This window comes from Labrenzia sp. 011 (assembly GCF_003075075.1).
Classification (GTDB): Bacteria; Pseudomonadota; Alphaproteobacteria; order Rhizobiales; family Stappiaceae; genus Roseibium.
Map to the genome: position 1 here is coordinate 57,672 of NZ_QCYM01000012.1, position 55,368 is coordinate 113,039.

Below are 55,368 nucleotides of genomic sequence, written 5' to 3' on the forward strand. Positions count from 1 at the left end.
CGACCGTGCGCCCTGAACGATGTTATTGGTGATGACGGCCGGTCCGGAGCCCTCGACAACGGTGACGGCAATGCCGGTGCCGCAGTCCCGGATGATGTTCTGGGAGGCGGCGATGTTGCGCATATAGGGGCCCCAGCCGAGCAGCATGCCGAATTTGGGCGCACCCTCGATCACGTTGCCGGTCAGGGCCGTATCGGCTTCGGCGGAAATCCCGATGCCGAAACCCGCGACCTCCGACGGGTAGGGGCCGACGTCGGTGATGTTGCGCACGAGGTTTCCCGAGCAGACCGCCATGCGGCCACCATCCATGAAGTTGGCGATGGAAATCCCCGTTGTGCCGCCGTCGACGATGTTGTCGGAGATGACGGCGCCCTGGAAACCGAATTCCGAATAGATCGCGGTCTCGCCGGAGCGCTGGCAGGAGTTGCCGATGATCTGAACGTTCGAGCCGGTATTGGAGCGGATGGCGGAAAAGGCGCAGTCGGCGATCCGGTTGTTGGAGATCATCACGCCGTGTGCCCGGAAGACGTTGATGCCGTTGCCGAACTGGCCCGTGCCGCCGTAGCGGGCGCCGATGCGCTCCACCCGGTTGCCGGAGACGATGGTCCCGTCCTCTCCCTCGCGCCAGCGGTGCACCCAGATGCCGCCGTTGGCGCAGTCGGAGACCGTGTTACCGGTGATCGCAAGGCCGACGGCCTCGTTGGAACGGATGCCGGCTTCGGCGGCGCCCGACACGCGGCAGTTTTCCACCCGGCCGGAACAGCGGTCCATGACGAGACCCATTTTCGACGAACCGGTGATCTCGCAATTGTCGAGCACCGCGTTGCGCACGCCGATGAAGTGCAGCAGGCCTTCGGTGAAGTCGCCAATGGATCGGTTGGCACCGTCGAAGGTGAGCCCGGTGAGGCCGATATTGCTGACGCCTTCCGCGCGGATGAGCTGTCCGCCGCCGCCCTGGTAGACAAGCCGCGTGCGGCCCGGAACGCCGACAATCAGCGTGCCGGAAGGCAGCCGCAAATTGGCGACCGGGTAGGTTCCGGCCGGCAGAAACAGCGCACGGCCACGTTCAACGGCGCGGTTGACCGCGTTCTGGAACTGGGCGGTCTGATCGTCGGCGGCATTGGGAACAAGGCCCAGTTCCGCGGAATCTATGGAGCCCCTGAGATCGGCGACCTTCATCTGTGCTGCGGCCACTGTCCCGGAAAGGCACAAGGCTGTCCCGGCAAGAAACGCGCGGCGGTTCAGTCGTGAAAAATCTCTCGTCATGGGCTCCGGCCAGTTGCTTCCAGCGTCCCGGAATGGGAAGCGGTCCCGTTTCCATGAGGGAAGGAGCAAGAGGTGTGCCGTTTGGGCCCGGTTACCGCAAACGTCTGGCCGTTTCCCGAAGCAGACGGACGGCAGCGTCTTCAACGACATGAAAGGGCGGGCGCCGGTCCCGGGGTCCCTTGGGGAGCGCGGGAACATGAACGAAGATGCTCGGAATGCCGGAGCCGATCGAGTCCCAGAGCGTGGCGTTGCACAGATAGGTGCCGGCATCAAAGGACAGGGACACCGGCGCGCCTGCCGCGCGGGCGGCCCGGCAGAGTGCGCGGCCGGGCAGGGTAGCGCTGCGCGCCCGTTCAGGATCGCTGGTCAGCTCCGGGCGGGCGGGCGCGTGGCCGCCGGCATCCGGGCGCACGCGGATTGCCCGGTTGACCGCACGGGTTTCGATGTTGAGCGTGCGGCGGGTGCCGTCCACGCCGAAATGGACAATGGCATCCGGCCGGATCTCGCGGCGGAGCCTGTCCGTCACCTCCCAACGGCCGGCCCAGGTGGTCGGCAGGACATGAAACACGAAGCGCACGCCAGAGCGGTCTCCGCCCAGCCGTTTCGGCAGGCGGCGCATCAGCTTCTCGGTCGGGTTTACCGGAGCGCCGGGAAAGGGCGAAAAGCCGGTGACCAGAATGATCTTTGGAGCCTGCCTCATCCGCCGTTCATTCCTCCAGGCCCATCAGCTGCGCCAGTTCGTCCACGGCGAAGGAGACCGCCATCCTGCCTTCGCGGACACTGGTTTCGAGGGATTGCAGCCGGTCGGCGGTTTTCCGGTTGGTCTTGAGGGCTTCCATCATCCGCTGACGCAGCATGTCCCACATCCAGGCGACCTGTTGCCGGCTGCGTTTTTCCTGCCACTCGCCGCTGGCCTGGGTGCGTTCACGGAAAATGCCGATCTGCTCCCAGAGATGATCCAGACCCTCGTTGGCGAGGCCCGAGATGGTGATCACCGGCGGTGTCCAGGTCTCGGACCGGGGCGCGAGGATATGCAGCGCCGCGCGGTAGTTCGAGGCGGCGGACCGGGCGCGTGTCTGGCCGTCGCCGTCAGCCTTGTTGACGGCGATCATGTCGGCGATCTCCAGAACCCCCTTCTTGATCCCCTGAAGCTCGTCGCCCGCACCGGGCAGCATCAGCACGAGAAAGAAGTCGACCATGTCGGCAACCGTCGTTTCCGACTGGCCGATGCCGACGGTTTCCACGAGGATCACGTCGAAGCCGGCCGCCTCGCACAGCAGCATGGTTTCGCGGGTCTTGGCGGCGACACCGCCGAGCGTGCCCGCGGAGGGCGAGGGGCGGATGAAGGCATTCGGGTCCACCGCCAGATTCGCCATGCGGGTCTTGTCGCCGAGGATCGAGCCGCCGGTGCGGGTCGAGGACGGATCGACGGCAAGAACCGCAACCTTGTGCCCGGCGGCGGTGAGATTGGAACCAAGCGTGTCGATCGTCGTGGACTTGCCGACCCCCGGTACACCGGTGATCCCCACGCGCAGCGCATTGCCTGTCATCGGCAACAGGTCCTGGATCAGCCGATGCGCCAGGCGCCGGTGTTCGGTCTTTTTCGATTCCACCAGCGTGATCGCCCGCGCCAGCGCCGCGCGCTTTCCGGCCTTCAGGTCCGTGGCGAGCTGCCCGGGATCGATGGATCTTGCCTTGGTCATCATCCTTCAACGCTTTAGCGCAGGAATCGGCAAAGGTCACGGCCACTAAAGGGTGAACATGAACTCCGCTCCGTCCATCCGGGCCGGTCCAGTCGTCTCCGACGCTTCATCGCCATTGTGAAAATCCGGGCAAAGCTGTTAGATACGGGCAGACGATTTTTCCTGCATTTACCGGTACAGCATGACGCCCCTATCCTATCTGAAAGCGCCTCTCTGGCTCATTGGTCTTGCCGGGACGGACAAGTCTCCGCGCAAAAATCCTCTCCTTGGCAGCGAGCGCCTGAACAGCTGGGGTCTGCACCGCAAACGGGTAACGATCGCGGCGGATCTGGCGTCGCGGCGCCGTGCCCGTCTCGCCGGTGCCGTCGATGCGGAGCATCGCACCTTTTTCGACGAGAACGGCTATTTCCTGGTCAAGAACTTCCTGCCGGACGAGGTTTTCAGGCAGTTGAAGGAGGAGGCCTTCAACCAGCCGTTCGAGACCCGGGAAATGCGCCAGGGGCAGGCGGTGACCCGGATGACGCTGCTGCCGCCGAAAGTCCTGCGCAGGAACGCGGCCCTGGCGGCGGCCGTGCGGGATCCGCGCGCGCTCGACATGATCCGCTATGCGGCCTCTCACGGCGGGCAACCGCTCAACTTCCTGCAGACCGTGCTCGTCCAGCCGCAGAAGGTGAAGAAGAAGGATCCGCAGTCGGATGCCCATGCGGACACTTTTCACGCCACGTCCAAGGCCTGGCTGTTTCTGCAGGATGTGGGCGAGGAGGACGGGCCGTTCTTCTTCGTTCCCGGCTCGCACAGACTGACGCCGGAACGCCTTGAGTGGGAATACCAGTGCTCCCTGACCGCCTCCAAGGACCCGCGCTCCCATCACGCCAGCGGCTCGTTCCGCATCCGGTCGGACGAGCTGGCTGCGCTCGGATTGCCCCAGCCGGTGAGGATGGCGGTGCCGGAGAACACGCTGATCGTCGCCGACACCTTTGCCTTCCATGGCCGCACGCCGTCCGACAAGCCGACGGTCCGTTCGGAGATCCACTGGCATATGCGCCGCAATCCGTTCCTGCCCTGGACGGGGCTCGACATCAAGTCGCTGCCCTTCCTGAAAGACCGGGAAATGCCGGTGCTTATGTCGCTGGCAGACCTTGCCGAAAAGACCCTGAAACAGCGCAACATCTGGCGGCCGGTCGGCGATGTGACGGTTCGATCTGAACCGCATGTCTGAGCCTGAGAAGAGCGCCGTGGCCTATGATCCACATCGGCCCTGCGACGTGCTCCTTGCCGAACACCCTCCAAACGCGGTCAAATGGGTTCCTATCAACTGCGGTTGGTATAAAGCATGTCGCGTTGAACTGAATTCAGGAATTCACCCAGACGCATTTGCGATGCAAACGCTGCCGCGGGCGTCTTCCTGAAACCATGAAGCCGCTAAAACGCGACACGCTTCAGGAGTTCACACCCGAGGTTTTCGGCGTCCAGAGAATGCGCTGGAGTTCGGCGTCGAACAGCTCGTTGGACACGGGCAGCCGGTCAAAGGGACCCTGGTAGCCGGGGATGGCGTAGACCAGTTCGACGTTTGAGTGGCCTTCCGACTTGCAGATCGCCATGCCGCGCCAAAGGTTCTTGCCGACGCGGCAATCGGTCCGGGCCGTGCCGACTTCTCCGAAGGTCATGCCGATGCGTTCGCCGTTCGGGCCCTGCAGATGATGGGTCACGCCGTGGACCGCGCGGATCTTGCCGTTCTTGCCCTTGAAAATCTGGAGAACCTGGAAACCGTCGCTGTTGAAGGCTGCCAGCGCCCATTCGGTGGTGTTTTCCTCGGCGGTCTGGATGCCTTCCGTGGTGAAGCCGGGCAGCGCAGCCTCGATCGCCTTGGAACTGTAAGGGGTCTCGCCGGTGATCCCGCCGACGTTGTCTTCGGTGATCTGTACCAGCGTCAGGTCCGAGGTCCTGACCAGACGGCCCGATGTTCCGTCAAAATCGGAGGTGGGAGTGCAGGCGGCTCCCGTAAGAGCGAGTAGACATGCAAAACCGGCAGCTCTTGTACGCATAAAAACATCTCGGAAGGGTTTCGCCGCGCCCCGACGGGCCGACTGGACACCGGACTTATCAACTAACGTGTTGTTTGCAAAGGGAGCAGCTTGCCCTGTGGACAATCGGGCCGGGTCAGGCGGGCAAGGCGCGGATTTTCCCAGCATCGGCTCAGGTTTCGTCCCGGGTGATCCATTTGGGAGAAGAGGGCGGGGTGTAGGATTTGAACCGTTCGATCAGTTCCTCCGGCCCGTCGGCGAAGATCGCCATGTCACGCATTGCCTTCCTGGTGAATCCTTCCTGGGTCTGGTGATCCAGAAAGGCGATGAGGTGATCGTAATAGCCTGCGATATTCAGAAAGCCGCAAGGCTTTCGATGATATCCGAGCTGGCCCCAGGTCCAGACCTCGAAGATTTCCTCCAGGGTGCCGACGCCGCCCGGCAGGGCGACGAAACCGTCGGAGAGATCGGCCATGAGAGCCTTGCGCTCGTGCATCGAGCCGACCAGGTGGAGTTCGGTAAGGCCCTGGTGCCCGATCTCCTTTTCCTGAAGGGATTGCGGCAGAACGCCGATCACTTCACCACCGGCGGCAAGCGCCGCATCCGCGACGGTTCCCATCAATCCGACCTTGGCGCCGCCATAGACCAGCCTGTAGCCCTGTTCGGCGATGACACGGCCGGTTGCCGTCGCCGCCTCGCCGTAGGCTTCGATCGCGCCGTGGCTGGATCCGCAAAACACGCAAATGGATTTCATGGATGGCTTCCTTGGAAGTGGGCGGGCTTTCTGCCCGCCGCCGAGATCCGCCTGTTTTCGCAGGACATGCGGGAAAGCGGTGGTATTGATGGATTTCGAAACAGGGGAAGATCCCGCGCCTGCACTGGCGCGGGATCTTCCGGAGCGGGGTCAGTCTTCCGCCAGCTCGTTCAGGACCCGGGCCCAGGACCGGATGCCCTTGTGGAAGCTGGTCAGATTGTATTTTTCATTCGGGGAATGGATCTGGTCATCGTCCTGGCCGAAGCCGATGAGCAGGGAATCCATACCCAGCATGCGCTTGAAATCGCCGACAATGGGTATGGATCCGCCCATGCCGGTAAGGGCGGCGTCCTTGCCCCATTCGTCCTTGAGGGCCTTCTTGCCTTTTTCCAGTGCCGGCATGGAGAAGTCGAGGCGCAGGGCCGGGCTGCCTTCCTTGGAAATGAAGTCAACGGTGCAGTCGGCGGGAATCTTCGAGCGCACATAGTCGCGGAAGCTCTGCTGGACCTTCTTGGGGTCCTGGTCTCCGACCAGCCGGAAGGTGAATTTGGCGTGCGCCTCGGCCGGGATGACGGTCTTGGAGCCTGCGCCCTGGTAGCCGCCCCACATGCCGTTCACTTCGGCGGTGGGACGGGTCCAGATATGCTCGAGCGCCGAGCGGTCCTTTTCTCCCCGGGGGTATTTCAGTCCGACTTCCCCGAGGAAGTCCTCGACCGAAAATCCGAGTTTCTCCCACATCTGCTTCACCTGGTCCGGCACTTCGATGACGCCGTCATAGAAGCCGGGCAGGGTGACCCGGCCGTTTTCGTCATGCAGGCCGGCGATGATGTCCGCCACGATGTGGTTGGGATTCTGCGCCGATCCGCCATACATGCCCGAATGCAGGTCCCGGCTGGCCGCCTTGACGATGATCTCGTCGCCCACCATGCCGCGCAGCATGACCGAGATTGCCGGGGTCGTCGGGTCCCACATGCCGGTGTCGCACACCAGAGCCAGATCGCAGGACAGTTCCTCCTTGTTGGCTTTCAGGAAGGGATGAAGGGACGGCGAGCCGGATTCCTCCTCGCCCTCGAACAGGATGGAGACGTCGACGGGAAGATCGCCGGTTTCGGCGATGAAGGCACGGGCGGCTTCGACGAACGTCATGAGCTGTCCCTTGTCGTCGGCTGAGCCCCGGGCGACGATCACCTTGGTGCCGTCCTCGCGCGTGACGATGGCGGGGTCGAAGGGATCCCTGTCCCAAAGTTCCAGAGGGTCCACCGGCTGAACGTCGTAATGGCCGTAGAACAGCACATGAGGTCCCGGCTTTCCGGTCATCCGATGGCCGACAACCATCGGATGGCCACTGGTGCTGCGCACGGTTGCCGCGATTCCGATCGCGTTCAATTCGCCGGCAAGCCAGTCGGCAGCTTCACGGCAGGGACCGGCAAAGGCGGGGTCCGTGGAAATGCTCTTGATTTTAAGAAGGTGAAACAGACGCTCGAGGCTGGCTTCGAGATTGGCGTCGATATGCGACAAGACCTTGTCGATGGAACTCATGACGGATCCTTGGAAATTGAATCGGATACGAGCGGACCGAACAGACTCGGCCCGTTCCGGAAGATCCTAACAGGCCACAACACGGCAGGGAGCGCAAATGGATATTCCGCTCGCGGGCCTGTTGCACCCGTTCAGCCCGTCAGGCCGCCTGTGAGTCCTTTCCCGGCTGCGCGCCGACATCTTCCGCACCGTTTTCTGCCGGCAGTCCGCTGTCCCTGGACAGATAGACGGTCGAGGAGGGATAGGCGAAATGCGAGCCGCTGGCGTCGACTATGGTGCGGATGTCGAAGAGCATCTCTTCCTGTGTTTCTAGGAAGGCGGCATAGTCCGGACAGATCACATAGGCATAGACTTCGATCTTGACCGCATAGTCGTTGAAACCGATCAAAAGCACACGCATGGGATCGGCGACAACCTTCTCGTTGTCTTTCAGATAATCCCGGATCACGACGAGGGTCGCCTTGAGAACTTCGGGTGCGGTCTTGTATTGAAGCGTGAGCGTGTGGCGGAAATGAAACTGGTCGCGTTCGCTGTAGTTTATGATCTTGCGCCTGGCGAGATCGGAGTTGGCGATGGTGATGACGGTCCGGTCGAGGGCGCGGATCCGGGTGGATCTGATGCCGATGGATTCGATGGTTCCCGCCAGTTCGTCGAACTTGCAGAATTCGCCGACGCGCACCATCCGGTCTGCATACAAAATGATGCCGCCGATCAGGTTCTCGATTGTCGGCTGGGCCGCGAGCGCGATGGCGAGACCGCCGACGCCCAGACCGGCAATGACCCCATAGATCGGAATGCCGATCTGGGTTGCACCGTATCCCAGAACGATGAGAGAGATCGCGAGGGAAAAGACGCGGAAGCCGGTGCGCAGCAGGCTGACGTCAAGGCCCTGCCGAGCCGTGCCCGGGCTGCTCACGAACCAGAGATAGATCAATTGCAGCACGTGATAGACCAGCCAGGCTGTCGCAGACCAGATCACTGCCGTCGTGATGGTTGCGACCGCAACAAGCACCTTGCCGGTAATATTGATCTGTTCCTCACACAGGTAGCGGAAAGCCACGGCTCCCAGGATTACGAGAAGGGGGTTCAGAATCGAATGACCGACGCGGGTGCGCTCATCGACCGAAACGGCCCGCCATCGGCGCCAGCGAACGAAAAAGCCGACGGAGGCCGCATAGACCGCGACGAGAAGGAGGAGCGCGAGCCACTGCCAATAGGCCTGATCAGCCAGATGCAGATGGAGCCATTCCGGGCCGTCCTGGATGAATTCGTACCAGCGCGGGGCAATGAAGTTTCCGGGGGTGTAGTTATAATACTGGAACAGGTCCTCGCCACGGTCCGCCTGCAAGGGCAGGGCGCTCACCACGGCATAGTCGCTCGGAATTCTGCGGACGGAATCCTTCGAAAACAGGTAGTGTTCCTGCTGCTCGCCATCCTCCTGGCGCATGATGCCGATGCTGGTGCTGGGCAGCAGCCATCGTCCGGGCAGACCCGTTCTGTTTGACGAATGCGTGAACTGGCCCGGCGGAAATCCGGGAATGGCGGAAATGTCGGTGGGGGGGATGCGGTCGAGGATTTCCTGAAGCTGCAGCGCGATCTCAATGCCGGTGCTCTCTCGGGATGTTACCGGAATTTCCGACAGGTCAAAGGTCTGGGCGGCCTTGTCCAGGAGCGCCGTGATCATGACAAGATCCGCGCGCTGGTCCTCGGTCAGAAAGATGTTATTGCTGTCTTCGTAGTCCTTCCGCAGGGCGTGCCACAACCGAGACGCTTCCTTCATGATGAAAACAAAGCTTTCCAGTGTGGCGCGGGGACTGGTGGTGTCAGGTGGAGAAATGGGATTGTCGCGCAGATAGAGCTGCGCCTCTTCGACCGGGTTCTGCTGGACTTCGGGACCGGGCGCAGTTGTGGCGGCGTCCTGCGCAAGTGCGGAGAGCGGGCCAACGAGCAGGGCGAGGAGGGCAATGGCCGGCAAAGGCATCCTGATCGCCATCATGACCTTGCGAAACCAGGCGGTCGCGCCGAATGAAACGTCCAGCGACCGCGGTCTGCTACGAGATGCCAACATGATTACCCATCCTAACTATGTGGTCTTTGACAATAGTGGGAAGAGGTAACCAGCCTGTTACTCGGGCGGAAACTCCTGAATTAAGATGAGTGTCTCGATCCCGCTACGTCAGAGGCGTGCCTTGCACAAGGCCCGCTTTGTGTGCCCAACGTGACGATGTTTCGCCATTTCGCCTTCATGCGGGAGCTTTCATCCTGAGGAAAAACCTGGAACTTCCGCTCCTGGGATCACGTGACCGTCTCGGAGGGCTCTGGGCGCGCCCTGTCCGGCCGCACGCCGTCGAAATGCCGGTCCGCGGCAAGACCGGTGTCGTCAGTTGCCGCGTTTCAGTGATCCCAGAAGACCGCGTACCAGGGCCCGTCCAAGAGAGGTGCCGAGACTGCGCGCTGCGGATTTGAGCCCGGCTTCCAGCACGTTGTCCCGTTGGCTGCGGCGGTTCGACCGGCGTTGCGTGCTTTCCCGGCGGGGGCGGTCGTCCCGGCCGAAATCGGGCAGCTGGAATCCGGACCGGGTCCGGCGCGGTTCGCCGTGCTTGCTCGCCTGTTTTTCTTCCTTTTCCCTGCGGCGCTCTTCCTGACGCTGGGTTTCCTCCGCACGGCCGGTGAGGATCTCATAGGCGGATCTCCTGTCCCGGGCGCGGTCGTAGATGCCGAAAACCGGACCGGACTGGATGAGTGTACGCCGTTCGGCCTGGGTGATCGGGCCAAGCCGGGAGGAGGGCGGACGGATCAGCGTGCGTTCCACCACCGAGGGGATGCCCTTGCCTTCCAGCGTGGATACCAGCGCTTCCCCGACGCCCAGTTCGGTGATGACGCGCTCGGTGTCGAGTTCCGGATTCGGTCGGAAGGTTTCGGCCGCGGCGCGCACGGCCTTCTGGTCGCGGGGTGTGAAGGCGCGCAAGGCATGCTGAATGCGGTTGCCGAGCTGGGACAGCACGGTTTCGGGCACGTCGAGCGGGTTCTGGGTGACGAAATAGACCCCGACTCCCTTGGACCGGATCAGGCGCACGACCTGTTCCACCTTTTCGATCAGCACTTTCGGCGCATCGGTGAACAGGAGGTGGGCCTCGTCGAAGAAGAACACGAGCTTCGGCTTTTCCGGGTCTCCGATTTCGGGCAGTTCCTCGAAGAGCTCGGACAGCAGCCAGAGGAGGAACACCCCGTAAAGCCGCGGCGAGGTCATCAGCTTGTCGGCAGCGAGGATGTTGACGACACCCCGGCCGTCCGGGGCGGTGCGGATGAAGTCGCGGATGTCGAGCGCCGGTTCTCCGAAGAAGTTTTCACCGCCCTGGCGCTCCAGCACCAGAAGCCGGCGCTGGATCGCGCCGATGGAGGCCTTCGAGACATTGCCGTAAAGGGTGGACAGCTCGGAGGCACGCTCGGCCACATGGGCGAGCATGGCGCGCAGGTCCTTCAGATCCAGAAGCAGGAGCCCCTCGTCGTCGGCCAGTTCAAACAGGACGTTGAGCACGCCTTCCTGGGTGTCGTTGAGTTCCAGCAGACGGGCCAGCAGCAGCGGGCCTATTTCCGACACCGTGGTGCGGATGGGATGGCCCTGCTCGCCGAAAAGGTCCCAGAAGACCGCCGGAAAGGCGTCGTAGCCGTAGGTCTTTTCCAGGCCCACGTCCCTTGCCCGTTTTTCAAGGAAGTCCTTGGAGACGCCTTCCGCGGCAAGACCCGACAGGTCCCCCTTGATATCGGCGCAGAACACCGGAACGCCGGCTCTGGAAAAGCCTTCCGCCAGGATTTGCAGGGACACGGTCTTGCCCGTACCTGTTGCGCCTGCAATGAGGCCGTGACGGTTGGCGAGTTTCAGGGCGAGGGTCTCGTCCCTGGTGCTGGCACCGATAAATATGCTGTCTTTTGCCGTCACGGTATTCCGGTCTCCTTCGAATCCGATCGTCTTTCGCGCAGATTAGAGTGTAAGGCGGTAAATAGGAACCATCGGGCCGCAGCGCATTCGTCCCGTGACCCAGGGGAATGCAGGGAGCGCGGGGCAGTTGCAATCCGTCGCAAGCCTCGTCCTCTTCGTCCGGAACCCGGAAGCCGGCGCAGCACGGAGAAAAATGCGTGTCTGCGGTGAGCTGCCCCATCGACGGACCGGCATCCGGCCCTGTATAGAGGGCCAGCTCATTATCAAGTCCATGAACTGGACTGCGCGCTGGGCACACGCGGCACCAGCCTGTTCACTTGGGAGATCGGTATGGAAGAACTCGTCAACCGGATTATGACAGCAGCCGGAATCGATGAGGATGTTGCCAAGAACGCCATCGGCATCATTCTCGGGTTTCTCAACAAGGAAGGCCCTGATGACAAGATGCAGCTCATCTTCGACGCACTTCCGGGAGCCGCCGAACTGGTTTCCGCGCGCGAGCAGCAGGGCTCCGGCGGAGGATTGCTGGGCGGTCTGGGCAACATGATGGGCGGTGGCATGGGGGCCATGGCGGCGCTAAATGAGTTGACAAATGCCGGTCTCGACATGAACGGAGTTCAAAGTGTTGTCAAAGAACTCGTATCCTATGCTAAGGAAAAAGCAGGGGAAGACGTTGTGGATGAAGTGATTTCACAAATTCCGGGACTGAGCCAAATCGTCTGACTGCCCCAGGGTTCGGTTGCCGGTCTTGATAGGGAGTTCTGTGCGGATGTCTTATTCCATTGCCGAAATCGAGGGCATCGGCCCGACCTATGCTGCCAAGCTGGGTGAAGTTGGCATCAAGACGACTGGCGCGTTTCTTGAGCGTGCGAAGGACCCGAAGGGGCGCAAGGCTCTTGAGGACGAAACAGGGATCGAGGGCAAGCGCATTCTGAAATGGGCCAATATGGCCGACCTGATGCGCATCAGCGGTGTCGGGGAGGAATACTCCGAACTCCTGGAAGCGGCCGGTGTCGATACGGTGAAGGAACTGCGGAACCGCAATGCGGCCAATCTTGCGGCGAAGATGCAGGAAGTGAACGCGGAAAAGAAACTCGTGCGTCAGGTTCCCAGTGAAAGCCAGGTGACCAAATGGGTCGATCAGGCCAAGGAACTGCCGCCGATGATGACCTACTGAGGCAATCGGCGCGCACCCCGGATCCGGTCCGGAACTTTCCCCGGTAATTGCACAGGGACCGGCTCAAGTCCGGTTTCCCTGTGATGACCGTCTGCCCGGCACGGGCACGCCCGGTTTGTTTATGGCGTAGGGATGGTCCCCGTCCTCTGCGTCTTTTGCCGAACGAACCGTTTCCCAGCCGCAAATCAAAAGACCTCCAATCGGGATCGATTGAAGGTCTGAAGATAGATTTCACTGTATCAGGCAGCTCCCCTGCGTTCCGTGGAACGGGGGGGGGCTTAAACGCTGATCTGGCCGTAGCGGAGCGCTTCGACGACGGTGTGCGTCTTGTTGGAAGCGTTCAGCTTGACACTGGCGTTCTGCAGATGTGCGTGGACCGTCCGCTGGGAAATGTCGAGCACGTCGGCAATCTGGCCGGCTGTCTTGCCATAGGCCGTAAGTTCAAGGACCCTGCGTTCGCGGGTCGACAGGGCGCCCGGGCGCTGGCCGGAGATCACGCCGAGTTCGCGCAGGCGCGAGAAGGCTGCTGCCGACAGAACCTCAAGGTTGGCAAGATCGTACTTGTTGACCTGAAGGGCGGGGCCGCTTGCGAATACAAATGCTTGGAACGGATAGAGTTCCGTGACCGGAACGACGACGATCTGGCTGCCTTCGCCCGCGGAGGCGAGAAGATCGGAATGTTCCATGTCGCCGGCGGTGATGGTCCAGATGCGAGCCCTGTTGGAGCCGAGGCCGAGCATCAGGGCGCTGTCGTTTGCGGACAGGGACGTGCTTTCAATGCCGTCATTGCGCTGATCGGGCCAACGGAACCGTTGAACGAGATTGTCGATCGGACGGTTCGGCATCGGCAGGCCGGTGATGAGAATATGGGTGGCTCCCATGCGGCGGAGATTGGATTCCAGAATATCCAGCACGTGGTGAGCGGCATTCGCTTCCGAGATTGCTCTGAGTTTACTCTTCAATTCCGTCTGATCAAGCATTGTGCACATCCTTAGCGGCTAGTTTTTTGGCCGCATTTTTTTGCAGACGCCCGAAATTGCCGGGCATGTCTGCTGATGGGTTAGTCACGTGTCCCGTCCAACCCTTGCAGGCGAAGACCGAACCCGAATGTTGCGCATTTCATTATCGGGCGGTAGAAATTCCCATGCGTCAACACCCATAAGCTACAATACAATTGATGATCGTACCAATAGGGAAAAGTGGGGAATTTGACTTAATGCGCCAAAAATTTGACAGTTTCTTGTCATCTTGTGCAAATTCTGCAGTCTTTCTCATGTCCGACGTCTTCGTTTGTGGAAGAAAAGATGCACAATTTGCACTGTAAATTAAATTCGATTGACGAATTAATCACTTGCACCATTCGGATTCTTGTCGGCAATCGTCAAGTTTACCTTTGGGAAGGTCGCTGACGGCCGTGCCTTACCCTTTCTGCTGAGTTGCCAAGCTTCGACGGCGGGGACTAAAACGGGGCCAAGGGAGATGAATGCAATGCCGCTCAGCTTTACCGGACCTGACAGTTTCTTTGCCGCAGACGAGGAGGCATGGTGGACTTCCGTCGACAAGGCCCTGAAAGGCGCGCCCAGAGAAAAGCTGTTCGGTTCTACCGAAGACGGTCTGGAGATTGCGCCGCTCTATGCGCGCCGGACGGATACCCCCGCAAGATCACTGCGCTCTGCAGCCGGGGCGTGGAGCATCGTTCAAAGCATCGACATCGCGGATCCGCATGCGGCCAATGCCCAGATCCTGGAAGACCTGCAGTCGGGGGCCAGCGGGCTGGACCTGGTGTTTTCCGGTTCCCTTTCGGCTCACGGTCACGGTATCCGGCTGACGGATCTTGCCGGACTGGAGGTCCTGCTACAGGACGTTCAGCCTGACCTTATAGATATACGCATCGACAGCGGCCCCGACTGTGCACAATTCCACGCCCTGATGCTGGCGTTGCTGGAAAGGCGCGGGATCGATCCGGCGCTGGTGGCGACAACCTCGACCTTCGATCCTTACGGCTGGATGGCGGTCACCGGAATGTCCGGTGCCGATTTCGACGTTCTGTCGGATCGGATGCAGGAACTTGCCCGGGCCGTCCGGGATGCAGGCAGTCCCGCGCGGGTCATGAATGCCGATGGCCGGGTCTGGCACGATGCCGGTGCGACCCCGGCGCAGGAACTGGCGCTTGTCCTGGCCGCTGCCGTCGGCCATCTGCGCAAGCTCGAAGAGGCCGGACTGCCGCCGGAAGAATGGGCGACGCGGATTGCCATGTGCCTGGTGGCGGACGCCGACCAGTTCGGCACGATTGCCAAGGCCAGGGCGATCCGCGCGCTGTGGTCCTGCGTGCTGGAGGAGGCGGGACTGCCGCAATCGCCGGTGGCCTTGCATATGGCGACATCCTACCGGATGCTCACCGCACGCGATCCCTGGGTCAATATGTTGCGGAACACCGTTGCGGGGTTCGCGGCCGGCATCGGCGGCGCCGACAGTGTCTGCGTCCTGCCGCATACGCTTGCGGTGGGGCTGCCGGACGGATTTGCGCGCCGGCTGGCCCGCAACACCCAGTCCATACTGCTGGAAGAAAGCAATCTGGCGAAGGTGAAGGATCCGGCGGCCGGTTCCGGCGCGCTGGAAGACAGGACCGAGAAGCTCTGTGCGGCGGCCTGGGACCTGTTTCAGGAGATCGAGGCGGCGGGCGACCTCTGCGAGGCGCTGCGCCAGGGGCTCGTTCAAAAGCGCATCGGCGCGGCGAAAGCCGAGCGGGACAGCAATGTGGCCCGCAGGAAGCGTCCGATCACCGGTGTGAGCGAATTCCCGGATCTCGGCGAGGCCGGGGTCAGCGTGCTTCAGGAGGACAGGGACGCCGCTCCGGCAGTCGCGCTGAATCTGGACGCGCTTCCCGAGCCGGGCGACGGCCGGTGGTTTGCCGCCTTGCGGGAGCAGGCGCTTGCGGGCGGTGCCTTGATCGATCCATCCGCCGACATCGCGCGCGGGACAGTCGAGCCCTCTTTCCCGGTTCTTGAAGTCGGCCGGGTTTCCGAACCCTTCGAAGCGCTGCGCGCGGCCGCTGCAGGCTTTGAGGCGGCGACCGGCGCCGCGCCGACGGTCTTCCTGGCAAGTCTCGGCACGCTGGCGCAATTCGCACCGAGAGCCACCTGGACGGCGAATGCTTTCGCGGCCGGGGGCATTCGGGCGGAAGGGCCGGCCGTCCATGCCTCGCTGGAGGAGCTTGTTGCGGCCTTTTCCGGAAGCGGGGCGAGCCTTGCCTGTCTCGTTTCTTCCGACGATGTCTATGAAGCGGAGGGGGAAGCCGCCGCGCGCGCGCTGAAACAGGCCGGTGCCGCCCATCTTTACATGGCGGGCAGGCCTGGGGCGCGCGAAGTGGCTTATGCCGCTGCCGGTGTCGACACCTTCCTTTATGCCGGCTGCGATCTGCTGGAACTTCTGAAAGGCGCGCATGCCCGGATGAAAACGATGTATGATGGCGGGCCATCGGAACAGGAGGTCCTAAAATGAGCAGGATCCCGAATTACGCCGGAAAGTCGTTCGGCAATTTCCTCAAGGAAGCGGACGCCGGGACGCAACCGGGCTGGCGGACGCCGGAGGACATCGAGGTGCCGCCGGTCTATCAGGCGGGCGACCTCGACGGGTTGAAGCATGTGGACACCTGGCCGGGTCTGCCGCCTTTCCTGCGCGGCCCCTATCCCACCATGTATGTGCAGCAGCCCTGGACCGTGCGCCAGTACGCCGGATTTTCCACGGCGGAGGATTCGAACGCCTTTTACCGGCGCAATCTGGCGGCCGGTCAGAAAGGCCTGTCGGTGGCCTTCGACCTTGCCACTCACCGGGGGTATGACAGCGACCATCCGCGGGTGGCCGGCGACGTCGGCATGGCCGGTGTGGCCATCGATTCCATCTATGACATGCGCACGCTCTTCTCCGGCATTCCGCTGGACAAGATGAGTGTTTCCATGACCATGAACGGCGCGGTCCTTCCGGTGCTGGCGCTTTATATCGTCGCCGCGGAAGAACAGGGCGTTGCCTGGAAGGATCTGTCCGGAACCATTCAGAACGACATTCTGAAGGAGTTCATGGTCCGCAACACCTATATCTATCCGCCCAGGCATTCGATGCGGATCATTTCGGACATCTTCCAGTTCACCTCGCAGAACATGCCGCGTTTCAACTCGATCTCGATTTCCGGCTACCATATGCAGGAAGCGGGTGCGACGGCGGATCTGGAGCTTGCCTATACGATCGCCGACGGTATCGAATATGCCCGCGCCGGGGTGGCCGCCGGGATGGATATCGACCAGTTCGCACCCAGACTGTCCTTTTTCTGGGCCATCGGCATGAATTTCTTCATGGAAGTGGCCAAGCTGCGGGCCGCGCGGCTGATCTGGGCGACACTGATGGAAGAGAACTTCCAGCCGAAGAACCCGAAATCCCTGTCCCTGCGCACCCATTCCCAGACATCGGGCTGGTCGCTCACCGCGCAGGACGTTTTCAACAATGTGGTGCGCACCTGCGTCGAGGCGATGGCGGCCACGCAGGGGCACACCCAGTCCCTGCATACCAACGCGCTTGACGAGGCGCTGGCCCTGCCGACGGATTTCTCCGCCCGCATCGCCCGCAACACCCAGCTTTTCCTGCAGCAGGAAAGCGGCACCACGCAGGTGATCGATCCGTGGGGCGGCTCCTATTATGTGGAGAAACTGACCGCCGATCTGGCGGAAAAGGCGATGGCGCATATCCGGGAAGTGGAAGAGCTCGGCGGCATGGCCAAGGCCATCGAGAAGGGCATTCCGAAGCTGCGGATCGAGGAAGCCGCCGCCAAGACCCAGGCCCGGATCGACAGTGGCGCCCAGACCGTTGTCGGCGTCAACAAGTACAAGCCGGAGAGCGAGCAGGAGATCGACGTCCTGAAGGTCGACAACGCCCATGTGCGCTCGGCCCAGATCGACAAGCTCAAGCGCCTGCGCGCGGAGCGCAATGAAGCGGAGACCCAGGCGGCGCTCGATGCGCTGACGGCCTGCGCGCGGACCGGCGAGGGCAATCTGCTCGATCTTTCCGTCAAGGCTGCGCGGGCCATGGCGACCGTCGGAGAAATATCCCTGGCGATGGAGAAGGTGTTCGACCGGCACAAGGCCGAGATCAAGTCGATTTCAGGGGTCTACAAACGGGAGGCGGGCGCCATGTCCGGGACCATTGAGAAAGTCCAGAAGCTGGTCGAGGCCTTCGAAACCAATGACGGCCGCCGGCCGCGCATTCTGATAGCCAAGATGGGCCAGGATGGTCATGACCGCGGCCAGAAGGTGATTGCCTCGGCTTTCGCCGACCTCGGTTTCGACGTCGATATCGGCCCGCTGTTCCAGACGCCAGAGGAAGCTGCCCGTCAGGCGGTTGAAAACGACGTCCATGTCGTTGGCGTGTCCTCGCTAGCCGCCGGGCACCTGACGCTGGTGCCTGCCCTGAAAAAGGCGTTGGCGGAGGAAGGGCGGGAGGACATCATGATCGTTGTCGGCGGCGTCGTGCCGCCCGGGGATTACGATGCGCTCTACAAGGCCGGTGCGGCGGCGATCTTCCCGCCGGGCACGGTCATCGCGGAAGCCGCCATCGGCCTGATCGGCAAGCTGAACGCGCAGCTCGGCTATGGAACCGCTGAAGCGGCCGAATAGTCGGGCGTTCCCCGGCCGGTGCGGCGACGAGGCCGTGTCTATCGAGTGTTCAGGAGCGTGCGGTCATGCCCATCGGTATCGGCGGTTCCAGATAGGCGCCGAAAAGATAGGGGCCCATGCGCCAGCGGATCTGGGTGAATGCCAGTGTCAGGTCCCTGTCGTCCACGATGAGCACCCGGTCCGGTACGGACAATTCCGATTCCGCCACGACGATGCCGATATCCCCGTCCTCCAGGTCGTACAAGGTGCACTCGCAGATGGGGTTCTTGTCCAGGTTGAGCAGCTTCCCTGCACGTAGCCGGGTTCTGGTCGCAGGTGCCGGACGGTCGTCCGAACCAAAATGTGTCTGGGGCATTCCAACGGGCCTAACCTGTCTCAACCGGATCCTCGGGGTCACTGACAGAAATAGCTGCTGAACCTTGCGTCTGACTGGCGCCCGTCAGTTTCCGGTCTCGTCATCCGGCTCGAAGACAAGAATGTCGCCAGGCTGGCACGCCAGCGCGGCGCAGATCTTCTCAAGGGTTTCGAACCGGATGCCCTTGACCTTGCCCGATTTGAGCAATGAGACATTCTGCTCGGTGATGCCGATGCGTTCCGCCAGTTCCCTCGAGCGCATCTTTCTCCGAGCGAGCATCACGTCCAGTTCCACGACGATCGGCATTGCATTCCTTTTTTCGATGGCAGGCGCCTGACTCGACGGGGTCAGACGAATTGACGGTTTTCGTCCGCCAGGGAGGCGGCCTCGCGCATGATCCAGCCGAAAACCAGCATGAGCGAGCCAAAGACAAGGAAAAACAGCTCACTGCCGGTCAACTCGACCACGAGGCTGCGGTCTCCCAGGGCGTGATCCCAGGTCAAGAGAACGGAAGCGACCGGCTTGCTCAGAATATCGAAGAACCCGAAGGCGAGCAGCCAGAGACCGGCGTTCAGAATGCGAGTCTGGGTGGAGGAGGTGAAGAAGGCTCCATTGTGGAACTGTACGAAGAGCTGCCGGATGTTCCAGAACAATCGGCTGAGCAGAAAGAAAGCGGAGAAAACCAATGCAATCAGACCGAGACGCTGCCCGAAAGGAACCTCGCTCAGTTTTCTCTCGACCGGGGCAATTTCGAATATTGCGGTCGAAACGTCGAGAATGGCCGGGAGCAGCAGGGCGGAGACAAGGCCTGCACTGATGACCGCAACCAGAATCAAAAGGACCGTCACGAACCATTTCATCATGTTCGAGAGCTGGCGGATCCGCGTTAGTCGTGTCTCCCGCTCCGCCTGCGCCTGATTGCTCATCGCTTTCTCCATCGGGTTGTTCATGCGGGAGGCAAACTACTTCAGACGATATTGCATGGCAATATTTAATTTTTGTTTTTTATGGAAAAATTATCGTTTTACAGTAAATTTGTCGTGCCGAACGGGTGTTTCGTGGTTCGACTTTTGCTCCTCCTCAAACGCAAAAGGGCGGGGCCGCGCACCTGCATGGAACGCGGCCCCGGGGTCTGTTGCTCTGTAGTTTGCGGTCAGCCGTAGACCATGTTCGGCAACCACGTGATCAGTTCCGGGAACAGCATGCACAGGACCAGCCCGGCGATCTGCAGGCCCAGAAAGGGCAGGGCGGACTTGAAGATATCCGTCATCGGAATCTCTTTCGGAGCCACACCGCGCAGATAAAAGAGCGCATAGCCGAAGGGCGGCGACAGGAAGCTCATCTGCATGTTGACCAGATAGAGAACCCCGAACCACAGCACCAGGTCGTCAGGATTGTCGAGACCGAAGGAGGCCGCGCCCAGTGCCTTGATGATCGGCACGAAGATCGGCACGCACAGCAGGAGAATGCCGACCCAGTCCAGGAACATGCCGAGCACGACCAGGACGACCTGCATGATGATCAGGATACCCCAGGGCCCGAGACCAGTGGCCTCGAGGGCGCCCTGCACGAACTGCTGGCCGCCTTCGAGCACATACAGGCCGACGAAGATCGTCGCCCCGAACATGATCCAGATCACCATGGCCGAAGCCTTGAGGGTGGTCAGGGAGGCCTCGCGCAGGGTCTGCCAGTCGAGATTGCGGTGAATGGCGGCGACGATGATGGCGCCGAAGGTGCCGATCCCCGCCGCCTCGACCGGGGTGGCCACACCGGTGAAGATCACGCCCAGCACGATGATGATCAGCACGATGGGCGCCGACATGTTGGACAGAAGCCGCATCTTTTCCCGGAAGGGGATGCGTTCCTCGACGGGAATCGGCGGGCCTTTCTCCGGGTCGATCACGCAGCTGACGATGACATAGAGAATGTAGAGGCCCGAGAGCAGGAGGCCGGGGACGACCGCACCGATGAAGAGCTCGCCCACGGACTGCTCGGCCACCACCGCATAGATGATCGCCAGGATCGAGGGCGGGATCAGGATGCCGAGTGTACCGCCGGCCATGATCGAGCCCATGGCGATCTTGGGGTCGTAGTCGCGCTTGAGCATGGCGGGCAGGGCGATGATGCCCATGGTCACGACCGCCGCGCCGATGACGCCGACCATGGCGGCCAGAATGGTGGAGGCGATGATCGTGGCCGCCGCCAGACCGCCCTTGACGCCACCGAGCACCTTGTAGATGACATCGAACATCTCGTTGATGATGCCCGCCCGTTCGAGCATGGACGCCATGAAGATGAACAGGGGGATCGCCGAAAGCTGATAGTTGGTCATCAGCGGGAAGATGCGCGACGGCACGATGTTGAGGGCCCGTTCGTCCCCCAGCACGAACAGGAAGACGCAGGCAAGGCCGCCGGTCACGAAGGCCAACGGCAGGCCGGCCATGAGCAGGACCAGCAGCGAGCCGAACATGATGAGTGTCAGCCACTCGATTCCGATTTCAAGTCCCATGGATTCAAGCCCTGCCCATTAGCGCGCGGATGTCCTGCGCGAATTTCGATATGCCCTGAAGCACCAGAAGCAGGCCTCCGAGCACCATGACCCATTTCATCGGCCACAACGGCACTTCCCATTCGTTGAAGCTGATCTCACCCCAGCGGATATTCGGATCCGTCCATTGGGAGAGGGTCAGGCTGTTCAGCGCCTCGGCAACGCCGATCTGCCCACGCGCCCAGTCGGAGATCAGCGCGTTGCCGGAGGGAACGGCAATGGCGTCGAAGGCGAAGATCCAGGACGTGTAGAGCAGGGTGCCGGCGAAGATGAAGAAGAAGACCGAGGTCAGCAGATCGACGACCGCCTTTCGGCGCGGTGACAGGGGCGCGTAGAACACGTCGACGCGCACATGCGACTCCGTCAGCATGGCGTAGGATCCGGCGATCAGATACTGCATGCCGAACATGAGATACATCGCCTCGTGGGCCCAGTTGGTCGGGCTGCCGAAGACATAACGGCTCATCACCTCGAAGTAGTAGACGATCACCGCGATCACCGCCCAGTAGCTGACGAATTCGCCGCAAAACAGGGACAAACGGTCAATCCAGCCGGTCCAGCCGGACGACACATGGCTGGCATCGTCCTTGCGTTCGGCTTCCTCCAGGGCCTTGAGCTTCTTTTCCGCCTCGCTGAGTTCGGGGTCCGGCGGCAGAGTGGCGTTGGCCTTGCGCACGAGAGCGGGCAGCAGCACCGCGTCGATCAGGACGCCGGCCAGCAGCAGCCAGAAGGCGTATTTCGCAAAGTTGCCCCAGAAAGCAAGCGTGTCGCGGGCTTCCGCCACCGCCGGCCTGGCGGTCACGAGTGCCGTTTCCGCTTCCGCGATGCGTTCGCGTCCCTGGTCGATCCGCTGTTGTGCCCGGCGCACATCGCGCTGGGCCCGGCGCAGGGCCATGCTGCCTTCCTCGGCGGCGGCAAGCGCCTGCTGCATTGACGGCAGGTCGGTTTCCGCGCTTCGGACGCGTTCGGTTTCCCGCTCGAGGGTCCGTTCCGACTGGCGCACCAGGTTAGCCATGTCGGAGACGACAGAGCGGGCGTCATGGCTCTGGGCGTTGGCGTAGAGAATGCAGACGAAGACCGGAATATAGACCAGTCCCAGCAGGCTTTTGAGATAGAATCTGTGCAGACCGAGTATTCCGCCCGTGACGAGGACGAAATAGGCGAGCACCAGCGAATAACGCCGCTCTTCCGGCTTCGGACGTTTGGCGAGAAACGCCGCGATGAGCGGGAACACGATCAGTCCGACCCAATAGGCCCAATGCGGCAGCGTGAAGTCCAATTGAGGCATGCCTCACCTTTCCCCAGGGGCATCAGGTCGGCTCCCGTCCTGGCCCCAGTTGAATTCAGGCGGGCCCGTGCAGATGGCTGCACGGGTCCGTGTCTCAAGGTGTGTTGAACGAACCGGACGTTCCGCGTTCGCGGGAACGCGGATGCCCGGCCTCTTTGAGGACGATCAAGTCCGGATCTCCAATCGTCTCCGATTGCAGGTCCGGCGCTCTAGAGATTGAGCTCCAGACCCTCGACCTGCTCGGGCGTCACATATCCGAGCGAGCCGGACATCATGTAATCGAGCTGGATCTTGAAGAGGCGGGCGCTGTCCTTGTCCCGGTTCGCATAGTTGAACCAGATCGGCACCGCCACTTCGGTCATCAGTTCCACGTCGTCCTGGCTCAGACGGGTGATCTCGGTGCCGTCCGCCTCGAATTTCGCCCAGGCTTCCTGGTCGGCCTTCTGGATGGCGGCGTGATGCATGTCCGAATAGACGTGGGTTTCCATCTCGACGAACTGTTTCATCGCCGGGCTGAGGGCATTCCAGGCATCCATGCCGACGGTGATGTCCATCAGATCGACCGGCTGGTACAGCGACATGAAGCCGGGAGGGCCCATGGAGATGTATTTGGTGACCTGGCTGAAGCCGAGCGCATAGTTGACCGCCGGACCGACATAGTCGGCAACGTCGATGGTTCCCTTTTCCAGGGCGGGGAAGATTTCCGAGCCGGGAAGAACCGTGGTTTCCGCACCGATTTCCGTGAAGACTTCGGCGACCATGCCGCCGGGCAGGCGCATCTTGCGACCGCGGAAATCGTCGACGGAGCGGATCGGAACCTTGGAATGGATGATGTTCGGCCCGTGGTGCACGGGGCCGACGAACATCATGTTCTGCGCGGCGTAGAGTTCCCGGGCGATTTCGAGACCGCCGAGGGCGTAGAAGAACACGTCCCACTCATGCGGATTGCGCAGGGCGAGCGGATAGCTGGTCAGGAAAGTCGCCGCGGGAATGATGCCCTGTGCGTAGATGGTGAAAGGGTTCACCGCATCCAGCACGCCGTTCTTTACGGCATCATAGAGCTGGAAGTCGCCAACGACGTCATTCGCGCCGAAGGGTTGAAAGGCGAGCTCGCCACCGGTCTTTTCCTCGATACCGGCACACCAGTCCTTGAAGACCTGAAGGCCCGCGCCGCCCGGCCAGGACGTCTGGATTTTCCAGGTGGTCGGCTGTCCCTGCGCCGAAGCGACATGCGGGGCAGCGAGTGTCGCCGCTCCGGCCGCGCCGGCACCGGCGATCTTGCGAAGGGCCTGCCTGCGTGTGGTCAATTGATTCATTGTTTCCTCCCAATTCGGTCCAGGAGAAAATGAGCGCACGCAGAACCGTTTCAGAAAGGCTCTTGTGTTCCCGACAATATCAAACCAGTCGCCCGTGTTTTTAAGTCGTTGTTTTCAGCGTATTTGGAGTGATTCAGCAGAAGCGCATCGCTCTTCTTTTCCTCCCGACACACGGAAGGATATTACAGTTTGAAATTCCTGCAACCTTGCCGAGAGATCAAAACATCTATTCCAAAATGGAAACAATGAATCTGACTGTCAAAAAAATGGATAAGCTCGGCAACGGTTTCCGGCGCAGACGGAGCTGTCTTCCGCCGGAGAATATTGACTGCGGCGGTTCTACCCCAGAGCGGGAAGCCCGGTGAGGTCGGGGAGGACGGCCTTGGGGGCAAGATCCGGATATTCGTCCGGCATTCCCATCCGGTTCATCCACACGGTGCGGAACCCGAAGGCGGAGGCGCCGGCGATGTCCCAGCGGTTCGACGACTGGAAGGAGACCTCTTCGGGATAGATGCGGAAATGGGTGGTGACCATTTCGTAGACCAGGGGATCGGTCTTGAAGGTCTTCAGTTCGTCGACGGAGAAGATTTCGTCAAACAGCTCGGTCAGACCGGCTGCCTTGGCGGCTGCCTCCAGCATGGCGGGCGAACCGTTGGACAGAATGGCAACCTTGGCGCCGCTTGCCTTCAGATCCGTCAGCACCTGGGGGACTTCCGGATAACAGTCCAGTTCCCAATAGGCGCTCAGAAGGTCTTCGCGCAGGGACTTGTCGGCGGAAGGCACCAGCGCGAAGGCCGTGTCCAGACCCTGCTGCGTCAGTTCCCAGAAATCCCTGTACTGGCCCATCAGGGCGCGGACCCAGGAATATTCGAGCTGCTTTTCACGCCAGAGAGCGGAAAGCCTCTGTGCGTCGGGTCCCAATTTGGCGGCATGCTTGCGCACTGCGGCATGTACGTCAAACAGTGTGCCGTATGCATCAAACACGAATGCGGCATGTGCCATGGCCGAAACTCCAACACCTGATTTCAAGAACCGCGGAAGAGAACAGCGTGACACCTCCCACGTCAAGCGCGGTCGATGCGACAATCGTCGCAGGCGATGGCGGCAAGTCCTGGACGGGCGGACCCTATTGCGACGGGGGCAGCGTCACGGAGCCGTCAGCCTCGACGGTCCAGAAGGGATTGTGGGCTATTTCCAGAAGGTGGCCGCCGGGAATTTCCACGTAGGAGGAATAGCCGCCCCAGAAGGCTTTTTCCGGCTGTTTCACCGGCTTCCCGCCTGCGGCCACAGCGGTCCTGAAGGCCTCGTCCACCTCGGAATCGGAGCGGGCGTTCCAGGCCAGTGTGATGGCGCCGGTGGTGTCTGATGTCACCTCCCGGCCGAGTTCCGCAGCCAGCGCCGCCCGGCTGTAAAGGGCGAAGACACCTCCGGGAACCTGGAAGAACACAACTTCGGGAGACGGGGCCGCGTTGACCTTCCAGCCGAGACCGTCTTCAAAAAAACGCCGGGCCTTGGAAATGTCGGGGACGGCAAGTGTCGTCATGGAGATGCGCTGTTCCATGGCAAAACGGCTCCTTTGCAAGTGCGAACATATGGAGAACATATTCACCCGGCTGTCAATGGCGGATCGCTGCCGGAAAGCGGAGCTTCGAGGGGAATTTCTGTTCTGTTTTGTGATCATTCCGTGGTCCATCTTCTCGCGTCATGGATCTGTCCGGAATAAACGGGCCTCTTTCCGGAAATTCACGGCAAGCTATTGACCTGACCGGACGGCGGGTGTTGTTTCGCACGAAGAAGCAGCGGAACTGCGTCCAAGAAGAGGAAAGAGACATGAGCGGTTGGAGCGAGACCTGGACCTGGATCGACGGGAAATGGCATGAAGGCAATCCGCCGATCATGGGGCCGCGCACCCACGGTTCCTGGTTGGGATCCAGCGTGTTCGACGGGGCCCGTTTTTTCGAAGGGGTGATGCCGGACATCGATCTGCACTGCAGGCGGGTCAATGATTCCGCGCTTGCGCTGGGCATCAATCCGACCATGCAGGCCGGTGAAATGGTCGAACTGACACGCGACGGATGCGCGAAGTTTGCAAGCGACCGGCAGATCTATATCAAGCCGATGTACTGGTCCGAGAACGACGGGGCAGGGGTCATTGCCGGCGACCCGGACAGCACCCGCTTCTGCCTCTGCCTCTTCGACGCACCGATGGCCCCGAAGGATGCGGCCATCAGCGTGACGCTGTCGCCCTTCCGGCGGCCGACCATGGAATGCATGCCGGTGAATGCCAAGGCGGGCTGCCTCTATCCCAACAATGCCAGGGCGATGCTGGAGGCCCGGAAACGCGGTTTCGACAATGCGGTGGTGCGCGACATGCTCGGCAATGTGGCCGAACTGACATCCGCGAATATCTTCATGGCCAAGGACGGCAAGGTGCACACGCCGGCGCCGAACGGGACCTTCCTCAACGGGATCACCCGGCAGCGGGTGATCTGGCTGTTGTCCTCGGCGGGCTATGACGTGTTCGAGCGGACCATGGACTATGACGAGTTCCTGGAAGCCGACGAGATCTTTTCGACCGGAAACTACAACAAGGTGACGCCGGTCAATCGCATCGAGGACCGGGAGCTGCAGCCCGGACCGGTCGCGGCGCGGGCGCGGGAGCTCTACTGGGAGTTTTCCCACGTCTGAGTGGTGACGCGCGCTCTCGCGGTTGTCAGGGTCAGCGCAGCATCAGCAGCGCGGCGACAAGCAGCACAGCGGCGGCGGCGAGCGAGGGGGCCTGGAATGATCCGGTCAGATCGTGCAGCTGACCGGCGAACCAGGGTCCCACGATCTGGCCCACTCCGAAACTGGCGGTGAGAACGGCGAGCATCTGCCTGATCGCGGCGGCGCCTCCGGGACCGGCCAGCCGGCGGGCCTCGATGAGGCCGAGGGCCGTGATGCCCATGAAGGTGGCGCCCAGGAGCGCGGCTCCCGCAAGAAACAGGACGGGGATGTCGGCGACTGCCGTCAGGGCGACGCCGCAGGCTTCCAGCAGGCAGGCGAGGGCAAAGGCCCTGCGCGCGCCGATGTGGAATGCGATCCGGTTCCACACAAGGATCGAGGGAACGGCAGACAGACCGACAGCGAGCCAGACAAAGGCTTCACTGGACTGCAGCGCGGGCGTGGCGCGGGCAATGACCGATACGAAGGTCGCCGTGATCACATATCCGAAGCCGAACAGGCCATAGGCCAGGATCAGCCGCAGAACGGCGCCGTTGAGATATCGGGATTTTGACGCGGGCGGAGGATTCCCCGCGGCTCTGGTTGCTCCGGAGTCCGCGGGCTGTCCGGGCACCAGCCTTGCTGCGATGAGCAGAAAGACGAGGGTGGCGGCCCCGCCTGCCAGCCACAGGACCCGCCAGTTTGCGCCAATCCCGGACAGCCCCGCAACCAGCAGGGCGGAAAAGGCGATGCCGCAGCCAACCCCGGCAAAATGCAGCGCCGACAGGTCGCCGCGGCCGGCGGCATTGAGGCGCTCCAGAATCAGAGTCGTGGAAAAGACGAGAACGAAGGCACTGGCGATGCCTCCGGCAAGTCGGATGATCAGGAAGACCGGCAGCGAGGTGGTCGCCGCCATGGCGGCGCTGGTCAGAGCGCTGACGAAAAGAGCGCCGAGAAACCAGAAGCGGGCGGTTCCGGGCAGGGATCGGGACGCGGCCGCAACAGCTCCCAGCAGATAGCCGAGAAAATTCGCCGAGGCGATCAGCCCGGCATCTTCCGCCGTCAGCTTCAGGCCGTCGCTCATGAAGGGCTGGATCGGCGTGTAGACAAACCGGCCGATGCCCATGGCTGCCGCCAGGGCAAACAGCCCGCCGAAGGCAAGCGCAAGCGGTGCGCGGTCTTGTGACGGCATGCGGACCTCGAGAAAAAGACCGGTGGGGACGGCAGGAAAACCGGGGCGACGTCCGTCGAACCTGCCATGTCCGGCCGGGAATGTCACCGGTAATGCGCCGCTCCCGGGGTTCGGCGGAAACGAGACGCCCGGGTACGGGGGGCACAAAGGCAAAAGCCCCGCAATGCGTCCATTGCAGGGCTTTTTGCGCTTGGAAAGGCGCGTCGATCAGTTGGCGCGACGGACCGGCTGAACGGTCGGGGCAACCAGTGTGGTGTTGGCCCGCTTCGCCTTGCGCAGGGCGGTCGACTTCATGGAGTTCACCTTGTAGCCGGGGAGGGTCGACATTGCCTTGTGGATTTTGTCACACCTGTTCAGGCTTTCCCCGTAGCAATTGTTCGGATACCCCGCCGTGTGCTCGTTGCACCAGGAAATCCAGTTGTTGTAGCACTCGCCGAGGTTGCTTCCGTTGCCCGGGCCGGCCATGCTCGTCATTGTGGAAGCAAGAAAAACGCTTCCGGAAACAACAAGAGCAATCGTGTAAGTATTTTTGAAAATCATAACTTTATCCAATCAATTTTCAGCCGTTATTGGCTGTGTTGAAATAGATAAGTCCTGACCCCGGATTGCGTCGTGCTGGAAATCACACTTATTGACTTTTGCACAATATTGCTCTCAGCCAATGTGACGTGCGTCGCTGGACACGCCTCCAGGCGGGGTGCCGGATGTCTGCCGCCCCCTGTCCGACCGGCCTGTCGCCGACCATCAGGCAAATTAAAAAGAATTTTTTATTTTATTTTCGAGATCGGCGCTTGCCGTCCACGTCCGGCAATTCTATTTTGCCGCTCGACGCAGCCCTACGGGCTTTGGATCGGCCTGCTTGCATGTGGAACCACCTGACAGCAGGAGCGTTATACGATCCTGAGGTGTTGGAACGTCATCGGGGATTATATCCGCATGCAGGATTCCCTCGGGGCTGCCGGTCACCGACCTTTTGAGGAGTTTGTCATGTCTTTCGAATTGCCTGATCTGCCGTATGCATACGATGCACTGGCCCCCTACATGTCTGCCGAGACTCTCGAGTTTCACCACGACAAGCACCACCAGGCGTATGTCACCAAGGGCAACGAACTGCTCGCGGGCAGTGGCCTGGAAGGCAAGTCCCTGGAAGAGATCGTCAAGGGCAGCTATGGCAAGAACGCCGGTCTGTTCAACAATGCCGGTCAGCATTACAACCACATCCATTTCTGGAAATGGATGAAGAAGGACGGCGGCGGCACTTCCCTGCCGGGCGCACTCGCTTCCGCGATCGACAGCGATCTGGGTGGCTACGACAAGTTCCGTGCCGACTTCATCGCTGCCGGTGTCGGCCAGTTCGGGTCCGGCTGGGCCTGGCTTGCCGTCAAGGACGGCAAGCTTGAAATCATGAAGACGCCGAACGGGGAAAACCCGCTTGTTCATGGTGCGGCGCCGGTGCTGGGCTGCGATGTGTGGGAACACTCCTATTACATCGACTACCGCAATGCGCGTCCGAAGTATCTGGAAGCCTTCATCGACAGCATGATCAACTGGGACTATGTCCTGGAAATGTATGAAGCTGCTGTAAAATAAGACGGATTAATATCCGTTCCCTCAGACCCCGGTCCGCATGGACCGGGGTTTTTTGTTGTCCGGAGGCGTCTTGTCGATTGACGAACCGTCCGCGGATCTGCTCCCATCTCACGGGAGCGTGATTTTGCCCTTTTTCCTATTCGGGCTGTACTCCCCACGAACCATCCGTTTTCCCGAAGACGCGCGGGGAGGCGGAAGGCTGTCCGTTTGTGAAAGGGGGTGCTTCTCGCATCACCTGACTGTTTGTATCGAGAGGGAGACTTCCATGCACATTTTTCGAAAAGCCGCGGTTTTGGGGCTGATTGCAGGGCTTGGCCTGTCGGGTGCGGCTGCTCTGGCGGCTGACGACCCGATCGCGACCAGACAGGCGATCATGTCCTCCGTCGGCGCTGCGGCCGGGCTCGGTGGTGGAATGATGAAAGGCGAAATCGCCTATTCTCCGGCCGCCGGCAAGGCAGCCATCGCGACAGCGCATGCGGCTGCGCTTTCCTTCGGCGACTTCTTCCCGGCCGGGTCCGACCAGGGCGACACGGGCGCTGCGGCTCCGATATGGGAAGATGCGGACGGTTTCGCGGCAGAGCTTGCCAAATTCCAGGCCGCCACCGCGAGCGCTGCCCAGGCCTCCGGAAGATCCGGACCGGCGGATATCGATGCCTTCAAGGCGGCCTTCGGCCCCGTGCTCGGTACTTGCAAATCCTGTCACGAGACTTACCGTAAGAAGAACTGACCGGCAGTGAGCCGGATGTGAGACGCTTCGGAGAGGCCCCATGAAAAAGGCTGCAATTGCCATTGTGATGCTCGTCCTGGCCGGGGCGGGTGTTGGCTGGGGCCTTTCCGCTCCGACCCGCATCAGCGGGTCGGAGGCGGCCGCGCTGAAGGAAGGCGATGCGGCCAGAGGTGAACTGGTGTTCTGGGCGGGCGGCTGTGCGTCCTGCCACGCCGCGAAGGGAGCTTCCGGTGACGATCTGCTCAAACTGGGCGGCGGCCTGAGACTGGAAACGCCGTTCGGCGTGTTTGTTGCCCCGAATATTTCCCCGAGCACGGCTGACGGGATCGGCTCCTGGTCGCTGGTCGACTTTGCCAATGCGATGACCCACGGCACGTCCCCGGACGGCGAGAACCTGTACCCGGCCTTTCCCTATACGTCCTATGCGCGCATGAGCGGGGCGGACCTGGGCGATCTGTTCGCCTTTCTGAAATCCCTGCCGGCGGTTGACGGCAAAGCGCCGCCGCACGAACTGGGTTTTCCCTTCAACATCCGCCGCGGCCTGGGGCTTTGGAAACGGCTCTATCTGGACCCCGCGCCCGTGATTGCCGCGCCGGCGGCCGGTGTCGAGGTCGACAGGACCCTTTGGGAACGCGGCCGGTATCTGGTGGAAGGTCCGGGGCATTGCGGCGAGTGTCATACGCCGCGCGATTTGGCCGGCGGACTCGTTCTCGCGCAGTGGCTGGGCGGTGCGCCCGCGCCGACCGGCGAAGGCAAGATCCCCAATATCACTCCCGTCGAAAACGGCTTCGGCAGCTGGAGCGCGGCTGACATCGCCTATTATCTGGAAAGCGGCTTTACACCCGAATATGATTCTGTCGGCGGCGAAATGGTTCATGTTCAGGAGAACATGGCGCGACTTCCGGCGAGCGACCGGGAGGCGATCGCCGCCTATCTGAAAGCCTTGCCGCCGGTCCCGACCGCTTCAGACTGACCGGTCCTCCTCCAGAAACGAAGTCCGATGACGGCCCATAAAAACCTTGCAATTTCTGCCGTGAAAACGGCCGAGGACCTCGATGTGGTCAAATCCCTGTTCCGGGCCTATGTGGACTGGCTGGCGATCGATCTTTCCTATCAGGGCTTCGAGGAGGAACTGGCCGGGATGCCCGGCAAATATGCCCCTCCGTCCGGCGCTCTCTATCTGGCGAAGGATCGCGACGGCAGCAGCCTTGGCTGTGTCGGGCTGCGTCCCTTCGCGCGGCAGGGGTGTTGTGAAATGAAGCGGCTCTACGTGCTGCCCGCCGGGCGCGGGCGTGGTGTCGGCAGGGCGCTGATCGAACGGGTTCTGGAAACCGCGGCACAGGCCGGATACAACGAGATGCTTCTCGATACGCTGCCCTCCATGACCGGCGCCATCAAGCTCTACAAGGCGGCCGGTTTCGAGGAGATCCCGGCCTATTACGACACGCCGGTCGAAGAAACGCTTTTCTTCCGCAGGACGTTATAGCAGCCGACGGGGCCCCGGGCGGCAGGCGGGATCCTCCTGCTGCAGTGCATTTGCCTGCGTCTCAGGCCGTATAGGGCGAGCAGCGCATGTAGCGCGGCACGTCGATATAGCTGTGCATGACGCTCAGATAGGCCTGGCATTCCGACTGGGTCTTGAAGCACCCGGCTTGCGAGATCCTGTACTGGTCCCCGAAGTTGTGCACCAGGCCGCTGGCGATCGCTTTCCAGCCGGAACCGCTGAAGGTCCGGCAGTCATAAGGCGTGTTGTAGGTGTAGGGGATGCTCTGCCGTGTCGTGCTGAAACCGGGAGCGAACAGCAGATCCGAGGGGGTCTGATATTGCTGGCAGGCGGCAAGGCCCATGGCGATGGTCACAACAGCGGACAGGTGCAGGCCGGTCTTCAGGCCACGGGCCGCTTGCAGGGAACTGCGGGATATGCGGTGCATGGCGAACTCCAGTGATCTGCGCGTCTTGGGGTGTGAACTCATTGGTGAAGCCGAAATGGCATGGGAAATGGCGAAAGACCGATTTGCAATGCCCTAGACTTGATCCGAAGACCCGGACAAAATCAAGTCACGATCCGCAGAATGCCGGTCGCAGGCCCTGTCATGCCCGGTTCTGACGGGGAGGCGCCGGGGATTTCCTGGTCCCCGACAGGCCGGACCCGCGGGCGGGTCCGGCGCGAGGCCTATGCCTTGCCCGTCACCATCAGGGCGAAAGCCTGATTGAGCGCAACTTCCTTCAGCCGGTCGAAGCGGCCGGAAGCGCCGCCGTGGCCGGCTTCCATGTTGGTCTTGAGCATCAGCAGGCTGTCACCGGTCTTGAGCGCGCGCAGCCTGGCCACCCATTTGGCGGGTTCCCAGTAGGTGACGCGCGGATCGGTGAGGCCGCCGATGGCCAGGATCGCCGGGTAGTCCTGCGCCGTGACATTGTCGTAGGGCGAATAGGAGGCGATATAGTCGTAGGCGCTCCTGTCGGACACCGGATTGCCCCATTCCGGCCATTCCGGCGGGGTCAGCGGCAGGGTCTCGTCGAGCATGGTGTTGAGCACGTCCACAAAGGGCACCTCGGCGATGATGCCGCCGAATTTCGCCGGCGCGAGATTGGCGACCGCGCCCATCAGCATGCCGCCGGCGGAACCGCCCTGGGCGACGATCCTGTCATGGGAGGTGAACTTCTCCGCCACCAGATGATCGGCCGCGGCGATGAAATCCGTGAAGGTGTTCTTCTTGTTCTCCCGGCGGCCGTCCTTGTACCAGCGGAACCCCTTGTCCTTGCCGCCCCGGATATGGGCAATGGCATAGACGAAGCCCCGGTCCACCAGCGACAGGCAGTTGGTGTTGAAACTTGCCGGAATGGTGATGCCGTAGGAGCCGTAACCGTAGAGCAGAAGCGGCGCCGACCCGTCCAGTTTGGTGTCCTTGCGGTAAAGCACGGAGATGGGCACGGTTTCGCCATCGGCGGCCGGAGCCATCAGGCGGCGGGTGACATAGTCCGCCGCATTGTGGCCTGAGGGAACTTCCTGCTCCTTCCGCAGCACCCGCTCGCGGGTCTCGACATTGTAGTCGAAGGTCTGTGAAGGGGTCGTCATGGACGAATAGGAAAAGCGGATGGTCGCCGTGTCGAACTCGTAGCCGCCGCCGAGGCCCAGGGAATAGGCCTCCTCGTCAAAATCGATGGAATGCTCGATATTGTCCGCCAGTCGGCGGATGACGATGCGCGGCAGGCCGTCTTCGCGCTCCAGACGGGTCATGAACGTCTTGTAGACGCAATGGGACAGGATCAGGCAGCCCGGCTTGTGGTCGACCAGATCCGTCCAGTTGTCGCGGCCCGGATTGTCCCTGGGGGCGGTCACGATCTTGAAATCTTCCGCATCGCCCGCGTTCGTGAGGATGTAGAGCGTGTTTCCGTTGTCATCGATGGAATATTCGATGCCGGTTTCGCGCGGTGCGATCAGCACCGGATCGGACGTCGGCCGGTCGGCTGGGATCATCCAGACTTCGGAGGTTTCGTGGTCGTGGATCTCGATCACGATGGTGGCGCCCGACTGGGTCTTGCCGACGCTCATGAAGAAGCCCGCGTCCTGTTCCTCGTAAACCAGCACGTCCTTTGCCGGATCGGTGCCGATTTCATGGCGGAAGAGTTTCGAGGGCCGGTGATTGGCGTCGAGGCGGATATAGAAGACGAACTTTCCGTCCGCCGAAAAGACGCCGCCGCCACCGGTGTCCTCGATGCGATAGTCCAGGTCCCTGCCGGTGGCGATGTCGCGGATCTGCAGGGAATAGAATTCCGAGCCCTTGTCGTCATAGGCCCAGGCGAGCAGCCTGTGATCCGGTGACTGGCCGGCCCCGCCGAGCTTGAAATAGGGCTTGCCTTCGGCCTCCCGGTCGCCATGCAGGAGCACTGTCTCCTCACCGCCGTCGCGCGGCGTGCGGAAGAAGATCGGCTGCTGGCCGCCGGTTTCGTATTTTATGCCGTAAGCATAGGGGCCGTCGGGGGAGGGGACCGAACTGTCGTCTTCCTTGATGCGCCCGCGCATCTCGTCGAACAGCTGTTCCTGCAGCTTGCCTGTGGGCGCCATCCGGGCGTCCTGATAGGCATTTTCGGCCTCCAGATAGGCGCGGATATCCGCATCCAGCACGGAAGGGTCGCGCATGACCTCCTGCCAGTTTCCGGCGCGGAGCCAGTCATAGTCGTCCTGGCGGGATATGCCGTGGGTCTTGTGGGTGAGCGGGCGCGCTTCGGCGCGCGGGGGAAGGGCATCCTGTTTCATGGTGCAGGAGGTAGGATTTTTGATCCGCGAAGGCAAGGGGGCTGAGTGTTCATGACCGCTTGTTGCAAAACCTTGCACGAAGCTCATTGACACTTTTCCCGAAGTCCTTCAGGCATGTGTCATGGTTCTCGAATCCAGTGTCTGGATCGGGATTAAAAGGGAACACGGTGCGGCGTAGCCAGAAGGCACCAAATCCGTGACTGCCCCCGCAACTGTGAGCGGCGAGCGAACCTGAAAGCGCCACTGGGAGTTTCCCGGGAAGGATCAGGCAAGCTTCGACCCGCGAGTCAGGAGACCTGCCATTTCACCTTCAACCTCAACCCGGGCGGGGTGCCCCGGAGGAGCGAGTGATATGACAGTTCAGCCGCAACCGGCTCCGTTTGACATTCGGTTCTTCGACACTCCGCGCAATCGCGGAGGGCGACATGAACCGGTTCCAACGGAAAAAATCCGAGCATAATTCCAGTCTTCTTGCGCAGGCCGACAGTCTTGGCGACCGCGTGGCGCGCGCCATGCGTGCCAATGGGGTCATTCATCCCCATGCAGAACAGGACTTGCGTTATGTAATAACATTACGTAATCATCCGCGGTCCACGGTGAGCGGTGACACTCAGCGGCAGGGCAAGTCCGGACCGGAAACGTCAGTGGGCCATGCGGCGCCGGTGCCGCATCCGGTCGTCAACAAGGGAGAATTTCGATGAAGTCGGAACCGCACCGGATTTTTGTCTGCACCTCCTGTCGGGACAAGACGACCGGGGGGCGGCCCGGTCCTCAACTGATCGGCAGGCTGAAAAGCGCACTCCGGTCGGTCTGCCCGGTTGCCGATACCGATTTCATCGTCTCGGGCGTTGCGTGCATGGCGGGGTGTGCGCGGCCGTGCGTGGTGGCGTTTCAGGCCGCCGAAAAGGCGGCCTGGCTTTTCGGGGATATGGACCCGCAAGCGGATGTCGACGACCTGGTGGCGTTTGCGCGCCAATACCGGGATATGGGGGATGGCTGGTGTTCTTCCGGACAGCGCCCGGGCAAACTGCGCAGGACTGCGCTTGCGCGGGTTCCGGCGGCACCTGTCCCGGCCGGATCTGACGGAAAGGTCTCCCTTTGACCGGGGCCCGCCTTTCCGTCAGCAGTATCAGCTGGAAGCCCGGACGCGGTGACCTGCTTCTTCATCCGATCAGCTTCGACCTCACGCCGGGAGAAATACTGGGGATCGCCGGGGCCAACGGGGCCGGGAAGTCGACGCTTCTGCGGCTGCTGTACCGGTTTCTCAAACCGGTCAGCGGATCCATTCTGGTCGATGGACGCGATATCTGGCGCCAGTCCGCGCGGGAAACGGCGCGCAAGGTCGCTGCTGTCCTGCAGGAGCAGCCGACGGATTTTGCGCTTTCCGTGCGTGAAATCGTTGCGCTGGGCCGGCGTCCGCACGGGTCGGGATTCGCCGCCGCCGGAAAGCGGGATGGCGAAGTCGTCGACGATGCGCTGGACAGGCTGGGACTGCTGGGGTTTTCCGAGCGTTCCTTCGGCTCGCTGTCCGGTGGAGAGCGTCAGCGGGTGATGGTTGCCAGGGCACTTGCCCAGGAACCGGCGCTGCTCATCCTTGACGAGCCCACCAACCATCTCGACATCCGTCATCAGCTCGAAATCGTGGAGCTTATCGGCACGCTCGGCATCACCATCGTGACAAGTCTGCACGATCTGAATCTCGCCGGCCGGGTCTGCGACCGGATTCTCCTGTTGCGCGAAGGCAGGGCCGTTGCCTGCGGTCCGCCGGGGGAGGTGCTGACGCCCTCCCATATCGAAACGGCCTATTCGGTGCGCGCGCAGCTGGAAAACCTGCCATCCAGCGAACTGCCGCATCTCACTTTTCATCTTTAGAGCCTGGAGAAATCACATGAAACGTTTCGCCCTCGGCATGATTGCCCTGTCCTTCGCCGGTCCAGCGCTCGCGCAGAGCACGGTCCTGAGTTGCGGTCGGGAAGTGGTCTTCGATGCTCCGCCCGCAGCCGCTGTTTCGAACGATGTCAATCTCACGGAAATGATGCTCGTACTCGGCCTGCGGGATCGCATGGTCGGCTACACGGGCATATCCGGCTGGAAAACCCTGGACGAGGACATGCGTGCAGGTGTCGCGGAACTGCCGGAGCTGTCGGAGAAATATCCGACGAAGGAAGTCCTGATCGGGGCCGATGCCGATTTCTATTTCGCCGGCTGGAATTACGGAATGAAGGTGGGAGGTGAAGTCACGCCACAGACGCTGGAGCCCTTCGGAATCAAGGTCTACGAGCTGACCGAGTCCTGCATCCATATCGGCGACAAGCCGAAAGTCACCATGGAGGACATGTACAAGGACCTTCTCAATCTGGGGACAATTTTCTCGGTAGAGGAGCGCGCCGCCGATCTCGTGGCCGGGTACCGCCGGGAACTGGACGAGATAGCATCGACCCTGGCAACCGATGGGGAACCGCCGAGGGTGTTCGTCTACGACAGCGGTGAGGACAAGCCCTTCACGGCCGGCCGTTATGCAATGCCGACAGCTCTGATCGAAGCTGCCGGAGGGGTCAATATTCTGGATGACTTCGAAAAGAGCTGGGCGGTGATCGACTGGGAAACCGTTGTCGAAAGAAATCCGGAGGTTGTGGTGATCGTCAACTACGGCAATGTGACCGCGGAGCAGAAGCGCGACTTCATGAAAGAGAACCCGGCTCTTGCCGGTATCGATGCGGTCCGCAACGACCGTTTCGTTACCCTTGAATATGTGGAGGCTACGCCCGGACCGCGGAATATCCAGGCGGTCAGAAAGCTCGCCCAAGCCTTGCGGGGGCAGTAAGCCTTGCTGCAACAGTCAAACTGGAGACCCGGCCGGAAACCGCCCACGGGATCAGAGCTGGCAGGGACGCGGAGCAAATACGGCTTGTTGCTCCTGTCAGGGATGGCGGTTCTCGGGTTTTCCGTGATGGTGGCCGTGTCGGTCGGTTCGGTGACGGTTCCCGTCGATACGGTCTTTGGCATTCTTGCCAACAAGATCGTTGCGGGAGCCGTTGCTGCGGACTGGTCGTCGGGCCGGGAAGCGATTGTCTGGGAGATCCGCTTCCCTCGGGCCCTGCTTGCCGGTTTCGTCGGAGCGGGACTTGCCGTTACCGGCGCAGCGTTGCAATCAGTGACGCGCAACCCGCTCGCCGACCCGCATCTGCTCGGCATCTCGTCCGGCGGTGCGGCGGGCGCCATCTTCGCGCTGTTGCATACAGGGCTTTTTCTGGGGCTGATGACCGTCCCCCTGCTGGCATTCGCAGGCGCCTTGCTGGCGACCCTGACGGTGCTGGGGGTGACGCATTTCGCGTCGGCGACAAGTGCCGACCGGCTCGTGCTGGCCGGTGTCGCGGTCTCGTTCATCGTCATGTCGCTCGCCAATGTGCTGATTTTTCTGGGGGACCCCAGGGCAACTCACACGGTTGTCTTCTGGATGCTCGGCGGCCTCGGACTGGCACAGTGGAACCAGCTCCTGTTCCCGCTGGCAATCCTGCTCGTCACCGTCCCCTATCTGCTGATGAAGGCGGGTGATCTCAACGCCATGACCATTGGCGATGAGACGGCATCAACGATCGGTATCAACGTCGTGCGATTCCGGCTGACCGTTTTCATCGTCGGCGCGCTCATCACCGGTGTGATGGTCGCCTTTTCCGGGATCATCGGTTTTGTCGGGCTGATGATCCCGCATATCGCGCGGTTTCTCGCGGGCGGGAGCTACAGCCGCGTTCTGCCGGTTTCGATGCTGCTGGGCGCCATTTTCCTGATCTGGGCCGACATACTGGCGCGTACGGTCATGGCGCCGGAGGATATACCCATCGGCATCGTCACGGGGCTGATCGGTGGCCTGTTCTTCATCTACCTGCTGCGATCAAGGTCCGTGGGCGGCCGTTGAACAGGATGAAGACCATGATGGAGATGGTGACGAAGTTCCAGGCAATCCCGTTGAGAAAGGCCACCTCGTAGGAGCCGGTCAGATCGTAGATCCAGCCTGACAGCCAGCCGCCGAGCGCCATGCCCAGGATGGTCGCCATGATCACCAGTCCGACGCGCTGTCCGGCTTCGCGTGCCGGAAGATACTCGCGGACGATCACGGCATAGCTCGGCACGATGCCGCCCTGGGCGAGGCCGAACACCAGCGACACCAGGTAGAGCGACGCCAGGCCGGAAACGGGGATGAAGAGGAACAGGGCCGCGCATTGCAGGACGGCGCCGATCAGCAGCGTCTTGACGCCTCCGATCCTGTCGGCGAGGTAGCCCGACACCAGGCGGCTGATGACGCCGGTGCCGGTCATGAGGGCGATCATGTCCGCGCCGGGGGCCACGCCGTAGCCGAGATCGACGCAATAGGCGACGATATGAACCTGCGGCATGGACATGGCGACACAGCAGCCCAGACCGGCGATCACCAGGAGAATCTGCAGCGTGGTGGGGCTCAGTCCGGTCGTATGCTGTCCGAAGCCTCTGGCGCCGGCTGTTGCCGCCATCGCGTTTTCCGGAGGCGGGCGGCGCAGGATCAGGGACAGCGGCAGCATGGCCACAAGGCAGATGACGGCGATCATCAGGTAGGTTTCGCGCCAGTCCGCCGTTGCCAGGTTCCACTGGATGAGCGACGGCCAGACGACCCCGGCAATATAATTGCCGCAGGCGACGCTGCCGACGGCCAGACCGCGGCGCTTGACGAACCAGTGGGAGATATCGGCGATCAGGGGACCGAATGTCGCCGAGGTGCCAAGGCCGATCAGGACGCCCTGCGCCAGCGAAAAGAGCCAGATATCGGGGGCAATGGCGGCAAGGGCAAAGCCGGCGCTCAGGCAGAAGGCCGACGCAATGACCGGCGGAACGATGCCGAAGCGGTCGGCGAAGCGGCCGAGAATGTAGTTTCCGGCCGCGAAGCCGAGCATGGTCGCGGTATAGGGAAGGGAAGCGTCCGCCCGGTCGACACCGAAATCCGCCTGTACGGCCGGCAGCACGATGACCACGGCCCACATGCCCGCGCCGCCGAGCGTGCTGAGCAGAATGGAAATCGCCAGACGAAACCAGGCATAGGGCCCGTCCTGGACATAGGGATCTGGGGAAATGGCTACGGACATTGTCAGCGCTCGGTATCTTGCGTGACCCTTGGCCTATCAGTTTCTCGAAACCGGCACCAATGAATATCCGTGAAGCCATTCAGCAGTTTTGGGAATGGAAGCCCGGAGACGTGCTTGCGCTGCTGACCGCTGAAAGACCCTCAGCCATGTAATTCCACCCAAGTACAGCACCGCTGCATGCAGAACCGGAACCCGGTGCGCAGGGGCGAGCGCAAGCGAGCTCCATCGGGCGGCAAGCGGCCGTGAAGGACGGCGAAGTCGCCGGCTGCTCACATTTCGCCACCATAGCGGTCGATGATCTGCCAGTAGCGGGGATCGCGCCAGACTTTCGACACGGCTTTGGTAAGGCGTGCCCGGATCTGCGGATCGATGGACTTGTTGGCGGCCAGCCATTGAATGCCGTGAGTCACCGGGGCGCCGATGACCAGGCGTGCGGGGTCGTAGCCCAGTTTCCTGAACATGTAGTTGGCCCGCAGGGACATGGTGTACCAGGCATCGATCCGGCCGGTCTGGAGCATGGTGGACATCTGTTCGGCGGACGGGATTTCCGCATAATTCGTGAGGCCGGCGCGTTTGAGAATGCGGCTCCGCTGACTGCCGAGATGGACGCCGACGAGCTTGCCGGTTTCAATCGCCTTCTCGAAGGTGTCGAGGGGCTGATCGAGTGTGACAAGGGCGCTCTCAGTGTGGAACAGCGGCGCAATATAGGCGAATTTCTCCCGTCGTTCCTGCGAACTGGCGACAGTGAACAGCAGGGCTCCCGGGGTTGTTTCCGCCAGGATCTGGGCGCGTTTCCAGGGCGCGAAGCGGATATCGAATTCGAGCCCGGCTGCCTCGGCGACGAGTTCCATCAGCTCGACGGCAATACCCTTCTGTTCCTGATCGATCGACAGCGGCGGAAGGTAGCCGGTATAGGCAATGATGCGGTCTGCGGCCTGCCCCGGCAGGGCAAGAAACAGCAATGCAGCAAAACCGCAGACCAGAACCCGAAAGCTCGCCGTCACGCAATCACACAAGACAAACAAGGGTCATCTCCCACAATTCCTGTAAGTGTTATTGTGATTTATATCAGGTGCAGGTAACCGAAATATAAACGGATATCCGATAGGATATTGATCCCGCAAAGGATTTCCGAAACAGATTCCCTAGGGTCAAGGCGGCTCGGCGGCGTGCCTGCCCGTGCGTCAGTCGTGGCCGGACTCTGCGTTGTCCGACGCGACGGGTGGACGTCCGCCGTGGACGAAGGTCATCGCGTGGCCATTCATGCAGTACCGCCGACCGGTCGGTGGCGGGCCATCGGGGAAGACGTGACCAAGATGGGCATCGCAGGCTCTGCAACGGATCTCGGTGCGCATCATGCCGTGGGAATTGTCCTCAAGTTCGCGGACCGCGTCGGGGCTGACTGCCTGGAAGAAACTCGGCCAGCCGCAGCCGGCGTCGAATTTGGTGTCCGACATGAACAGCGGCGCTCCGCAGCACACGCAGTCATACCGGCCGATCAGCTTGTTGTCCCAGTAGGGACCGGTAAACGGCCGTTCCGTGCCGGATTGCCGTGTCACGTAAAACTGCTCCGGTGTCAGCTGTTTCATCCATTCGGCAGTGGTTTTTCTTACTTTCGGGGCATCGTCGTCTTGCCGGACGGTGTCATCGCTCATGGGAAATTTCCTGCTGTTCTTTTCGGACCGGAGATAGGGAGAAGGGGCACTGAAGGCAAGGCGACCGGCGCGGCCGGCCGGGTCACGATTCCGATGTTAGCGAGGGGAGGGCGGGGAATGCAAGGAAACCGAGGGGCGGCACCGTTTTCCTCCGGTTGCGTCCTCAGGCGGTCAGCGGGCCAGAACGTTCATCACCGTCTTGACCCGGTTGCCGCCTTCCTGGCGCGCCTGGAAAACGCAATTCTCCGCCGCTGCGAGTATGAACTCGGGGCTTTCGCAGACCCCGGTCTGTTCGGCGACCGCGCAGGCCGCGCCGACGGACGCCGTGACGACACCGTCGCCGGATACGGCATCAGAATTGGGAATGCCGAGATCGTGGATGGCGACATGTATATAGGCGCTGATGGTCTCGGCCCCCAGTTCATGGGTTCTGGGCAGAAGAATGGAAAATTCGGAGGAAGCGGTGCGGGCGGTGACGTCCGCCGGCCGCCTGGCGATGTCCTTCAGGGTTTCGGCAACCCTGGTGAGACAGTCTTCCACGGCGGCGGGGCCCTTTTGCTCGGCCAGCGCATCGAAGCGGTCGAGCGAGACCCTTATCAGGCTGGTGTGGGTTTTCTCGCGCAGCGCAATTGCCCACTCGCGTTTCAGGCTGTCTTCAAAGGCGCGGCGATTCAGAAGACCGGTCACCGGATCGGTCTGCGTGGCCGCCAGCAGCTGGGATTCCAGCTCCTTGCGCTTTGCGATGCTGCGCAGATAGACCGCGAAGGCATAGGGGGCACCGTTGCCATCTTCCAGGAGATGCGTGCTGACTTCGGCCCAGACCACCGGTCCGAAGGCTGACCTGAACTGAAGGTCAGCGCGGGGCAGGGGGCGTTCGGGATCGCCCTTGCCCGAAAGGATCTGCTGCAGCAGATCCGCGTTGGCGTCCGAACCGTCCACATGGACAAGGCTCTCCAGATGACCGACGAGCTTTTCCGCCTGCCAGCCGAAGAGACGTTCCGCCGCAGGCGAGATGAACAGGGGCTTTCCGCGCGGCTCAAGCAGTATAACGGCTTCGTTACTGAGTTTTACGAGCGATTCAAAGTCGATGTTCGTCGGTCGGAGCGGTTCCGGGCCGGAGGGAATGTCCTTGCTGGATTCCAAAGCCATCTTTGCCTCACTCAGAATGCCGGTGGCAGTTCTGGTAAAACTGAACGGTATTTACGTCGAGAAATCAAGATGTTTACACGGAATGACAGTCGGAGGGAGGTTCCATGGGCAATTGCGCCATTGTCGGGATATGATCGGAGCGGATATTCTCCCGCTGGAGCTTGAATAGACAAGGTGAACAGGGTACAGACCCGCCAAATCTGTTTTCAGGTCGGTCAGGAATAGGGTGTATTCCGGGCCTGAAAGCGCTGGATGACTGTCGGAGTTTCCGGCTTTTGTGGGACAGGTGGCAGGTTTTGCGGAACGGTCCTCCTGATGCGGGAGGGTTCCGGCAACGTCCTGTTCACAGTCCTTGGCATTAGGCATGTCATAAAATTTCAAGGCGGCTATTATCCGGCGGAATGATGTTGATTCGCAGTATTCGGCACCGGCCGTTTGCAGCAAAACGTGACGAAAGATCAGTATGACGCCAGCAGCGATCGACGACACCACTCTTCTTGCCGTTCTGGCGCCCTTCGCGGCCGCTGTCGTCGCGCCTGTCCTGACACGCTGGTTCAAACACAATGCCGCCTGGCCGCTGGCGCTGGTGCCGGCGTTGATCTTCCTGCATTTCACCGGGTTCATCGGGCCGGTCTCTCATGGGGAGACCTTTGTCGCCTCCAAGGCCTGGGCGCCCAGCTTCGGTGTCAATTTCTCGGTCTATGTGGACGGGTTGTCGACCCTGTTCGCATTGCTGATTTCCGGCATCGGCACGTTCATCATCCTGTATTCCGGCGGCTACCTGAAGGATCATGCGCAGCAGGGGCGGTTCTTCTCGTTCATGTTCCTGTTCATGGGGTCGATGCTCGGCCTTGTGCTGGGCAACAATCTGATCTCGCTGTTCATCTTCTGGGAGCTGACGTCCATCACGTCCTTCCTGCTGATCGGTTTCGACAACCTGCGTGCCGCCTCCCGGCGTGCCGCGCTGCAGGCGCTGCTGGTGACAGGCGGTGGCGGCCTTGCCCTGCTGGCGGCCTTCATCCTGATCATCTCCGCCACGGGCGAGATCGAAATGTCCGCGCTTCTGGGATCGCCGGACATCATCAAGGACACGGGGCTCTACCTGCCGATCTTCCTGCTGGTGCTTGGCGGGGCGTTTACGAAATCGGCCCAGTTTCCGTTCCATTTCTGGCTGCCGAACGCCATGGAAGCGCCGACCCCCGTGTCGGCCTATCTGCATTCCGCCACGATGGTGAAGGCCGGCGTGTATCTGCTCATGCGCATGCATCCGCTTCTGGGCGATACGGTGCTCTGGACGACGATTCTGCCACTCTTCGGCGGGCTGACCCTGCTTGTGGGGACCCTGCTTGCGGTGCGCCAGACCGACCTGAAGCTCATGCTGGCCTATACGACCGTGGCCTCGCTCGGCCTGCTGGTCATGCTTACGGGCACCAGTCATGAAAAGGCCCTGGAAGGAGCTGTGCTCTATCTTCTGGCCCATTCGCTCTTCAAGGGCGGTCTCTTCATGGTTGCCGGGACCATCGATCACGAGGCCGGGACGCGGGATGTGACCAGGCTCGGCGGGTTGAGGTCGGCGATGCCGATCACCTTTGCCGCCGCCTGCCTTGCCGCCCTGTCCATGGCCGGGCTGCCGCCCTTCATCGGCTTCATCGCCAAGGAAGTCCTTTATTACGGCACCTGGAACTGGCCGGGCGCCGGCCTGGCCGTCACGCTGACTGCGGTGGCCGGCAACGCCCTGATGCTGGTGATTGCCGCCGCCGTCGCCCTCAAGCCGTTCATGGGGCCGAAGGTCGAGACCCCCAAGCATGCCCATGAGGGGCCCGTCCTGCTCTACGCCGGGCCGGTGGTCCTGTCCCTGACCGGGCTGGTTCTCGCGCTGATGGCGCATACGACGGGCGAACTCTTCGTGGGGCCGACCCTGTCCTCGCTGACCGGCGAGGCCACGCACGTCGAACTTCATCTGCTGCCGACATCGTTCAACGCACCGCTGATCCTGTCCCTCATCACCATCGGCCTGGGCATCGTGCTGTTCACCCAGCTCGACAGGCTGCGCGCGCTGATGGGCGCGGTGCTGGCGGCCATCGGCTGGGGGCCGGACAGGGGGTTCGATCAGTTCGTGGCAGGCATTGTCGGCTTCTCCGGCCGTTTCACCCGTCTTGTCCAGACCGGCAACATGCGGACCTACATGATCGTGATCTTCGTCTTCACGGCGATTGCCGTTCTGCTGCCGGGCTATCTGACCGGCGGTTTCCCGGCGATGCCCGACATGCCGGTCTACCGTTTCTACGAATGGGGCATTTTCTTCATCGCGGCGCTCGGCCTGGTCGCGGTCCTGATCGCGAAGACCCGGCTGACCGCCATTGTCTCGCTGGGCATCCAGGGATTTGCCGTGGCGCTGATCTTCATGATGTTCGGGGCGCCGGACCTCTCGTTCACCCAGTTCATGGTGGAAACGCTCTCCGTGGTCATTCTGGCCCTGGTCATGACGCGGCTCAACCTGATGCCGAACGATCACCGGCCGCTGCCGGTCGCCCTTCTGACAGGGGCGGTTGCCTGCGCGGCAGGGCTCGGAATGACCCTGACCCTGCTTGCCATCACCCAGCAGCCGTTCGACACCCGCCTGTCGGATTTCTTCGCCCAGTACAGCCGGGCGATTGCCCACGGCCGCAACATCGTCAACGTGATCATCGTCGACTTCCGCGGCTTCGACACGCTTGGCGAAATCGCGGTGGTCGTACTTGCGGGCCTGTGTGTGCTCGCCCTGATCCGGGTGCGCACCAAGCCGGACAAAACCGCTGAGGCATCGACCGTGAATGCCCGGCAAGCCCAGGTCTCGGAGGCCCGCTGATGCGTACGATCATCTTCCGCACCATCGCGCCCTTTCTGACGGCGCTGATGATCCTGTTTTCGGTCTTTGTGCTGCTGCGTGGCCACAATGATCCGGGCGGCGGCTTCATCGGGGGCCTGATCGCGGCTTCGGCGCTGGCGATCTTCGGTATCGCCTGCGGGGTGGCCTCGGTGCGCCGCGCCATCTACTTCCATCCGATGGGCGTTTCCGGTTTCGGGCTGTTTCTGGCGGCGCTTGCCGGGATACTCTCCTTTTTCAAGTCTCAGGCCTATATGACCAGCCAGTGGCTGATTTTCGAGCTGTTCGACGTGGAGATCGCCCTGTCCACACCGATGGTGTTCGACATCGGCGTGTATCTCGTCGTGGTGGGGGCGATCGGCTCCATCGCCCTTGCGCTGGAAGAAAGGGAGAACGACTGATGGAAACCGGTGTCGTTATCCTGATCGGCCTGTTTTTCACCGTGGCCATCTATCTGATGCTGTCGAAGTATCTGGTACGGATGCTGCTGGGCATCGCCATTCTGGGAAATGCGGTGAACCTGCTCATCTTCACCAACGGGCGCCTGCTTCGCGAAGTGCCGCCGCTCATCCCGGAGCATCTCTATGTGCCGGAAGTCGTTACCGCGAACCCGCTGCCACAGGCGCTGGTGCTGACGGCAATCGTGATCTCCTTCTCGTTTTTCGCCTTCCTTCTGGTTCTCGCCTTCCGGGCCTACCAGGAGCTGGGGACTGACGGTGTCAATGAAATGCGTCTCGCCGAACCTGAAGACGACCCAACTCCGCCGCAGGGATACTAAACTTCATGGCCGGTTCTTCCGTTTCCGTCGATCTCTCCCAAGCCATGGCGACCGCGCCGGTCGCCGCCGGCGACTGGCTCGTGGTGGCCCCTTCGCTGCTCACCATATTGGGCGGGTCGCTGTGCCTGATGCTGCGCAAGAATACCGATCTGCAGCCCAAGGTCGGCATCGGGTTTCTGGGCGTGCTGGTGCTGGCCAATGTGGCGCTGCTGCTGCGCGTGCTCGATCACGGCGTCATCACCATGGTCATGGGCAGCTGGCTGCCGCCGTTCGGGATTGCCTTCACCGTCGATACGCTGGGGGCGACGCTGTCGCTCATCGGTGCGATCGTGGCGTTCTGTGCGGGCGTTTACGGCGCGGCGACCGTGGACAGCACGGGCCGCCGTTACGGTTTCTATCCGTTCCTGCTGCTCATGATGACCGGCGTGTCCGGTGCCTTCCTGACCGGCGACATCTTCAACCTCTATGTCTGGTTCGAGGTGCTCCTGATCTCGTCCTATGGACTGCTGGTTCTGGGCAACGATCGCATCCAGCTGGACGGGGCCGTCAAATATGGCGTGCTCAACCTGGTCGGCACCAATCTCTTCCTGATCGCGACCGGCATGCTTTACGGCATATTCGGCACGCTCAACATGGCCGATCTCGCCCAGAAGGTTGCTTCCCTGGAAGATCCGGCTTCCGGCACGCTGGCGACGGTCGCTGCGCTGTATTTTCTTGCATTCGCCATGAAGGCGGCGGCCTTTCCGGTCAATTTCTGGCTGCCTGCCTCCTATCACACACCGAATATCGTCGTGTCCGCAGTCTTTGCCGGGTTGCTGACGAAGGTCGGCGTCTACGCTTTGATCCGGGTCTTCGTCCTGATCCTGCCGGCCTCGCTCGGCTATCTGTCGGATGTGATCTCGGTGGTGGCCATCGCCACGCTGCTCACGGGCGCCCTGGGTGCATTGGCGCAAAGTGAAGTCCGCCGTCTTCTCGGGTATGTGGTGATCGCCGGCATCGGCTCGATGCTGGCCGGTGTCGCGGTCGGAACGACGCTGGCGATTTCCGGTGCGGTCTTCTATGCCGTTCATTCGATCATCGTGATGACGGCGCTGTACATGATGGCCGGCGTCATGGCCATGCTGGGCGGTTCCTACGATCTGCGCAGACTCGGCGGGCTTTATGCCAAAAGCGCCGCCTATTCTGCGGTGTTCCTGGTTCTGGCCTCCGCGGTCTCCGGCCTGCCGCCCTTTTCAGGCTTCTGGCCGAAGGTCATGCTGGTCAAGGCGGCCTTTGCCGATGACCGGGCCTGGCTCGGAGCGGCCATTCTGGTCAGCGGGTTCCTGACGATGCTGGCCATGGGCAGGGTCTGGATATTCGCCTTCTGGCGCGGTGGCCCGGAAGGAACGCCTGACGGCAAGACCGCATCGGTGACGACCGTCCCGGCCGATGGTGCGCCGCAGGTCTCAGGCGGGGCGGTCTGGGTGCCGCTGGGCATTCTCACAGCGCTTGTGATCTACATCGGCGTGCAGCCCGAATGGATGCTGAAACTTTCCACGCAGGGGGCGGGCGGTATCGTTGAGCCGCTCGATTACCTGCGGTCGGTCTTTGGAGTGCCGGGATGACAAGTCTCTTTCTGATCAACATTCTTCTGGCGCTCGCCTGGGGCGCGGTCACGGGCAGCTTTTCGGAAGTCAATCTGACCTTCGGCTTCGTGCTCGGCTTCGGTGCGCTCTATCTGATCCGTGAGCAGGTGGGCACGGTCAGCTATTTCCAGCGCTTCGCCAAGGGAATCGGGCTTGCGGCCCTTTTCGTCTACGAACTGGTGCTGTCGGCCTGGCGCGTGGCGATCATCGTGCTCAGGCCCCGGATCAACCTGCAGCCGGGCATCATCGCCTTTCCGCTGACCGTGGACAGGGATTTCGAGATCACCATGCTGGCCAATCTGATCACGCTGACGCCGGGTACGCTCTCGGTTGACGTCTCCGAGGATCGCAAGACGCTCTATGTGCATTGTCTTGACGTGCCGGATCCGCAGGCAACCATCGACGACATCAAGAACGGTTTCGAGCGTAAAATCCTGGAGGTGTTCAGATGACTTCGCTTGAAGACTTTTCATCGGCGTTTCTGGATTTGTCCGTCAGCATCTCGCTGGCGATCCTGACGATTTCCTTCGTCATCATCGTGGTGCGGACCGTCAAGGGGCCGAGCCTTCCGGATCGGGTCGTGGCGCTGGACATGCTGGTCGCGGTGGGAATCGGGTTCATCGCCGCCATCGGGATCCTGACCGGCTACTACCTTTATATCGACATTGCCATCACGCTCGGTCTGGTCGGTTTCCTGGCAACAGTCGCCTTCGCGCGCTTCGTCCTCAATCGCGGCCTGGCCGGTGACGAGACGATCATGGCGGAAGTCGATGAAAGCATCAAACGCAGGGAGGCGGGAAAATGACTGCTGCCGTGGAAATCGTCACCGGCCTTATGCTTATCATCGGCTCGCTGTTCGCGCTGGTGGCTTCGGTCGGTCTGATCCGGCTGAAAGATGTCTACATGCGCATGCATGCGGCATCGAAAGCGGGCACGCTGGGGTCCGGAGTGATGCTGCTGGCCATGGCCGTCCATGCGAGCGATCTTGCGGTCGTGACGCGGGCGATCGCCGGCATTGTCTTCTTTCTGCTGACCGCCCCAATTTCGGCCCATTTATTGGCGAAAGCTGCATATGCTGCAGGTTATCGTCCCTGTGCCGACACAAAAGAAGATGCCCTTGCGGAAACAATCAGGCCCAAGGCGCAGGAGTGATTCCGGGTTTTTGTGTTGCTGTGGATAAAGACCGGGCAGGCGGCAATACTGTCCCTCCATTGTCAGTATAGATGCACACCAAACAGTCAATATTTGTAGAATTTGATTTTTATTGACGCTATCTCGTTTTTATTTGATTTGTGGGGTTGCCGTATCAGATAGCCGACGATATAAGGCTGTGACGATTACCTGCAAAGTAGAATCGGGTTTGATTTCCAAAGTCCGCAAGTAACAGAAATTCTTTGAACGCTTGCGATACCAATTTTTTGCAGGTTAACACCGAAATTTGAATTGAATTCAGTAAAGAACGGGTGAAATATGACTGATAGTCCGGTGGATGCAAATCTGATTGATCTAACCGCAGACATTGTCTCAGCTTATGTGAGCAATAACACTGTTGCGTCTACAGATCTGCCGAGCCTGATCAACGAAGTTTATGGCGCCTTGCAGAAAACCGCGACCGCTTCCAACGAGCCGGAGCCGGAGCCGCTGAAGCCTGCAGTGCCGGTCAAGAAATCGGTCATGCCGGATTTCATCATCTGCCTGGAAGACGGCAAGAAGTTCAAGTCACTCAAGCGTCATCTGCGCACCCACTACAACATGACCCCGGAAGAATATCGGGAAAAGTGGGACCTGGGCGCAGACTATCCGATGGTGGCGCCGAATTATGCAGCTGCCCGCTCCGAACTGGCCAAGAAGATGGGCCTCGGCCAGCAGCGCAAGCGCTCGAAGTAAAATCTGTCAGAGCCAGCAGAAACGACATGGAGCCGCCCACCGGGCGGCTCTTTTTGTTTCAGGCGCCTGGTGGGAGTGCTCTGTTGCCGGCTGGCATGCCCTACATGCCGAGCACGTTGTGTTCAGCTGAATGACAGGCGCTTCAAGCGGCAGCCAGAGCGGTCTCGGCGTCCGCACGGATCCGTCCGACCATGGACCTGAGCCCGTTGGAGCGCTGCGGTGTCAGATGGTCCTGCAGACCGAGTCTGGCAAAAACGCCATCGACATCCGTATCGAGGATCTCCCTGGCGGTCTTGCCGTTGAAGAGGGCGGTTACCACCGCCACGAGCCCCTGAACAATCAGGGCGTCGCTGTCCCCCTTGAACGTGAGCATCGGGGCGCCATCCGGGCCCTTGCCGACGGAGGTGATCAGCCAGACCTGCGAGACGCAGCCACGAACCTTGTTGGCATCCGTGCGTTCTTCCGCCGATAACGGCGGAAGCTCCCTGCCGATGTCGATCAGGTATTTGTAACGATCTTCCCAGTCATCCAGAAATTCGAAAGTTTCGAGGATTTCGCTTATGTCTGTCGTCATGGCGCCGGTCTTTGAAAAAGGGTCGTTCCCCATATAGAGCCTGTGGCGGCAAATATGAACCATTTGATTGGGGAAAGCCGTTCGGGTGCGCGTACAGTCCCGCGATCGTGCGGATGCGCAGACGATCCGGCGGAAACGCCCGAACTCTACGGGGACATCCGGGGGCGATTGGGAAGAAGGAAAAAATTTCGCCGCAGATGAAGTGGGCAGCAGTTCATCTGCGGCGCAGCGGACGAGACCGCTGAAGTGAAGCCGTCCTTGCGGTGCTGCCGTGCAGCACCGCGTCAGCGGGGCACAATCGACCGTTTTCGGATCCAAAGGGGGCGGGGATCCGGACCAACGGCCTGTGTGCTCAGGTCTTGCGACCCGAGCGCGGTTTGGACCGTGGTACCGGTCCAAACCCTGTCTCCGCAGGGGAGACAGTCTCCAATGCCGGCTGCAGCAGGGCGCCAGCGGTGGAAATCTCATGGGGCACACCGGCCTGCGGTGCACTGGTCGACCCTGTCACCAGGGCGTCGTCTTCGGAACGCTCGGCGATCTGCGTGTCGAGAAACTCGTAGACGATGCGGGCGCCGTCGCGGGCGCGGCTGCCAATGACCGTCAGCGCGTTTCCGCCGGTCTCGCAGGCTCGCGGATTGCGTGAGCAGAAGCCGCTGATGTCCGAAACGGTTGCCTGAGCCACGAGAAACGCGGACACGGGATCAACCTTTTCCGTTATGGGGGTGCTTTCCCGATCCGATCCCAGAGGAATCAGAACCAGCACCAAGGTTAGCCAGAAGGCCGTCCTCAAGAGAAAGAACATATCGCTACCCAGTCTGTTCGATCTTGGGTGCCTTTCTACTGTCGGCACCCTTGTTATGGAGACACCATAGCAAGGACATGAGAATGGCCGGTTGAATCGGAAGGACGAATTTTCATAAAATGAATCAGGTATTTGAGGCAAATTTTCTGAAAAATTGATTCAAATTTTAGCCAATCCCGTACAAGTATCTGAACAAAAGGGCATTTCCGGATTTTTTCCCGATTTGAATTCATCCTTTATCGTTCCTTAAGTGCTCGGGCACACAATGGCTTTACAGGAGCTGCGAGCGGGAATTCCTGCGTCTGTCGTGTGGTAGTGTAGAGTGCGTAACCTTTTGAGTTTTCTGAAAAATTTGCTGAGCCATTGGGCCTCGCGAGTCGACGGGATGATTCATCCCCACGCCGCCGGGGACAGTTTTCTGGCGCCGTTGCATCGGTCGTTCCTGATCAGCGCCATGCTGAGCGGCGCCGTCGCGCTTTTCGTCCTGCCCCTGCATCTGGCACTTGCCGGACCGCCGCATGTGGCCGAAATTCTGGTTCTGGCCTGGATGCTGAGCCAGTGGCCGCTGGCGCTCTATCTGTCGCAATCGGGCGATCTCAACAAGGTGATCGCGGTTTCGGCCTCGCTTTTTGCCTGCACTGTTGCCGCGATCTGTTTCCTGACCGGAGGGAGTGCTTCCTTCGCGGCCATCTGGCTGCTGATACCCCTGGTGGAGGCGGCCTTTGCAACCAGCCGGAAAACGCCGGTGCTTGTTGCCGCGCTTTGTACTGCTCTGCTTGCCGCCATGGCGTTTCTGCCGCTGCCGGAGCTTCAGTTCGAACCCTCGCCGGGGCCGGCGCGGTTTGTCACGGCTCTTGCCGCGCTCATCTATGCGGGCATGCTGGCCTACCGGTTGTCCGGGGACCGGCGGCGGGCCCGGACCGCGGTGCTTGCCTCCGAAAGCCGGCGGCAACTGATCAGCCAGAGTGTCTCGGAGGTCTTCTGTGAACTCGACTCCGGCGGACGGATCCGCGTTCTGGGTGGACCGGTAAAGCAGATGTTCGGGGGACTGCCGGATGCCGGCAGCGACGACTGGCTGTTTCAGCGGCTGCATGTGGCGGACCGGCCGCTCTATCTGACCAGATTGTCCGATGTCCGGCACACCGGCGAGCCGGCAGTGTTCGATGTACGCATGCGGATCGGTGCCAGTGTTCCCGGCGAAAGCGGCCAGGCGGAATACCGGCAGCTGCAATTGCATATCAAGGCGCAAGGGAACGACGGAGCCGCTTCGGCGGATCGCAGACTGCTCCTTCTCATTCGGCAGACGGGAGCGGGGGATGTCCTTGAGCGCGCGGAAGCTGCTTCCCCGTTGCAGGAAAGCCGGACCGCCGGCATTTCGAGAACCCTGCTTGAAACCGCCGGTCTGGATGCGCGCAAGGTTCTTGCCGAAATGATCGCCCAGGCAACGGCGTTGCAAGCCGGTGCAGGTGCCGCACCGGGAACAGCCGCGCATGCCGCCGCCGACCGGATGAAGGCGGCTGGGGAAGCGGGTCTTGAAAGGCTGGACGCTGTTCTGGAATTCCGGCCGGAGATGTGCGTGAGCGGCGAGCCGGACTACGGCACGATCGATGTTGCAGCCTGTCTCGCAGACTGTCGCAAACTGGTGACGGTCCTGGCTGACCGGCGCGGGGTGGAGATTGAAACAGATACCGCCGCCGATTTGCCGGCCGCGGTCGCGGACGAGAAACGTCTTCGCCAAGCAGTGTGTTTCATCCTGTCGGACATGATCGAGACCTCGGAACACGGAGCCGTGGTTACGGTCTCCGGACATGCGGATTGCAACGGTCTGGAAGTCGTGCTGTCCGTCAGAAACCGGCTGTCCAGTCTGAGCTGGAGTTCGGAGGCCTCCCGGCCGGTGCTCGATTTCGCAAGCGACCTGCTGGAGGCAACCGGGGGCAGTCTGTCGGTTCTGACCATGCTGGGACATGGCGAAAGTGTCGCCCTGCGTCTTCCGGTTCGTTCCGTCCAGGTTCTGCGCCCGGCCCCGTCCCAGGCTGATACGGCCGGCCGGCCGTTCGCGAGAACTGCGTAGGCGGTGGCATGGCAAAACAGGTAAAAAAGAAAAAACAGGCCAAGACGCCCGACTCGTTCATGACAAGGGCAGGGCATGCGGCGCTCGACAATCCGGTGGCGGCGGGCGGTACGGTCGTGATGGGACTGACGGCCTGCCTGATCGTGGCCAATGCCGTCGGACTGCAGCCGGGAAGGCACCCCGCGCCGCTCTTTGCAACCCGCGAACGATCCGACGCGGTGCAGCTTCCCGAGCCGGGAGACCGGCGCAGCGGATTGCAGGTGCAGGAAATCTCGACCCTGGTGCTGGATCTGCAGATCTCCCTGAGAAAAATCGGTCTGTATGAAGGGCCACTTGACGGTCTGAACGGACCGGCGACGGAGCGTGCGATCCGCGCCTTCGAGCGTCGCGCCGGGAAAGTGGAAACCGGTGAAGCCAGCGAAAGCCTGCTTGCGCTGGTCCTGATGCAGGGGGATGCACCGCTGGCCGGACAGATGCCTGTGCCGCGCGCCAAGCCCGGATTTTCCGGCACCCCCGTTCAGGACACCGGTCCGGAAGCGGTTGCCGGTGTCGATGCGGATCCCCGACTGATGAAGATCCAGAAGGCGTTGTCTGAGCTGGGCTATGGTCCGCTGAAGGCGGACGGCCTTATCGGAGCCAACACCACTGCGGCCATCAAACGGTTCGAACTCGACCGGGGACTGCCCCTGACGGGCGAGCCGGGGCCGGTGGTGATCGAGCGCCTGGAAATGATCAGTGGCCGCTCGCTTTCCGGCTGAATTCTGATATGAGACAGCGTTTCTGGTGAGGCTCTGCTGCGGTTTGCTCACCGCTGCCGCGCCACTTCGCCGTTTCCTGTCGAGGATCGTTGAATGCGGGTCACGTCCGATTTCTTTGTCAGTGCGCTTGTCCGCCGTGTGTTCAACAGCGGCGGTTTCGCTGCGGTCTCGAAACGCGGTGCACCTGAAGCGGGTGCCGTGTTCGTCAGTGTCGACAGGCTGGATGGCACCTTCGACTTTTACGGCCCCGCACCGCAGTCCATGTTCAGCGATCTTCCCGACGGCCGCCTGTTCGAGCGGATATTGCTTCAGGCTGATGGAGAGCAACTGGCCGAACGTCTTCAAAAGGAGCGCCGGATGGATCCGGATTACTGGCTGGTGGAGATCGAGGCGCGGGACGGGCAGGTGGATCTGCCGCTTGCCGGCGATGAACCCGACGCCGATCCCGATCCCGGCAAGGGCCTGTTCCGGTTCTAGGCGCAACCTCATTATTGAAGACGAAATGGCATGGGAGATGCGTTCAGGCGACCACCTGAAGTCAAGTCACGAGACATCCTCTCGACGTCCCTGCATTGCGCGGATTGGTGATTTCATAGGCGGACACCGTGTGTCCTGCGGTCCGGTCGTCGGCGATCAGCTGCCGGTCTTCTGGCGTGCAGGGCCGATCTCGGCGGCGCCCGAGGTGGTCCGTGCGGTCTCCTGGGGCCTCCTGGTTTCCTGATACTGGGGAGCGTGGCGAGGAGACGCCGTACCCGTGTCCTCATCCCGCAGGATCCACTGACTCGTCAGAACGCCGGCAGCACCCACGCTCAGCGTCCGGTGGAAGCGCAGCAGACCGCGCAAGTCCGACAGTGGCATGTCTTCCCCGAACATCCGGATCAACACGGTGGCTGTCTGCGAGGGGGACATGCCCAGGGCCTTGAGCGCGATGGTCAGACCGTCTTTCTGGGTCCCCTGCAGCAACTGATCGCACACGGGCTGCGACAGGCTCAAACCCTGATTGAGAAGAGCGGCAAAATGCGGGCGGTCGCCGGCGCGGGCCCGGGCCACCAGGGCATCGCAAAGACGACCGTCCCGGCGATGGAGAGTTCCCGAACCGGGCGTGCGGGCCTTGTCGACGAGGCTGGTGATCTCCGCCGCCGCAATGGCCTTTGCCTTGAGCGGAGCGGGCAAATGCAGGTACTGGCCCATGAGACCGTCGGGATTGAGCGCATCCTGCCCGGCCAGTTCCAGGCCGAGAGCGGCAACGATCTCGCTGCGGCGGCTGAGCTTGTCGTGATGGACCGGAGCGAGGCGGACATCTTCCCGTTGCAGCAGAACCCGGATGACATCGGCGCCCGCGTGCTCGCACAGGGCGGTGAGAACCGATTCGCGCAATGAGGGGCGGTTGGCAATCGCACGCCGGAGCGAATCCGGTCCGGACCTGACCTTGCGCAGCAGGAGATCCACAGAAAGCCTTTGACTGTAACGAAGCGCCGGATAGGCGGTCAGTTCGTCCTCGTCGGAAGCCAGGAGTTCCAGCAGGTCGTCGGGTATTTCCGGATGGGCGGCGAGCATGGAGGCAATCCGGCGGCGATCCTGAAGAGTGGTCGCGGGCAGGAGATTGCGTGCCAGTTCCAGAAAAATCTTCTTTTCTTCAACGTCATGCCAGGACTTCCCGACGAAGAGCTCCGTTGCCGCGAGCAGCACGCCACCATCCTGCGGCGCCTTTTTCCGGCCATGCGCGGACGTGTGAACGGATGAATCGACGTGAGGCCTTTGACGCATGACACCTGTCTACAAAATACAGAAGACCGGACCACCGGCTGGAGTTGTTTCGTTCAAATTGCCCTAAAAGCGTTAGCATCCTGTTAACCCTGACGGCTTCCTAATGAAGCTCGCAGGAAGTAATGCGTCGCCCGTTTGACCGAGTTCCGCCGGTATGACACCGCCGGAGCAAGAGGAACCGAAGGAGGAGACGATGGGCAATTTGTTGGACTTCGCGTCAGCACAGCGCCCCGCTGCACGAGTGGGGCGTCCATGTGACAGCCGCTACGCGACCGGCCG

Annotated in this window: 54 protein-coding genes and 1 riboswitch (1 of these 55 cut by a window edge); of the genes, 26 read left to right on the top strand and 28 right to left on the bottom strand. The window is 61.6% G+C overall.

Annotated features, from left to right (window positions below):
* The 3 genes from DCO57_RS13885 to meaB all read right to left on the bottom strand — a co-directional run.
* Positions 1 to 1,266, bottom strand: the 5' portion of a protein-coding gene (locus DCO57_RS13885) for a TIGR03808 family TAT-translocated repetitive protein (protein WP_165814743.1). 105 nt of this gene lie to the left of the window's left edge; only the first 1,266 of its 1,371 coding nucleotides appear in the window; it begins with the start codon at positions 1,264 to 1,266; its stop codon lies off the left edge, out of view.
* 91 nt (positions 1,267 to 1,357) lie between these two features.
* Positions 1,358 to 1,966: a peptidase C15 gene (locus tag DCO57_RS13890; protein WP_116699509.1), complete on the bottom strand. Its 609-nt coding sequence runs from the start codon at positions 1,964 to 1,966 to the stop codon at positions 1,358 to 1,360.
* Between the two features lie 7 nt (positions 1,967 to 1,973).
* Positions 1,974 to 2,969: a methylmalonyl Co-A mutase-associated GTPase MeaB gene (meaB, locus tag DCO57_RS13895; protein WP_165814744.1), complete on the bottom strand. Its 996-nt coding sequence runs from the start codon at positions 2,967 to 2,969 to the stop codon at positions 1,974 to 1,976.
* Positions 2,970 to 3,150: 181 nt separating this feature from the next.
* Here meaB and DCO57_RS13900 point away from each other — a divergent pair, with 181 nt between their 5' ends.
* On the top strand, positions 3,151 to 4,188 hold the full coding sequence (locus DCO57_RS13900) for a phytanoyl-CoA dioxygenase family protein (RefSeq protein ID WP_116699511.1): 1,038 nt from the start codon (positions 3,151 to 3,153) through the stop codon (positions 4,186 to 4,188).
* Between the two features lie 220 nt (positions 4,189 to 4,408).
* Here DCO57_RS13900 and DCO57_RS13905 read toward each other — a convergent pair whose 3' ends face one another.
* The 5 genes from DCO57_RS13905 to DCO57_RS13925 form a co-directional block, all read right to left on the bottom strand.
* The gene (locus tag DCO57_RS13905; RefSeq protein ID WP_116699512.1) at positions 4,409 to 5,014 is read right to left on the bottom strand and encodes a DUF1131 family protein; all 606 of its coding nucleotides are present in this window, start codon (positions 5,012 to 5,014) and stop codon (positions 4,409 to 4,411) included.
* A gap of 151 nt (positions 5,015 to 5,165) precedes the next feature.
* A complete protein-coding gene (locus DCO57_RS13910; RefSeq protein ID WP_116699513.1) occupies positions 5,166 to 5,747 on the bottom strand; it encodes a TIGR00730 family Rossman fold protein in 582 nt (193 codons plus the stop codon).
* Positions 5,748 to 5,897: 150 nt separating this feature from the next.
* Complete coding sequence (locus DCO57_RS13915; RefSeq protein ID WP_116699514.1) at positions 5,898 to 7,286, bottom strand: dipeptidase; 1,389 nt, start codon at positions 7,284 to 7,286, stop codon at positions 5,898 to 5,900.
* A 139-nt stretch (positions 7,287 to 7,425) separates the two neighbouring features.
* Positions 7,426 to 9,354, bottom strand: coding sequence for a mechanosensitive ion channel family protein (locus tag DCO57_RS13920; protein WP_208977947.1), 1,929 nt, complete (start codon positions 9,352 to 9,354; stop codon positions 7,426 to 7,428).
* A gap of 312 nt (positions 9,355 to 9,666) precedes the next feature.
* Positions 9,667 to 11,226, bottom strand: a complete 1,560-nt coding sequence (locus tag DCO57_RS13925) for a helicase HerA-like domain-containing protein (protein WP_116699516.1) — start codon at positions 11,224 to 11,226, stop codon at positions 9,667 to 9,669.
* 330 nt (positions 11,227 to 11,556) lie between these two features.
* Here DCO57_RS13925 and DCO57_RS13930 point away from each other — a divergent pair, with 330 nt between their 5' ends.
* Together DCO57_RS13930 and DCO57_RS13935 are read left to right on the top strand one after the other, a co-directional pair.
* Positions 11,557 to 11,949, top strand: coding sequence for a DUF2780 domain-containing protein (locus tag DCO57_RS13930; RefSeq protein ID WP_116699517.1), 393 nt, complete (start codon positions 11,557 to 11,559; stop codon positions 11,947 to 11,949).
* 46 nt (positions 11,950 to 11,995) lie between these two features.
* Positions 11,996 to 12,403, top strand: coding sequence for a DUF4332 domain-containing protein (locus DCO57_RS13935; RefSeq protein ID WP_116699518.1), 408 nt, complete (start codon positions 11,996 to 11,998; stop codon positions 12,401 to 12,403).
* A gap of 278 nt (positions 12,404 to 12,681) precedes the next feature.
* Here the strand turns inward: DCO57_RS13935 and DCO57_RS13940 are convergent, their stop codons facing one another.
* Positions 12,682 to 13,383: a helix-turn-helix transcriptional regulator gene (locus DCO57_RS13940; RefSeq protein ID WP_103222793.1), complete on the bottom strand. Its 702-nt coding sequence runs from the start codon at positions 13,381 to 13,383 to the stop codon at positions 12,682 to 12,684.
* Between the two features lie 508 nt (positions 13,384 to 13,891).
* Between DCO57_RS13940 and DCO57_RS13945 the strand changes: the two genes are divergently transcribed.
* Together DCO57_RS13945 and scpA are read left to right on the top strand one after the other, a co-directional pair.
* Positions 13,892 to 15,904 (top strand): methylmalonyl-CoA mutase family protein, encoded by a 2,013-nt coding sequence (locus tag DCO57_RS13945; RefSeq protein ID WP_116699519.1) that lies wholly within the window; start codon positions 13,892 to 13,894, stop codon positions 15,902 to 15,904.
* Positions 15,901 to 18,066: a methylmalonyl-CoA mutase gene (gene scpA, locus DCO57_RS13950; protein ID WP_116699520.1), complete on the top strand. Its 2,166-nt coding sequence runs from the start codon at positions 15,901 to 15,903 to the stop codon at positions 18,064 to 18,066. The genes DCO57_RS13945 and scpA overlap by 4 nt, the downstream gene beginning before the upstream one ends.
* Before the next feature lie 49 nt (positions 18,067 to 18,115).
* On the opposite strand, the gene DCO57_RS13955 is transcribed toward scpA, so the two are convergent.
* The 8 genes from DCO57_RS13955 to DCO57_RS13990 form a co-directional block, all read right to left on the bottom strand.
* The gene (locus DCO57_RS13955; RefSeq protein ID WP_116699521.1) at positions 18,116 to 18,421 is read right to left on the bottom strand and encodes a hypothetical protein; all 306 of its coding nucleotides are present in this window, start codon (positions 18,419 to 18,421) and stop codon (positions 18,116 to 18,118) included.
* 84 nt (positions 18,422 to 18,505) lie between these two features.
* Entirely contained in the window at positions 18,506 to 18,727 is a 222-nt protein-coding gene (locus DCO57_RS13960; protein WP_116699522.1) for a helix-turn-helix transcriptional regulator, read from the bottom strand.
* 41 nt (positions 18,728 to 18,768) lie between these two features.
* Positions 18,769 to 19,347, bottom strand: coding sequence for a DUF2975 domain-containing protein (locus DCO57_RS13965; protein WP_133192682.1), 579 nt, complete (start codon positions 19,345 to 19,347; stop codon positions 18,769 to 18,771).
* 227 nt (positions 19,348 to 19,574) lie between these two features.
* Complete coding sequence (locus DCO57_RS13970; protein ID WP_116699524.1) at positions 19,575 to 20,930, bottom strand: TRAP transporter large permease subunit; 1,356 nt, start codon at positions 20,928 to 20,930, stop codon at positions 19,575 to 19,577.
* Between the two features lie 4 nt (positions 20,931 to 20,934).
* Positions 20,935 to 22,257, bottom strand: a complete 1,323-nt coding sequence (locus DCO57_RS13975) for a TRAP transporter small permease subunit (protein WP_116699525.1) — start codon at positions 22,255 to 22,257, stop codon at positions 20,935 to 20,937.
* A 209-nt stretch (positions 22,258 to 22,466) separates the two neighbouring features.
* Positions 22,467 to 23,573, bottom strand: coding sequence for a TRAP transporter substrate-binding protein DctP (gene dctP, locus DCO57_RS13980; protein WP_116699526.1), 1,107 nt, complete (start codon positions 23,571 to 23,573; stop codon positions 22,467 to 22,469).
* 339 nt (positions 23,574 to 23,912) lie between these two features.
* Positions 23,913 to 24,575, bottom strand: coding sequence for a haloacid dehalogenase type II (locus DCO57_RS13985; protein ID WP_116699527.1), 663 nt, complete (start codon positions 24,573 to 24,575; stop codon positions 23,913 to 23,915).
* A 124-nt stretch (positions 24,576 to 24,699) separates the two neighbouring features.
* Entirely contained in the window at positions 24,700 to 25,134 is a 435-nt protein-coding gene (locus DCO57_RS13990) for a VOC family protein (protein WP_116699528.1), read from the bottom strand.
* A gap of 269 nt (positions 25,135 to 25,403) precedes the next feature.
* Between DCO57_RS13990 and DCO57_RS13995 the strand changes: the two genes are divergently transcribed.
* On the top strand, positions 25,404 to 26,261 hold the full coding sequence (locus DCO57_RS13995; RefSeq protein WP_116699529.1) for a branched-chain amino acid aminotransferase: 858 nt from the start codon (positions 25,404 to 25,406) through the stop codon (positions 26,259 to 26,261).
* Positions 26,262 to 26,292: 31 nt separating this feature from the next.
* Here the strand turns inward: DCO57_RS13995 and DCO57_RS14000 are convergent, their stop codons facing one another.
* Together DCO57_RS14000 and DCO57_RS14005 are read right to left on the bottom strand one after the other, a co-directional pair.
* Positions 26,293 to 27,468, bottom strand: coding sequence for a YbfB/YjiJ family MFS transporter (locus tag DCO57_RS14000; protein ID WP_116699594.1), 1,176 nt, complete (start codon positions 27,466 to 27,468; stop codon positions 26,293 to 26,295).
* 207 nt (positions 27,469 to 27,675) lie between these two features.
* Positions 27,676 to 28,008: a hypothetical protein gene (locus tag DCO57_RS14005; protein WP_116699530.1), complete on the bottom strand. Its 333-nt coding sequence runs from the start codon at positions 28,006 to 28,008 to the stop codon at positions 27,676 to 27,678.
* Positions 28,009 to 28,455: 447 nt separating this feature from the next.
* On the opposite strand from DCO57_RS14005, the gene DCO57_RS14010 reads away from it, so the two are divergent.
* The 4 genes from DCO57_RS14010 (at position 28,456) to DCO57_RS14025 (ending at position 31,271) form a co-directional block, all read left to right on the top strand.
* Complete coding sequence (locus tag DCO57_RS14010) at positions 28,456 to 29,058, top strand: superoxide dismutase (RefSeq protein WP_116699531.1); 603 nt, start codon at positions 28,456 to 28,458, stop codon at positions 29,056 to 29,058.
* 265 nt (positions 29,059 to 29,323) lie between these two features.
* Positions 29,324 to 29,785: a cytochrome c gene (locus DCO57_RS14015; protein WP_116699532.1), complete on the top strand. Its 462-nt coding sequence runs from the start codon at positions 29,324 to 29,326 to the stop codon at positions 29,783 to 29,785.
* Positions 29,786 to 29,825: 40 nt separating this feature from the next.
* Positions 29,826 to 30,758, top strand: coding sequence for a cytochrome c (locus tag DCO57_RS14020; protein ID WP_116699533.1), 933 nt, complete (start codon positions 29,826 to 29,828; stop codon positions 30,756 to 30,758).
* Between the two features lie 27 nt (positions 30,759 to 30,785).
* A complete protein-coding gene (locus tag DCO57_RS14025) occupies positions 30,786 to 31,271 on the top strand; it encodes a GNAT family N-acetyltransferase (protein ID WP_116699534.1) in 486 nt (161 codons plus the stop codon).
* Between the two features lie 61 nt (positions 31,272 to 31,332).
* On the opposite strand, the gene DCO57_RS14030 is transcribed toward DCO57_RS14025, so the two are convergent.
* Positions 31,333 to 31,716, bottom strand: coding sequence for a hypothetical protein (locus tag DCO57_RS14030; RefSeq protein WP_116699535.1), 384 nt, complete (start codon positions 31,714 to 31,716; stop codon positions 31,333 to 31,335).
* Positions 31,717 to 31,958: 242 nt separating this feature from the next.
* Positions 31,959 to 34,043 (bottom strand): S9 family peptidase, encoded by a 2,085-nt coding sequence (locus DCO57_RS14035; RefSeq protein WP_116699536.1) that lies wholly within the window; start codon positions 34,041 to 34,043, stop codon positions 31,959 to 31,961.
* Positions 34,044 to 34,148: 105 nt separating this feature from the next.
* A riboswitch (cobalamin riboswitch) is annotated at positions 34,149 to 34,362 on the top strand.
* A gap of 106 nt (positions 34,363 to 34,468) precedes the next feature.
* Here DCO57_RS14035 and DCO57_RS23310 point away from each other — a divergent pair.
* From DCO57_RS23310 to DCO57_RS14055, 5 genes are all read left to right on the top strand, one after another.
* Positions 34,469 to 34,744 carry a hypothetical protein gene (locus DCO57_RS23310; protein ID WP_133192683.1) on the top strand — a complete coding sequence of 92 codons (276 nt, stop codon included), beginning with the start codon at positions 34,469 to 34,471 and terminating at the stop codon, positions 34,742 to 34,744.
* The gene (locus tag DCO57_RS14040) at positions 34,741 to 35,145 is read left to right on the top strand and encodes a DUF1636 family protein (RefSeq protein ID WP_116699537.1); all 405 of its coding nucleotides are present in this window, start codon (positions 34,741 to 34,743) and stop codon (positions 35,143 to 35,145) included. The genes DCO57_RS23310 and DCO57_RS14040 overlap by 4 nt, the downstream gene beginning before the upstream one ends.
* Complete coding sequence (locus DCO57_RS14045) at positions 35,142 to 35,915, top strand: ABC transporter ATP-binding protein (RefSeq protein ID WP_116699538.1); 774 nt, start codon at positions 35,142 to 35,144, stop codon at positions 35,913 to 35,915. Before DCO57_RS14040 ends, DCO57_RS14045 begins: the two co-directional genes overlap by 4 nt.
* A gap of 16 nt (positions 35,916 to 35,931) precedes the next feature.
* On the top strand, positions 35,932 to 36,867 hold the full coding sequence (locus tag DCO57_RS14050; RefSeq protein ID WP_116699539.1) for an ABC transporter substrate-binding protein: 936 nt from the start codon (positions 35,932 to 35,934) through the stop codon (positions 36,865 to 36,867).
* A gap of 102 nt (positions 36,868 to 36,969) precedes the next feature.
* Positions 36,970 to 37,959, top strand: coding sequence for an iron ABC transporter permease (locus DCO57_RS14055; RefSeq protein ID WP_116699540.1), 990 nt, complete (start codon positions 36,970 to 36,972; stop codon positions 37,957 to 37,959).
* On the opposite strand, the gene DCO57_RS14060 is transcribed toward DCO57_RS14055, so the two are convergent.
* The 4 genes from DCO57_RS14060 to DCO57_RS14075 form a co-directional block, all read right to left on the bottom strand.
* Complete coding sequence (locus DCO57_RS14060; protein ID WP_116699541.1) at positions 37,919 to 39,157, bottom strand: MFS transporter; 1,239 nt, start codon at positions 39,155 to 39,157, stop codon at positions 37,919 to 37,921. The two genes, DCO57_RS14055 and DCO57_RS14060, sit on opposite strands and share 41 nt — an antisense overlap.
* Positions 39,158 to 39,426: 269 nt before the next feature.
* Positions 39,427 to 40,182: a transporter substrate-binding domain-containing protein gene (locus DCO57_RS14065; RefSeq protein WP_208977948.1), complete on the bottom strand. Its 756-nt coding sequence runs from the start codon at positions 40,180 to 40,182 to the stop codon at positions 39,427 to 39,429.
* 159 nt (positions 40,183 to 40,341) lie between these two features.
* The gene (gene msrB / locus DCO57_RS14070; protein WP_116699542.1) at positions 40,342 to 40,812 is read right to left on the bottom strand and encodes a peptide-methionine (R)-S-oxide reductase MsrB; all 471 of its coding nucleotides are present in this window, start codon (positions 40,810 to 40,812) and stop codon (positions 40,342 to 40,344) included.
* Between the two features lie 171 nt (positions 40,813 to 40,983).
* Positions 40,984 to 41,961 carry a diguanylate cyclase gene (locus DCO57_RS14075; RefSeq protein ID WP_116699543.1) on the bottom strand — a complete coding sequence of 326 codons (978 nt, stop codon included), beginning with the start codon at positions 41,959 to 41,961 and terminating at the stop codon, positions 40,984 to 40,986.
* Between the two features lie 463 nt (positions 41,962 to 42,424).
* Here DCO57_RS14075 and DCO57_RS14080 point away from each other — a divergent pair, with 463 nt between their 5' ends.
* The 8 genes from DCO57_RS14080 (at position 42,425) to DCO57_RS14115 (ending at position 49,117) form a co-directional block, all read left to right on the top strand.
* Entirely contained in the window at positions 42,425 to 44,809 is a 2,385-nt protein-coding gene (locus tag DCO57_RS14080; protein ID WP_116699544.1) for a putative monovalent cation/H+ antiporter subunit A, read from the top strand.
* On the top strand, positions 44,809 to 45,228 hold the full coding sequence (locus DCO57_RS14085) for a Na(+)/H(+) antiporter subunit B (protein ID WP_116699545.1): 420 nt from the start codon (positions 44,809 to 44,811) through the stop codon (positions 45,226 to 45,228). The genes DCO57_RS14080 and DCO57_RS14085 overlap by 1 nt, the downstream gene beginning before the upstream one ends.
* The gene (locus DCO57_RS14090) at positions 45,228 to 45,605 is read left to right on the top strand and encodes a Na+/H+ antiporter subunit C (RefSeq protein WP_116699546.1); all 378 of its coding nucleotides are present in this window, start codon (positions 45,228 to 45,230) and stop codon (positions 45,603 to 45,605) included. Before DCO57_RS14085 ends, DCO57_RS14090 begins: the two co-directional genes overlap by 1 nt.
* Positions 45,606 to 45,610: 5 nt before the next feature.
* Positions 45,611 to 47,209, top strand: coding sequence for a Na+/H+ antiporter subunit D (locus tag DCO57_RS14095; RefSeq protein ID WP_116699547.1), 1,599 nt, complete (start codon positions 45,611 to 45,613; stop codon positions 47,207 to 47,209).
* Positions 47,206 to 47,682 carry a Na+/H+ antiporter subunit E gene (locus tag DCO57_RS14100; protein WP_116699548.1) on the top strand — a complete coding sequence of 159 codons (477 nt, stop codon included), beginning with the start codon at positions 47,206 to 47,208 and terminating at the stop codon, positions 47,680 to 47,682. Before DCO57_RS14095 ends, DCO57_RS14100 begins: the two co-directional genes overlap by 4 nt.
* Complete coding sequence (locus DCO57_RS14105; RefSeq protein WP_116699549.1) at positions 47,679 to 48,035, top strand: cation:proton antiporter; 357 nt, start codon at positions 47,679 to 47,681, stop codon at positions 48,033 to 48,035. The genes DCO57_RS14100 and DCO57_RS14105 overlap by 4 nt, the downstream gene beginning before the upstream one ends.
* On the top strand, positions 48,032 to 48,382 hold the full coding sequence (gene mnhG, locus DCO57_RS14110; RefSeq protein WP_116699550.1) for a monovalent cation/H(+) antiporter subunit G: 351 nt from the start codon (positions 48,032 to 48,034) through the stop codon (positions 48,380 to 48,382). The genes DCO57_RS14105 and mnhG overlap by 4 nt, the downstream gene beginning before the upstream one ends.
* Before the next feature lie 318 nt (positions 48,383 to 48,700).
* Positions 48,701 to 49,117, top strand: coding sequence for a MucR family transcriptional regulator (locus DCO57_RS14115; RefSeq protein ID WP_116699551.1), 417 nt, complete (start codon positions 48,701 to 48,703; stop codon positions 49,115 to 49,117).
* A gap of 142 nt (positions 49,118 to 49,259) precedes the next feature.
* Here DCO57_RS14115 and DCO57_RS14120 read toward each other — a convergent pair whose 3' ends face one another.
* Both DCO57_RS14120 and DCO57_RS14125 read right to left on the bottom strand, forming a co-directional pair.
* The gene (locus tag DCO57_RS14120) at positions 49,260 to 49,691 is read right to left on the bottom strand and encodes a SufE family protein (protein ID WP_116699596.1); all 432 of its coding nucleotides are present in this window, start codon (positions 49,689 to 49,691) and stop codon (positions 49,260 to 49,262) included.
* Between the two features lie 352 nt (positions 49,692 to 50,043).
* Positions 50,044 to 50,388 (bottom strand): DUF5330 domain-containing protein, encoded by a 345-nt coding sequence (locus tag DCO57_RS14125; RefSeq protein WP_244287945.1) that lies wholly within the window; start codon positions 50,386 to 50,388, stop codon positions 50,044 to 50,046.
* Between the two features lie 490 nt (positions 50,389 to 50,878).
* Here DCO57_RS14125 and DCO57_RS14130 point away from each other — a divergent pair, with 490 nt between their 5' ends.
* From DCO57_RS14130 to DCO57_RS14140, 3 genes are all read left to right on the top strand, one after another.
* Positions 50,879 to 52,564: a HAMP domain-containing histidine kinase gene (locus DCO57_RS14130; RefSeq protein WP_116699553.1), complete on the top strand. Its 1,686-nt coding sequence runs from the start codon at positions 50,879 to 50,881 to the stop codon at positions 52,562 to 52,564.
* Positions 52,565 to 52,572: 8 nt separating this feature from the next.
* Complete coding sequence (locus DCO57_RS14135) at positions 52,573 to 53,322, top strand: peptidoglycan-binding domain-containing protein (RefSeq protein ID WP_116699554.1); 750 nt, start codon at positions 52,573 to 52,575, stop codon at positions 53,320 to 53,322.
* Positions 53,323 to 53,415: 93 nt separating this feature from the next.
* Positions 53,416 to 53,799: a DUF1491 family protein gene (locus DCO57_RS14140; RefSeq protein WP_116699555.1), complete on the top strand. Its 384-nt coding sequence runs from the start codon at positions 53,416 to 53,418 to the stop codon at positions 53,797 to 53,799.
* A 156-nt stretch (positions 53,800 to 53,955) separates the two neighbouring features.
* On the opposite strand, the gene DCO57_RS14145 is transcribed toward DCO57_RS14140, so the two are convergent.
* A complete protein-coding gene (locus tag DCO57_RS14145; RefSeq protein ID WP_116699556.1) occupies positions 53,956 to 55,089 on the bottom strand; it encodes a DUF2336 domain-containing protein in 1,134 nt (377 codons plus the stop codon).
* Positions 55,090 to 55,368: the final 279 nt, after the last annotated feature.

Excerpts from the sequence above, each read along its gene's own strand:
- scpA (WP_116699520.1), top strand. The coding sequence starts at position 15,901 with ATGAGCAGGATCCCGAATTACGCCGGAAAGTCGTTCGGCAATTTCCTC.
- DCO57_RS13910 (WP_116699513.1), bottom strand. The coding sequence starts at position 5,747 with ATGAAATCCATTTGCGTGTTTTGCGGATCCAGCCACGGCGCGATCGAA.
- DCO57_RS14035 (WP_116699536.1), bottom strand. The coding sequence starts at position 34,043 with ATGAAACAGGATGCCCTTCCCCCGCGCGCCGAAGCGCGCCCGCTCACC.
- DCO57_RS14025 (WP_116699534.1), top strand. The coding sequence starts at position 30,786 with ATGACGGCCCATAAAAACCTTGCAATTTCTGCCGTGAAAACGGCCGAG.
- DCO57_RS14120 (WP_116699596.1), bottom strand. The coding sequence starts at position 49,691 with ATGACGACAGACATAAGCGAAATCCTCGAAACTTTCGAATTTCTGGAT.
- msrB (WP_116699542.1), bottom strand. The coding sequence starts at position 40,812 with ATGAGCGATGACACCGTCCGGCAAGACGACGATGCCCCGAAAGTAAGA.
- DCO57_RS13920 (WP_208977947.1), bottom strand. The coding sequence starts at position 9,354 with ATGTTGGCATCTCGTAGCAGACCGCGGTCGCTGGACGTTTCATTCGGC.
- DCO57_RS13890 (WP_116699509.1), bottom strand. The coding sequence starts at position 1,966 with ATGAGGCAGGCTCCAAAGATCATTCTGGTCACCGGCTTTTCGCCCTTT.
- DCO57_RS14010 (WP_116699531.1), top strand. The coding sequence starts at position 28,456 with ATGTCTTTCGAATTGCCTGATCTGCCGTATGCATACGATGCACTGGCC.
- DCO57_RS13960 (WP_116699522.1), bottom strand. The coding sequence starts at position 18,727 with ATGCCGATCGTCGTGGAACTGGACGTGATGCTCGCTCGGAGAAAGATG.
- DCO57_RS13965 (WP_133192682.1), bottom strand. The coding sequence starts at position 19,347 with ATGAGCAATCAGGCGCAGGCGGAGCGGGAGACACGACTAACGCGGATC.
- DCO57_RS13985 (WP_116699527.1), bottom strand. The coding sequence starts at position 24,575 with ATGGCACATGCCGCATTCGTGTTTGATGCATACGGCACACTGTTTGAC.
- DCO57_RS14090 (WP_116699546.1), top strand. The coding sequence starts at position 45,228 with ATGGAAACCGGTGTCGTTATCCTGATCGGCCTGTTTTTCACCGTGGCC.
- DCO57_RS14000 (WP_116699594.1), bottom strand. The coding sequence starts at position 27,468 with ATGCCGTCACAAGACCGCGCACCGCTTGCGCTTGCCTTCGGCGGGCTG.
- DCO57_RS14055 (WP_116699540.1), top strand. The coding sequence starts at position 36,970 with ATGGCGGTTCTCGGGTTTTCCGTGATGGTGGCCGTGTCGGTCGGTTCG.
- DCO57_RS13955 (WP_116699521.1), bottom strand. The coding sequence starts at position 18,421 with ATGCCCCAGACACATTTTGGTTCGGACGACCGTCCGGCACCTGCGACC.
- DCO57_RS13915 (WP_116699514.1), bottom strand. The coding sequence starts at position 7,286 with ATGAGTTCCATCGACAAGGTCTTGTCGCATATCGACGCCAATCTCGAA.
- DCO57_RS14140 (WP_116699555.1), top strand. The coding sequence starts at position 53,416 with ATGCGGGTCACGTCCGATTTCTTTGTCAGTGCGCTTGTCCGCCGTGTG.
- DCO57_RS13970 (WP_116699524.1), bottom strand. The coding sequence starts at position 20,930 with ATGGGACTTGAAATCGGAATCGAGTGGCTGACACTCATCATGTTCGGC.
- DCO57_RS14015 (WP_116699532.1), top strand. The coding sequence starts at position 29,324 with ATGCACATTTTTCGAAAAGCCGCGGTTTTGGGGCTGATTGCAGGGCTT.
- DCO57_RS14030 (WP_116699535.1), bottom strand. The coding sequence starts at position 31,716 with ATGCACCGCATATCCCGCAGTTCCCTGCAAGCGGCCCGTGGCCTGAAG.
- DCO57_RS13945 (WP_116699519.1), top strand. The coding sequence starts at position 13,892 with ATGCCGCTCAGCTTTACCGGACCTGACAGTTTCTTTGCCGCAGACGAG.
- DCO57_RS14020 (WP_116699533.1), top strand. The coding sequence starts at position 29,826 with ATGAAAAAGGCTGCAATTGCCATTGTGATGCTCGTCCTGGCCGGGGCG.
- DCO57_RS14075 (WP_116699543.1), bottom strand. The coding sequence starts at position 41,961 with ATGGCTTTGGAATCCAGCAAGGACATTCCCTCCGGCCCGGAACCGCTC.
- meaB (WP_165814744.1), bottom strand. The coding sequence starts at position 2,969 with ATGACCAAGGCAAGATCCATCGATCCCGGGCAGCTCGCCACGGACCTG.
- DCO57_RS14130 (WP_116699553.1), top strand. The coding sequence starts at position 50,879 with ATGATTCATCCCCACGCCGCCGGGGACAGTTTTCTGGCGCCGTTGCAT.
- DCO57_RS14115 (WP_116699551.1), top strand. The coding sequence starts at position 48,701 with ATGACTGATAGTCCGGTGGATGCAAATCTGATTGATCTAACCGCAGAC.
- DCO57_RS14060 (WP_116699541.1), bottom strand. The coding sequence starts at position 39,157 with ATGTCCGTAGCCATTTCCCCAGATCCCTATGTCCAGGACGGGCCCTAT.
- DCO57_RS14095 (WP_116699547.1), top strand. The coding sequence starts at position 45,611 with ATGGCCGGTTCTTCCGTTTCCGTCGATCTCTCCCAAGCCATGGCGACC.
- mnhG (WP_116699550.1), top strand. The coding sequence starts at position 48,032 with ATGACTGCTGCCGTGGAAATCGTCACCGGCCTTATGCTTATCATCGGC.
- DCO57_RS14005 (WP_116699530.1), bottom strand. The coding sequence starts at position 28,008 with ATGATTTTCAAAAATACTTACACGATTGCTCTTGTTGTTTCCGGAAGC.
- DCO57_RS14040 (WP_116699537.1), top strand. The coding sequence starts at position 34,741 with ATGAAGTCGGAACCGCACCGGATTTTTGTCTGCACCTCCTGTCGGGAC.
- DCO57_RS14145 (WP_116699556.1), bottom strand. The coding sequence starts at position 55,089 with ATGCGTCAAAGGCCTCACGTCGATTCATCCGTTCACACGTCCGCGCAT.
- DCO57_RS14135 (WP_116699554.1), top strand. The coding sequence starts at position 52,573 with ATGGCAAAACAGGTAAAAAAGAAAAAACAGGCCAAGACGCCCGACTCG.
- DCO57_RS13935 (WP_116699518.1), top strand. The coding sequence starts at position 11,996 with ATGTCTTATTCCATTGCCGAAATCGAGGGCATCGGCCCGACCTATGCT.
- DCO57_RS14080 (WP_116699544.1), top strand. The coding sequence starts at position 42,425 with ATGACGCCAGCAGCGATCGACGACACCACTCTTCTTGCCGTTCTGGCG.
- DCO57_RS13995 (WP_116699529.1), top strand. The coding sequence starts at position 25,404 with ATGAGCGGTTGGAGCGAGACCTGGACCTGGATCGACGGGAAATGGCAT.
- DCO57_RS13975 (WP_116699525.1), bottom strand. The coding sequence starts at position 22,257 with ATGCCTCAATTGGACTTCACGCTGCCGCATTGGGCCTATTGGGTCGGA.
- DCO57_RS13900 (WP_116699511.1), top strand. The coding sequence starts at position 3,151 with ATGACGCCCCTATCCTATCTGAAAGCGCCTCTCTGGCTCATTGGTCTT.
- DCO57_RS13905 (WP_116699512.1), bottom strand. The coding sequence starts at position 5,014 with ATGCGTACAAGAGCTGCCGGTTTTGCATGTCTACTCGCTCTTACGGGA.
- DCO57_RS14105 (WP_116699549.1), top strand. The coding sequence starts at position 47,679 with ATGACTTCGCTTGAAGACTTTTCATCGGCGTTTCTGGATTTGTCCGTC.
- DCO57_RS14085 (WP_116699545.1), top strand. The coding sequence starts at position 44,809 with ATGCGTACGATCATCTTCCGCACCATCGCGCCCTTTCTGACGGCGCTG.
- DCO57_RS14100 (WP_116699548.1), top strand. The coding sequence starts at position 47,206 with ATGACAAGTCTCTTTCTGATCAACATTCTTCTGGCGCTCGCCTGGGGC.
- DCO57_RS14050 (WP_116699539.1), top strand. The coding sequence starts at position 35,932 with ATGAAACGTTTCGCCCTCGGCATGATTGCCCTGTCCTTCGCCGGTCCA.
- dctP (WP_116699526.1), bottom strand. The coding sequence starts at position 23,573 with ATGAATCAATTGACCACACGCAGGCAGGCCCTTCGCAAGATCGCCGGT.
- DCO57_RS13940 (WP_103222793.1), bottom strand. The coding sequence starts at position 13,383 with ATGCTTGATCAGACGGAATTGAAGAGTAAACTCAGAGCAATCTCGGAA.
- DCO57_RS23310 (WP_133192683.1), top strand. The coding sequence starts at position 34,469 with ATGAACCGGTTCCAACGGAAAAAATCCGAGCATAATTCCAGTCTTCTT.
- DCO57_RS13990 (WP_116699528.1), bottom strand. The coding sequence starts at position 25,134 with ATGGAACAGCGCATCTCCATGACGACACTTGCCGTCCCCGACATTTCC.
- DCO57_RS13930 (WP_116699517.1), top strand. The coding sequence starts at position 11,557 with ATGGAAGAACTCGTCAACCGGATTATGACAGCAGCCGGAATCGATGAG.